General features: G+C 42.5%; 46 protein-coding genes and 1 tRNA gene (1 of these 47 cut by a window edge). 22 read left to right on the top strand and 25 right to left on the bottom strand.

Features of this window, described 5'->3' with window-relative positions; all coding sequences use genetic code 11:
• Window positions 1-299, bottom strand: partial view of an ABC transporter permease gene (locus ACFQZX_RS14655; protein ID WP_377116695.1) — the start only. The gene continues 2,104 nt to the left of window position 1, outside the view; only the first 299 of its 2,403 coding nucleotides appear in the window; the start codon lies at window positions 297-299; the stop codon falls past the left edge of the window.
• Between the two features lie 336 nt (window positions 300-635).
• Here ACFQZX_RS14655 and ACFQZX_RS14650 point away from each other — a divergent pair, with 336 nt between their 5' ends.
• Entirely contained in the window at window positions 636-950 is a 315-nt protein-coding gene (locus ACFQZX_RS14650) for a hypothetical protein (RefSeq protein ID WP_377116693.1), read from the top strand.
• A gap of 307 nt (window positions 951-1,257) precedes the next feature.
• Here ACFQZX_RS14650 and ACFQZX_RS14645 read toward each other — a convergent pair whose 3' ends face one another.
• Window positions 1,258-2,628 carry a 3-keto-disaccharide hydrolase gene (locus ACFQZX_RS14645; protein WP_377116691.1) on the bottom strand — a complete coding sequence of 457 codons (1,371 nt, stop codon included), beginning with the start codon at window positions 2,626-2,628 and terminating at the stop codon, window positions 1,258-1,260.
• A gap of 21 nt (window positions 2,629-2,649) precedes the next feature.
• Window positions 2,650-3,975, bottom strand: coding sequence for a Gfo/Idh/MocA family protein (locus ACFQZX_RS14640; RefSeq protein ID WP_377116689.1), 1,326 nt, complete (start codon window positions 3,973-3,975; stop codon window positions 2,650-2,652).
• Between the two features lie 231 nt (window positions 3,976-4,206).
• Here ACFQZX_RS14640 and ACFQZX_RS14635 point away from each other — a divergent pair, with 231 nt between their 5' ends.
• Together ACFQZX_RS14635 and ACFQZX_RS14630 are read left to right on the top strand one after the other, a co-directional pair.
• Window positions 4,207-6,693 (top strand): M1 family aminopeptidase, encoded by a 2,487-nt coding sequence (locus ACFQZX_RS14635; RefSeq protein WP_377116687.1) that lies wholly within the window; start codon window positions 4,207-4,209, stop codon window positions 6,691-6,693.
• Between the two features lie 140 nt (window positions 6,694-6,833).
• Window positions 6,834-7,220: a hypothetical protein gene (locus ACFQZX_RS14630; RefSeq protein ID WP_377116685.1), complete on the top strand. Its 387-nt coding sequence runs from the start codon at window positions 6,834-6,836 to the stop codon at window positions 7,218-7,220.
• On the opposite strand, the gene cdaA is transcribed toward ACFQZX_RS14630, so the two are convergent.
• Window positions 7,217-8,005: a diadenylate cyclase CdaA gene (cdaA, locus tag ACFQZX_RS14625; protein WP_377116682.1), complete on the bottom strand. Its 789-nt coding sequence runs from the start codon at window positions 8,003-8,005 to the stop codon at window positions 7,217-7,219. The genes ACFQZX_RS14630 and cdaA overlap by 4 nt on opposite strands.
• A 239-nt stretch (window positions 8,006-8,244) precedes the next feature.
• Window positions 8,245-9,216 (bottom strand): polyprenyl synthetase family protein, encoded by a 972-nt coding sequence (locus ACFQZX_RS14620; protein ID WP_377116680.1) that lies wholly within the window; start codon window positions 9,214-9,216, stop codon window positions 8,245-8,247.
• Between the two features lie 231 nt (window positions 9,217-9,447).
• On the opposite strand from ACFQZX_RS14620, the gene ACFQZX_RS14615 reads away from it, so the two are divergent.
• The 4 genes from ACFQZX_RS14615 (at window position 9,448) to ACFQZX_RS14600 (ending at window position 11,070) form a co-directional block, all read left to right on the top strand.
• A tRNA-Ser gene (locus ACFQZX_RS14615) sits at window positions 9,448-9,538 on the top strand.
• A 250-nt stretch (window positions 9,539-9,788) separates the two neighbouring features.
• Window positions 9,789-10,106 carry an ArsR/SmtB family transcription factor gene (locus tag ACFQZX_RS14610; protein ID WP_377116678.1) on the top strand — a complete coding sequence of 106 codons (318 nt, stop codon included), beginning with the start codon at window positions 9,789-9,791 and terminating at the stop codon, window positions 10,104-10,106.
• Window positions 10,106-10,603, top strand: coding sequence for an SRPBCC family protein (locus ACFQZX_RS14605; RefSeq protein WP_377116675.1), 498 nt, complete (start codon window positions 10,106-10,108; stop codon window positions 10,601-10,603). The genes ACFQZX_RS14610 and ACFQZX_RS14605 overlap by 1 nt, the downstream gene beginning before the upstream one ends.
• A gap of 32 nt (window positions 10,604-10,635) precedes the next feature.
• Window positions 10,636-11,070, top strand: a complete 435-nt coding sequence (locus ACFQZX_RS14600) for a VOC family protein (protein WP_377116673.1) — start codon at window positions 10,636-10,638, stop codon at window positions 11,068-11,070.
• 199 nt (window positions 11,071-11,269) lie between these two features.
• Here the strand turns inward: ACFQZX_RS14600 and ACFQZX_RS14595 are convergent, their stop codons facing one another.
• The 18 genes from ACFQZX_RS14595 to ACFQZX_RS14510 form a co-directional block, all read right to left on the bottom strand.
• Window positions 11,270-12,622 carry an alkaline phosphatase family protein gene (locus ACFQZX_RS14595; RefSeq protein WP_377116671.1) on the bottom strand — a complete coding sequence of 451 codons (1,353 nt, stop codon included), beginning with the start codon at window positions 12,620-12,622 and terminating at the stop codon, window positions 11,270-11,272.
• Between the two features lie 17 nt (window positions 12,623-12,639).
• Window positions 12,640-13,713: a metallophosphoesterase gene (locus ACFQZX_RS14590; RefSeq protein WP_377116669.1), complete on the bottom strand. Its 1,074-nt coding sequence runs from the start codon at window positions 13,711-13,713 to the stop codon at window positions 12,640-12,642.
• Window positions 13,714-13,782: 69 nt separating this feature from the next.
• Window positions 13,783-15,321, bottom strand: a complete 1,539-nt coding sequence (locus ACFQZX_RS14585; protein WP_377116667.1) for a RagB/SusD family nutrient uptake outer membrane protein — start codon at window positions 15,319-15,321, stop codon at window positions 13,783-13,785.
• 22 nt (window positions 15,322-15,343) lie between these two features.
• Entirely contained in the window at window positions 15,344-18,688 is a 3,345-nt protein-coding gene (locus tag ACFQZX_RS14580; protein WP_377116665.1) for a SusC/RagA family TonB-linked outer membrane protein, read from the bottom strand.
• A 119-nt stretch (window positions 18,689-18,807) separates the two neighbouring features.
• Entirely contained in the window at window positions 18,808-19,749 is a 942-nt protein-coding gene (locus tag ACFQZX_RS14575; protein ID WP_377116662.1) for a FecR family protein, read from the bottom strand.
• 72 nt (window positions 19,750-19,821) lie between these two features.
• The gene (locus ACFQZX_RS14570; RefSeq protein ID WP_377116660.1) at window positions 19,822-20,406 is read right to left on the bottom strand and encodes an RNA polymerase sigma factor; all 585 of its coding nucleotides are present in this window, start codon (window positions 20,404-20,406) and stop codon (window positions 19,822-19,824) included.
• A gap of 71 nt (window positions 20,407-20,477) precedes the next feature.
• On the bottom strand, window positions 20,478-21,179 hold the full coding sequence (locus ACFQZX_RS14565; protein WP_377116658.1) for a Crp/Fnr family transcriptional regulator: 702 nt from the start codon (window positions 21,177-21,179) through the stop codon (window positions 20,478-20,480).
• A 96-nt stretch (window positions 21,180-21,275) separates the two neighbouring features.
• The gene (locus tag ACFQZX_RS14560) at window positions 21,276-21,518 is read right to left on the bottom strand and encodes a hypothetical protein (protein WP_377116656.1); all 243 of its coding nucleotides are present in this window, start codon (window positions 21,516-21,518) and stop codon (window positions 21,276-21,278) included.
• A 351-nt stretch (window positions 21,519-21,869) separates the two neighbouring features.
• The gene (locus tag ACFQZX_RS14555; protein WP_377116654.1) at window positions 21,870-23,657 is read right to left on the bottom strand and encodes a thiamine pyrophosphate-requiring protein; all 1,788 of its coding nucleotides are present in this window, start codon (window positions 23,655-23,657) and stop codon (window positions 21,870-21,872) included.
• A 111-nt stretch (window positions 23,658-23,768) separates the two neighbouring features.
• Window positions 23,769-24,662 (bottom strand): cation diffusion facilitator family transporter, encoded by an 894-nt coding sequence (locus tag ACFQZX_RS14550; protein ID WP_377116652.1) that lies wholly within the window; start codon window positions 24,660-24,662, stop codon window positions 23,769-23,771.
• Window positions 24,663-24,791: 129 nt separating this feature from the next.
• Window positions 24,792-26,066, bottom strand: coding sequence for a sugar isomerase (locus ACFQZX_RS14545; RefSeq protein WP_377116650.1), 1,275 nt, complete (start codon window positions 26,064-26,066; stop codon window positions 24,792-24,794).
• Between the two features lie 64 nt (window positions 26,067-26,130).
• Window positions 26,131-28,251 carry a bifunctional aldolase/short-chain dehydrogenase gene (locus ACFQZX_RS14540; protein WP_377116648.1) on the bottom strand — a complete coding sequence of 707 codons (2,121 nt, stop codon included), beginning with the start codon at window positions 28,249-28,251 and terminating at the stop codon, window positions 26,131-26,133.
• 18 nt (window positions 28,252-28,269) lie between these two features.
• The gene (gene rhaT, locus ACFQZX_RS14535; RefSeq protein ID WP_377116646.1) at window positions 28,270-29,352 is read right to left on the bottom strand and encodes an L-rhamnose/proton symporter RhaT; all 1,083 of its coding nucleotides are present in this window, start codon (window positions 29,350-29,352) and stop codon (window positions 28,270-28,272) included.
• A gap of 123 nt (window positions 29,353-29,475) precedes the next feature.
• Window positions 29,476-30,858: an FGGY-family carbohydrate kinase gene (locus ACFQZX_RS14530; RefSeq protein ID WP_377116644.1), complete on the bottom strand. Its 1,383-nt coding sequence runs from the start codon at window positions 30,856-30,858 to the stop codon at window positions 29,476-29,478.
• A 153-nt stretch (window positions 30,859-31,011) separates the two neighbouring features.
• Complete coding sequence (locus ACFQZX_RS14525) at window positions 31,012-32,040, bottom strand: GntR family transcriptional regulator (RefSeq protein WP_377116642.1); 1,029 nt, start codon at window positions 32,038-32,040, stop codon at window positions 31,012-31,014.
• Window positions 32,041-32,161: 121 nt separating this feature from the next.
• Window positions 32,162-33,916 (bottom strand): alpha-L-rhamnosidase-related protein, encoded by a 1,755-nt coding sequence (locus ACFQZX_RS14520; protein ID WP_377116640.1) that lies wholly within the window; start codon window positions 33,914-33,916, stop codon window positions 32,162-32,164.
• Between the two features lie 19 nt (window positions 33,917-33,935).
• A complete protein-coding gene (locus tag ACFQZX_RS14515) occupies window positions 33,936-34,715 on the bottom strand; it encodes a polysaccharide deacetylase family protein (RefSeq protein WP_377116638.1) in 780 nt (259 codons plus the stop codon).
• A complete protein-coding gene (locus ACFQZX_RS14510; RefSeq protein WP_377116636.1) occupies window positions 34,712-37,936 on the bottom strand; it encodes a glycosyl hydrolase in 3,225 nt (1,074 codons plus the stop codon). The genes ACFQZX_RS14515 and ACFQZX_RS14510 overlap by 4 nt, the downstream gene beginning before the upstream one ends.
• Window positions 37,937-38,323: 387 nt before the next feature.
• Here ACFQZX_RS14510 and ACFQZX_RS14505 point away from each other — a divergent pair, with 387 nt between their 5' ends.
• The 8 genes from ACFQZX_RS14505 (at window position 38,324) to ACFQZX_RS14470 (ending at window position 49,617) form a co-directional block, all read left to right on the top strand.
• Window positions 38,324-39,592: a BamA/TamA family outer membrane protein gene (locus ACFQZX_RS14505; RefSeq protein WP_377116634.1), complete on the top strand. Its 1,269-nt coding sequence runs from the start codon at window positions 38,324-38,326 to the stop codon at window positions 39,590-39,592.
• A gap of 10 nt (window positions 39,593-39,602) precedes the next feature.
• A complete protein-coding gene (locus ACFQZX_RS14500) occupies window positions 39,603-39,968 on the top strand; it encodes a hypothetical protein (RefSeq protein WP_377116632.1) in 366 nt (121 codons plus the stop codon).
• A gap of 140 nt (window positions 39,969-40,108) precedes the next feature.
• Window positions 40,109-41,650 (top strand): SulP family inorganic anion transporter, encoded by a 1,542-nt coding sequence (locus ACFQZX_RS14495; RefSeq protein ID WP_377116630.1) that lies wholly within the window; start codon window positions 40,109-40,111, stop codon window positions 41,648-41,650.
• 227 nt (window positions 41,651-41,877) lie between these two features.
• Window positions 41,878-43,335, top strand: coding sequence for an alpha/beta hydrolase (locus tag ACFQZX_RS14490; protein ID WP_377116628.1), 1,458 nt, complete (start codon window positions 41,878-41,880; stop codon window positions 43,333-43,335).
• A gap of 157 nt (window positions 43,336-43,492) precedes the next feature.
• Complete coding sequence (locus ACFQZX_RS14485; protein WP_377116626.1) at window positions 43,493-45,853, top strand: TonB-dependent siderophore receptor; 2,361 nt, start codon at window positions 43,493-43,495, stop codon at window positions 45,851-45,853.
• Window positions 45,854-45,956: 103 nt separating this feature from the next.
• The gene (locus ACFQZX_RS14480) at window positions 45,957-46,736 is read left to right on the top strand and encodes a phosphatase PAP2 family protein (RefSeq protein ID WP_377116624.1); all 780 of its coding nucleotides are present in this window, start codon (window positions 45,957-45,959) and stop codon (window positions 46,734-46,736) included.
• 90 nt (window positions 46,737-46,826) lie between these two features.
• Window positions 46,827-49,148 carry a S9 family peptidase gene (locus tag ACFQZX_RS14475; RefSeq protein ID WP_377116622.1) on the top strand — a complete coding sequence of 774 codons (2,322 nt, stop codon included), beginning with the start codon at window positions 46,827-46,829 and terminating at the stop codon, window positions 49,146-49,148.
• Between the two features lie 103 nt (window positions 49,149-49,251).
• Window positions 49,252-49,617, top strand: coding sequence for a hypothetical protein (locus tag ACFQZX_RS14470; protein WP_377116620.1), 366 nt, complete (start codon window positions 49,252-49,254; stop codon window positions 49,615-49,617).
• 31 nt (window positions 49,618-49,648) lie between these two features.
• Here ACFQZX_RS14470 and ACFQZX_RS14465 read toward each other — a convergent pair whose 3' ends face one another.
• The gene (locus ACFQZX_RS14465) at window positions 49,649-51,166 is read right to left on the bottom strand and encodes a cryptochrome/photolyase family protein (RefSeq protein WP_377116618.1); all 1,518 of its coding nucleotides are present in this window, start codon (window positions 51,164-51,166) and stop codon (window positions 49,649-49,651) included.
• Between the two features lie 110 nt (window positions 51,167-51,276).
• Between ACFQZX_RS14465 and ACFQZX_RS14460 the strand changes: the two genes are divergently transcribed.
• Both ACFQZX_RS14460 and ACFQZX_RS14455 read left to right on the top strand, forming a co-directional pair.
• Window positions 51,277-52,257: an NAD-dependent epimerase/dehydratase family protein gene (locus ACFQZX_RS14460; RefSeq protein WP_377116616.1), complete on the top strand. Its 981-nt coding sequence runs from the start codon at window positions 51,277-51,279 to the stop codon at window positions 52,255-52,257.
• Window positions 52,258-52,260: 3 nt separating this feature from the next.
• Window positions 52,261-53,052, top strand: a complete 792-nt coding sequence (locus ACFQZX_RS14455) for an SDR family NAD(P)-dependent oxidoreductase (RefSeq protein WP_377116614.1) — start codon at window positions 52,261-52,263, stop codon at window positions 53,050-53,052.
• Between the two features lie 7 nt (window positions 53,053-53,059).
• On the opposite strand, the gene ACFQZX_RS14450 is transcribed toward ACFQZX_RS14455, so the two are convergent.
• Window positions 53,060-53,869 carry a DUF3108 domain-containing protein gene (locus ACFQZX_RS14450; RefSeq protein ID WP_377116612.1) on the bottom strand — a complete coding sequence of 270 codons (810 nt, stop codon included), beginning with the start codon at window positions 53,867-53,869 and terminating at the stop codon, window positions 53,060-53,062.
• A 330-nt stretch (window positions 53,870-54,199) separates the two neighbouring features.
• Here ACFQZX_RS14450 and ACFQZX_RS14445 point away from each other — a divergent pair, with 330 nt between their 5' ends.
• The 5 genes from ACFQZX_RS14445 to ACFQZX_RS14425 all read left to right on the top strand — a co-directional run bounded on the left by ACFQZX_RS14445 (window position 54,200) and on the right by ACFQZX_RS14425 (window position 57,532).
• Window positions 54,200-55,126, top strand: coding sequence for a sensor histidine kinase (locus ACFQZX_RS14445; protein ID WP_377116610.1), 927 nt, complete (start codon window positions 54,200-54,202; stop codon window positions 55,124-55,126).
• On the top strand, window positions 55,123-55,836 hold the full coding sequence (locus tag ACFQZX_RS14440) for a LytR/AlgR family response regulator transcription factor (protein WP_377116608.1): 714 nt from the start codon (window positions 55,123-55,125) through the stop codon (window positions 55,834-55,836). The genes ACFQZX_RS14445 and ACFQZX_RS14440 overlap by 4 nt, the downstream gene beginning before the upstream one ends.
• A 145-nt stretch (window positions 55,837-55,981) precedes the next feature.
• Window positions 55,982-56,662 carry an SIMPL domain-containing protein gene (locus tag ACFQZX_RS14435; RefSeq protein ID WP_377116606.1) on the top strand — a complete coding sequence of 227 codons (681 nt, stop codon included), beginning with the start codon at window positions 55,982-55,984 and terminating at the stop codon, window positions 56,660-56,662.
• 103 nt (window positions 56,663-56,765) lie between these two features.
• Entirely contained in the window at window positions 56,766-57,017 is a 252-nt protein-coding gene (locus tag ACFQZX_RS14430; RefSeq protein WP_377116604.1) for a hypothetical protein, read from the top strand.
• A 104-nt stretch (window positions 57,018-57,121) separates the two neighbouring features.
• On the top strand, window positions 57,122-57,532 hold the full coding sequence (locus ACFQZX_RS14425) for a hypothetical protein (protein WP_377116602.1): 411 nt from the start codon (window positions 57,122-57,124) through the stop codon (window positions 57,530-57,532).
• Window positions 57,533-57,671: the final 139 nt, after the last annotated feature.

Raw genomic sequence — 57,671 nt, 5'->3', positions numbered from 1 at the left:
AGCACCATATATTTAAAATCCCTGTCCTTGCCGGTATAATCGCTGCGTAACACTGTGCCCAAAGGTATCGGTATAGCCGTTTGGCTCCCAACTTTGCCGTTAAAGGTTTGGTGTTGCCATACCTGCACTATGCGTTCATGATTTTTAAAGTACCTGTCGTATGACAGTTCGTCCCATATCCACAAGCCGATAATAATTGCCACGGCCATGCCTACAGACAAGCCTGTAATGTTGATAAATGTATGCGCTTTGTTTTTCAGGAGATTTCGCCACGCTACTTTCAGGTAATTCTTAATCATAACATATAGGTTTATTGGCAGATAGTTACATAAGCTTCGCTTATTTTGTGTACTGATTAAAAATATTATGCCAATTTTCATAACAAATTAAATATCAACACACTAACAGTTTAACAAAAAAGAAAACCGTTCGTTTACGAACGGTTGGTGTACGATTGCGAATGGTATTTTAGTGGTAAATTACGATGGTTAAACTTAAGGCTGTATATACTCTTATAAATTTTAATCGCTATGGATAAAAAGCCTATAATTTTTGCGTGGAGCATAATCACAGCGTGTCTATCATTGGCGGTGTATAGTTACCTATTCGACTGTATACTGAGTTTTAAAGAAGCGATGAAGAATGCTAATTTTTTGCTACTTTATATCATTGACAACCTCATCTTTAAAAGCTGGTATGTGTTCGGCTTAATCATTGGATGCTATTATCTTTTTAAATTGATTAATCTGAATAATTTAATAATCAAATCAGTAATTGTGGCCGTAATAGCCTATTATATCGCACAGCTATCCATACCAGATGATTATAGCATAACAATAGGTGATTGGAAGCCTTTTAAAATAACTGCTGCCTACTGTTTTAGCGCGGTTACCACATTAATATTAACAGAAAAATACATTCCGCGAAAAGTAACTACCCGTACCTGGTGAATAAAGGATAAACTTTCAGGCCAGTTCCTTCTGATTACCTTGTTTGTAATTACAATCTACAACTCGTAATAAACTTGAAGTAACAGGTGACAGTGTTCTGTCACCTTAAATTTAAAAGCATTAACAATCAGCATCTTACGCGCGTTCACGATGTTCACCTGTGTGTTCGTGAACACGCATCAAGTATAAGGCCCTTACTAAGAGCCGCTTTGCAAAATGGTTCGACAAGCTCACCATGACCCTTCAACTTTGTCAGTCTGAGCTTGTCGAAGACCTATCCACTTCAATTATAGTACATAAAAAATCCTTACTTCAGCTCCTTTATTTTCAAGCTTCTGAAATCCACATCAAAGCCATGGTCCTGCAGCAGGATATGGCCTTCCTTAGCTTCGCCAAAATCCTTCCACACTTTGTATTTGCTAATGGCTACCAGGTCGCGGTACGCTTTAGAGCCACGCTCATACTCCAGTACTTTTATGCCATTTAAGTAATGCTCCACATGGTTATTCGGGTAAACAATAATGCGCCCTGTATTCCATTGGCCAATAGGGTGCACAAAGCGTTCCTGTTTCTTAGCAGTGATCAGGTCGTATAATGAAGCCAGTGTGCGGTTACCATCCCTGCCTAATTTAGCATCGGGGTGTACGGCATCATCCAGCACCTGGTATTCCAGCCCTATGGCAGAGCCCTTCGTTTTTTCATCAAGCGTTACAAAGTATTTAACGCCGCTGTTGGCGCCCCTGCTCATCCTAAACTCAAACGACATGTCAATTGCGCCGTACATTTTATCAGTTACAATATCACCACCGTTGGTAGATTCGCCACCGTTGGCACCAAGAACGGATATCATCCCGTTCTCTACCTTCCACCCTTTAGCCGGGAATGTAGCAGCTGCTGCACTATGCCAGCCGACCGGTGTTTTACCATCAAACAATAACTTCCAGCCATCTGCCTTCTCATAGTCAGTAAGGTCATTGGATTGCATGTTTACCACGTATACTCCTTTTTCAAACGCTTGAGGTTTAAGGTTATTAGTTTTTATGCGGATGTTTTTGAAAAATATCTTTTTACCTGCCTGCTCCTGGTTGTCTATCGCATGTACCTGTAATCCAATAAAGCCGCTTGCATCAACGGTATCTACTACGTAGGCCGTAGCTACACTGTTTATCCATGTCTTCATGCTGGCGCCTATGCACTCCACCTTTATATGGTTAAACTGGCCATTCTTCCAGGCATCTTTGGCTTTTGCGTTGAGTTCCATCGGGTATAGCCAATCCCGGCGGCCTTCGTCGTAAATACCACCTGTCCATTTGCGGTTGCTTGGGTCAATTTCACACTGGCGTCCATAAACCAGCCCGTTACCGTTTTTGCCTGCAGCATTATAATGGCTGCGCACCTGTATGCCAGAGTTGGTAAGGTCACTTTCTGTTTTAACATCAAGCTCGAGGACAAAATCGCCATATTCCTTTTCGGTTACCAGAAACGTGTTGCCGCTGTTAAGTACAGCAGTACCGGTAATGCCACCGTTTTCAACTTTATATTGTGCTTTACCGGCAAGTATTTTCCAGCCTTTAAGGGTTTTACCGTCAAATAAACTGGTGTAACCGCTTTGTGCATTTGCTGTATGTATACCAACTGCGATGACTGCTGTCAGCACGTAACTTTTTAAGTTCTTCATATTATTTTGATAGTTGATGCTTTATACTTTTAAATCCCAGCCCTGTGCATACTCGCGGCTCCAAAGCTTGGCAGCATCAGGGTCGTTCATAATGTGCCCGTTCTGCGGGTCGAGGTTAAGCACCCGGCCAACGCGCTGCGCTATATTACCCAGTTGCGGTATTACAGTTGATTTATGCCCGTTGATGATGGTTTGGTTAAGCTGCTCATCACCGCGTATGGCATTAACAAAATTTTGCAGGTGCGCACGATCAAGCAGTTCGGTGGGGCTTACCTTGTTTCCTGCATCAACAGGTGTTTCGTCTTTTATTTCTTTCACCAGTTTGTTATCATAATCAAACACCTGGTAGCCGTTGCCGCCGCCATAATTAATGGTACCATGGTCGCCGTAAAAAACCACACCCCGGCCAACGCCTTCGGAGTTAAAGCTGTTACAGCTTCGCCCCTCCCAGCTAAGCGCCGTATCGTTAGGAAAATTAGCTACGATGGTTTGCGTGTCGGGGGTTTCCCAATCATCCTTAAAAGCAAAACGCCCTCCACCCGATGTAACGCGGTTTGGATAATCGGCGCCAAGGCCCCAGCGCATCACGTCAATTTCGTGAGTGCCATTGTTAAGCGCTTCGCCGGTGCCCCAGTTCCAAAACCAGTGCCAGTTGTAGTGTATCAGGTTATCTTTATACGGCCTGCGCGGTGCATAGCCCTGCCAAAGCTCATAGTTTAAGTTTGCAGGGACAGGCGCAGGTTTGCCTACACCTATAGATTTACGGTTGTTAGCATACCAGCCCCGGGCAAAGTAAACCCTGCCGATGATACCCTTATGCAGCTCATCTATCATCTTCTGCACATTACTGAATGAGCGCCGTTGACTGCCCATTTGCACCAGCCGGTTATATTTTGCAGCAGCAGCTATGGCCATTTCTCCCTCGTGCGGATTATGGCTGCATGGCTTTTCCACATAAACATGCTTACCTGCTTGGCAGGCCAGTATAGTTGCAGGCGCGTGCCAGTGATCGGGCGCGGCAATCACCAACGCGTCCAGATCTTTCTTTTCCAGCAGCTGGCGCACATCTGTAATACCTTTTGGCTTTTTACCGGTAGCCTTTTCTATTTTGGCAATGCACTTATTCATAGCGTTGCTGTCAACATCGCATATATAACCAATTTCTACATCGGTTAAGGCGGCCAGTTTTTCAGCAAGGAAATCGCCCCGGCTATTTACTCCCATCACCCCTATAATAATCTTTTTGTTTGGCGAGTCGTTAAAAATACCAGCGGTTGCCGAATTTGATGCTAATAACAAGCCTGTGCCGCTCACGGCCATGTTTTGAATAAATGTCCTGCGTTTCATTTTTGATAGATGTTATAATTGGTAAGCAAATGCTTGGGCACTCCCCATAGGCAAAGGCTAAATTAGCATTTAACCATAAAAAACAAATTATTGCGGCTATTATAACAGGATAGTTACGACTTTGCACTCAACTGCTGTAACATTAAGCTACATTTGCAGCCTTAAACTTTGATAAAAAACTAATATTTTAGCTTTTATCTGGCAAGTATATTAAACAAAACTGTTAACTGTATGAAAACTCTTTACACTGCCGCCCTTATAGGCAGTATCAGTGCGTTGGCGCTTACAAGCGCAATTGCGCAAACAGCACCCGCACAGGATGATCCTGCTTTAAAAATCTACCGTGAAACAACGCCTAAATACAGCGACCTGGTACATACAAAGCTTGACGTTCGCTTTGATTACAAGAAACGCTATATGTATGGTAAGGAATGGGTTACTTTAAAGCCGCATTTTTACCCTACCGACTCATTATCACTGGATGCAAAAGGCATGGACCTGAAAACTATTGCCATTGTTAAAAACGGCAAGAACGTTCCATTGAAATTTACTTATGATAGCCTTGTAGTAAAAATTCAGTTAGACAGGACCTACCGCAACAACGAAAGCTATACCGTTTACATCGATTATACTGCAAAGCCTAACGAATTTAAGGCGCAGGGCAGCATGGCCATTACTGATGCTAAAGGTTTATACTTTATCAATCCGGATGGCACTGAAAAAGACAAACCTACCCAGATCTGGACACAAGGTGAAACTGAAGGTTCATCAGTATGGTTCCCAACTATTGATAAGCCTAACCAGAAAACAACCGACGAGATCAGCATGACAGTACCGGCCAAGTATGTTACACTTTCTAACGGCCGCCTGGCCTCGCAAAAAGTAAATGGCGACGGCACACGTACCGATACCTGGAAAATGGAACTACCTCACTCGCCATACCTGTTTATGATGGCTGTGGGCGATTTTAAGATCACGAAAGACACCTGGAAAGGCAAAGAGGTAAGTTATTACCTTGAGCCGAAATATGCGCCTTATGCAAGGGATATTTTTGGCTTTACGCCAGAGGTAATGGAATTTTACTCAAAAACATTAGGTGTTGATTATCCATGGAACAAGTACTCGCAAATTGTAGTGCGCGATTATGTAAGCGGCGCGATGGAAAATACCTCTGCCACCCTGCATGGCGACTATGTGCAGGCTACCAAGCGCGAACTGTTGGACGATTACTATGGACAGGGCCGCAGCACCATTGTACACGAGCTTTTTCACCAGTGGTTTGGCGATTATGTAACTGCCGAAAGCTGGAGCAACCTTACCGTTAACGAGTCATTCGCTGATTTTAGTGAGACCTTGTGGGCCGAACACAAATATGGAAAAGATGCCGGCGACGCCCATATACAGGACGACAGGCAAAACTATCTGAGCCAGCCTAACCTGCGCACTAAAGATCTGGTACGTTTCCATTACCATGATAAGGAGGATATGTTTGATGCCGTTACCTATCAAAAAGGCGGCAGCATACTTTATATGCTGCGCAATTACCTTGGTAACGCCGCATTTTATAAGGGATTAAATATCTATCTGAAATCAAACGCGTTTAAAAACGGCGAAGCCCATCAATTGCGCTTAGCGCTTGAAGAAGCAAGCGGCCGCGATCTTACCTGGTTTTTTAACCAATGGTATTTTGGTGCCGGTCATCCTATCCTGAATATTACTTATAAATGGGATGATGCCACTAAAACACAAACCGTTTACATGAACCAAACACAGGATGGTGATGCCTTCATTCTTCCGATAGCTATAGACGTTTATGCTGGTGGCAAAATGGAGCGCAAAAAATTCTGGGTACGCAGCAAAACCGATAGCCTGGTATTTCACTCAGCAGTTAAACCAAGCCTGGTGAATGTTGATGGAGACAAGATGTTACTGGCTAAAAAAACCGATAACAAAACGCTTGAAGAATATGTATTTCAATACTTTAACGCACCGTTATATTTAGATCGCTTTGAGGCCATTACCGCCGCAGCAAAAAAACAAACAGATGCCGGCGCACGCAAAGTGATCATAGCAGCGATTAACGATAAATATTGGGAATTGCGCATTAAGGCTATTAAAGCTGCCGATTTAACCAATGACAATGTACGTAACGATGCCCAACCCGTTTTGGTGAAACTGGTACAAACAGATCCAAACACTTTGGTTAGGGCTGCTGCCATTACCTCTTTAGGCAAACTGAAAGCATCAGGCATGGCTAATTTATTTAAGGAAGCTTTAAAGAGTGAATCGTACGCAGTAGAAGGCGCGGCATTAGCAGCGTTGGCACAAATAGAACCCGCTAACGCGATGTCTTTAGCCAAAACTTACGAAAAGGGTAGCAATGGCGCACTTAAAGATGCTATTTTAACAACTTATGCAACCAGTGGCAGCGATGAACAATGGGCGTATGTTTACAACGGTTTTAAAGAAGGCCAGCCGCAAACACAATTTAATTTGATGCGTAATTATGCGGATATGATCGGCCGACTTAAAAACAATGCATATGCATTGGAAGGCGTTAATTCTATTATCGACTTTGGCAATAAGTATAAGAAATATGGCGTAGGCCCTCAGGTTGTTCAAATACTTAATGGCGTTAAAGAAGCCCGCCAGAAAGCTGGCGATACTGCTTCGGTAAATGCGATTGACAAGGCAGTACCTGATTTGAGCGCAAAATAATTTTAAGTGCTAAATACTTTTAAAGCTACCCCTAAGGGGTGGCTTTTTTTATTGCAATTAAATGTTAAAATAAATTATTTAACACTTTCCCGTATGCCCTCACTTCACATCTTAATCATAAATAACATAATTTAGTATTGATGAAAAAGATATTAGTAGCTATTATATGCCTTGCATCTGCTGCAACTGCATCGGCCCAAAAATTGCATGACAATACTTTGAACAACAATAAGCAAAACTTACTGGCTCCTGATTTTAAAATCGATAGCGGTAAACTATCATCAACGGAATTAAATAAATATCTAAAGCCAGATTTAACTCTTATTAAAAACGGGACGTTAATAGGCAACTATAACAATCAGTTGTTAGCTGATCAATTGAACAAAGCGTACAAAATGCCTGTTGCGCAGCTTGAGGGAAAATCAAAAATGCCGGTAGTTAAACTGAAAGGTAACTCTAAAATGCCGGTAGCAGGTTACGGTTTACCGTTAAATAAGAACAAGGACAGTGTAGTTATAATTCCTTAAAAATCTTTATTCAATAGTTTTTCTAACTCAGCGAAGCTTACATCCATTTTAATGCGGCCCTGCTTTGCATAAGATATCTCGCCGGTTTCTTCTGATACGATGATAGCCGTAGCATCATTAGCTTCGGTAACACCTATACCCGCCCTGTGGCGCAGCCCGAATTGCGCTGGCAGATCTGCTTTCTCGGTAACGGGTAATATACAACTGGCTGATTTAATTTTGTTCTCTGAAATGACCACAGCACCATCATGCAGGGGGCTGTTCTTTTGAAAAATGCTCTCCAATACACGCTTGGATATTTTTGCATCCAGCACTTCACAGCTGTTTTGATAATACTGTTCATCATAGTATTTGGCAAAAACGATGAGCGCCCCTGTACGGGTTTGTTTCATGCTTTTGCAGGCATCAATAATAGGTTTGATGCGCGCATAGTTGTTTTTTTCGGCCTCGGCATTGCCAAAAAAATATTTCCACCACGATTTATTACGCTGCAATGAGGCGTTTTTGCCTACCAAAAGCAAAAAGCGCCTTACCTCCTGCTGAAATACAATAATAATAGCTATTATGCCCACATCTGCAAAACGGCTTAAAATACCAGTAAGCAACTGCATATGTAAAGCTTTCACTATCATATAAAGCAAGTAGATAGTTATCAGCCCTATAAATATATTAGCTGCAATAGTACCCCGTATCAGGTTGTACAACTGATACATTAAAAAAGCAACCAGCAGTATATCTAATATGCCGAATATATCAAGCTTTAAAAAGCTAAAATCGAAATGCATGTTACGAAGTTAGCAAGATTTGCGAAAGAAATAGGTTTATTCTACTCACCCTGACTGCGCTATCGCTGGTCGACCCTCTCTACTTTGTAAAGAGGGTGAAGAATAAAAAAGGAAATAATAATTAAGACCCTCTTTCCGCAAAGCGGGAGAGAGGGTGGTCGAGCGACAGCGATGACCGGGTGATTCAATAAGCTAGGAGTTAATAGCTTGTTATCTATCAAACTAAAGACTTTAACCCATTACTTATTTCTTTCTGTTGTATACCTTACTAATTCTTCAAGGCCGGTACGCGCTTCACCTTCGGGAAAAGTATCTAATATCAAAAATGCATCTTGCTGATAATGACGCATTTGCGTTTCGGCATATTGCAGTCCACCGGTATTTTTTACAAAGCTGATGATCTGACTGATTTTTTCGGGGTCATCATTGTGATTTTTAACCAATCCGATGATGCGCTTTTTTTCAGTTGCTGTGGTGTTGTTCAAGGCGTAAATGAGCGGCAGCGTCACCTTTTTTTCTTTGATATCAATACCAAGCGGTTTACCAACGTCATCGGTACCAAAATCAAACATATCATCCTTTATCTGGAATGCGATACCGATTTTTTCGCCAAACAGACGCATCTTTTCAATGGTATCATCATCTGCCCCGGCAGACGCTGCCCCGCATGCGCAGCACGATGCAATTAACGACGCGGTTTTTTGCCGGATAACTTCGTAATAAACATCTTCGCTAATATCAAGCCGGCGCACTTTTTCTACCTGCAGCAATTCACCCTCACTCATTTGCCGCACGGCTTCAGACACAATTTTGAGCAGATTGAAATCATTGTTATTGATGGATAGCAGCAACCCTTTGCTCAGCAAGTAATCGCCTACTAAAACAGCTATTTTATTTTTCCAGAGCGCGTTTATAGAGAAAAATCCACGGCGTTGATAAGAATTATCCACCACATCATCGTGTACCAACGTTGCCGTGTGGAGTAGCTCAACCAAAGCGGCTCCGCGATGGCTGGCCTCGGTAATACCGCCGCATATACTGGCCGAAAAAAACACAAACATCGGCCGTATTTGCTTTCCCTTTCGCTTAACTATATAATGGGTTATCCTATCAAGCAGGGGCACCGAGCTTTGCATTGAGGCTTTAAATTTTTCCTCGAAAACATCAATTTCTGCAGCAATAGGTTTTTTAATATCGTTGATGTTCAGCATGCGATAGCTCCGCCTTGTAATTTGTGGACAAACATAAGCTTAAAAATTATATATACATATTTTTTACATCAGCGTTAAACCTTTAGGTGTGGGCGCACTCTATATATTAGTTAGTAATAACAGCATATAAGTTTAGTTTTTGTGAGTTAAAGTTTTCGTTTAAGCGGGGCCTGATAAAGGTTCCGCTTTTTTTATGCTTTAAATTTTTACCTTTGCAATCTCAAAAAAACAGGAGAGGTGTCTGAGTGGTCGAAAGAGCACGCCTGGAAAGTGTGTATACGTCAAAAGCGTATCGAGGGTTCGAATCCCTCCCTCTCCGCCAAATCGATATAGCCTGCTAAGCATTAATTTCTTAGCAGGCTTTTCTTTGCTATAAGCCTGTCATAACCAACCAACATAGTAACTGTAATTTTTGGGACGGTAATAAAGTTTACTCTCAAATTCATCCTTAGATTTAGAATGACACTGTGGTTAATCTTATCTTATAGCTTAAAAAAAATTCAATAATATTTGCGCAACTAAAAAGTTGCACATATATTTGCAACCACAGAGTTGCACAATAAACAGTCAAAATGAAACAAGATATATTCCAAGCCATAGCCGACCCGACACGCAGGGCTATTTTAACGCTGCTTGCCATCCAAGCCTTAACTCCAAATGCAATGGCCGAAAAATTTGATATGACCCGGCAGGCGGTATCAAAACATATCAAAGTACTACATGAATGCGATCTGGTTAAGTCCCAGCAAAACGGCCGCGAGATTTATTATCACTTTAACGCTAAAAAAATGCAGGAGTTTGATCACTGGTTAGCCCAGTTCAGGCAAAGCTGGGAAACACAATTTAATCAACTGGATAAACTATTATCAACAATTAAAGAACAGAAATAATGAACAACGACTTGCTATTTGATTTTAACGTAGATAAATCAGCCAAAACGGTTTACATCACCAGGGAATTTAACGCCGGGCAGGCATTAGTATGGGATGCTTTTACCAAAGCCGAACTACTGGACCAATGGGGGGCTCCGGCGCCTATGCGCGCCAAAACCAAGTATATGGATTTTAAGGTAGGCGGCAGGCGTTTTTATGCTATGATAAGCCCCGACGGACACGAGCGATGGGCCGTGCAGGAGTTTACTTCCATTACCCCTATAACCAACTTTAAAATGTATAATGCGTTTGCCGATAAAGATGAAAACCGCGAACTACCTGGCTCTGAATGGGATTACATTTTCAGCGAACAAAATGGTATCACCAAGGTAAGCATTACCATTTATAACGAATCGTTTGAGCGGTTAGAGAAATTATTGGAGGGCTTCAAGATAGGTTTCACTATGACGCTGAAAAACCTGGAAGACTTGCTGGCTTCATTATCGCAGATATAACAATAAGAAAAATCAAACTAAACACTAAAATCATGAGAACAATTAACCCATGGATCAACTTCAATGGAAATGCAGAAGAAGCATTTACTTTTTACAAATCAGTTTTTGGCGGCGAATTCACAAAGATCGTTCGTTTTAAAGATCTTGCGAGCGATGAATTTCAAGTGCCCGAGAACGAGGCTGACAAAATAATGCACATTGCCTTGCCTGTAGGTAAATACAATATATTAGTAGCTAATGATGTTCCTGAATTTATGGGACGGGTAAACGAAAATGAAAACCGGTCTAAAATTTACGTTGTTGCTGAAAGCCGTGAAGAAGCAGACCAAATATTTAACGGGTTATCTGCTGGCGGTGCTGTTGAAGGGCCTATAGGCGTCAGCCCATGGGGTACGTACGCAGGCATGTTCAGAGATAAGTATGGTATTGAATGGATAGTGGAGTTTGACCCTGATTATAACAGGTAAATTAATCGAAGAAGGTCGGGCGTATATTTTGCCTGCAAGTATCCAACCGTTTTAGCGCAAGATTTACTAATTGTATAGCCCTCAAATTTGAGGGCTATACAATTCATTTAACTAATATACACGATATTTACTATGGCAGTCGCGCAGGAGTTTTTAGTTCTGTGCGCTAATCTATCGCGGTATAGCACTACCATAATAATTATTTGCTTTTTAGCAGTCCGGGATATAAAACGCCATCCATACCTGTCATTTGCAGGTTTAATAAATTTGCTATCAACGGCGCAATATCCTCTTGCCCAATAAGCGGCAGAACAACCCCAGGCTTTATGCCACGGCCAAAAGTAACAAAGCCAGTCTGTATCTCTTTAAAGTCGGTTGGCATATATCCGTGGGTGCCGCCTTTTGCTGCACTTAACAGGTTGCCTTTAGCCGTTGCGCCAAAACTAACGCCCTGATAGGCTGCCAATGCAAGCGCGGCATTGGGGTCGCCCTGGGCAGCAGTAAGCTGTTGTTTATCCAAAACGTGAAAAAGCTTTTTGATACCTTGCGGCAAGTTGGCCAGCGCTTCATTCACCTTTGCTAAAGTGGCTTTGTCTTTAGCATCGCGCAGGTGCAGGAATGCCGATCCTCCGCTGGCTTGAAAATAAGCTTTCCAATGCTCTTTATCAGCATCATTATACAAGCCAATATTCGCAAGCATTACGTTAGGATTGAATTGTGTATGAATGTCAACAAAACCATGGTCGCCGGTGACAATAAAAGTTGTGCTGTCTTTTAAGCCGGCCATTTCAATAGCATCCATAATAGTTTTAACAGCAACATCAACACCTACCACCGCAGAATGTACTTTGTCGCCATCACGGCCCTCTTCGTGCTCAAAATGATCGGTCAGGCCGATGTGTATTGCCAAAAACGCCGGCTTATATTTACGCAGGATGTATGCCGCCATTCGCGACTTATTCTGGTCATTAGTATAATTATCAAGTGTAGCACCAAATTCACCAAGTTTGCCTATCGCATTATCCTGCACCTCCTGGAAAAGCGATTTCGGGTTCGATTCGTCATAAAGCGCTTTGATCTCATCTTTTTTCTCGCCTTTATTTTTGGGCAGAATAACATACTCAGGCAGGTTATAATCAATCGGGGCGCCAACTGTTACAGGCCAGCTTACACCGGCAGTAACTAAGCCAGCGCTTTTAGCGGCGGTCCATATTGTTGGCACTTTTATATCTTTATAATACCAGAACCATTTACCGGTAATGCCAAGGGGCTCAACAGGCGTGTTATAGTAAATACCGTGTTTAGCAGGCAACACCCCGCTTATTATAGTAGTATGTGATGGGTAGGTAACAGTTGGAAAGCTACCCCTTACCCCCTCTGCATAAGAGCCGGTTTTCATAGCCTGTCGTAAGTTTACCATCCCCCAGGACGGATCAAGGTAAAACTCTGGGCGTAAGCCATCTATACTTATCAGTACTACATGTTTATCCTGGGCGTAAGTGATTGTTGTGAGCATCAAAAGAAAAATGATGCTCTTAAAGATTTTTATCATATTAATCAATGTGTAAGTTATTTTAAAGAAGATTGAGCAGTATCAAACAGCGGTACTGTAAACTGGCTGTCGCCATCTGTTTCTGTAACATGGGCATACGGAGAAAATGTACGTACGCTTAGCTGGTTATTTTTTACCGAAAATTTGTATAAACGCATTAATCCATTGCCGCCATTTGGCCTGCTTTGATAATCGTTAAGGAAAGTTTTGATGGTATGGCCGTTGAAAACATCTGTACGATACCCTTCGCCATTGTCGCCAACGTGGCCGCAAAGCATCATGAATAAATTAGGATTATCCTTAAGGCTCTCGTAAATGGCGGTACCCTGCGCGTTAAAAGGCGCCTGCGGTGTATTGGTGCCCTTAACCGGATTGAAATGTAATATGGAATGACTTACCACAATTGCTTTACGGGACGCGTTTTCCTTAAGTATCTTATTTGCCCAGGCATAAAGGTTAGCCTGGTCCTCATTATGTGCATCAAATTCAAGGTAGATAACCACAAAGTCGGCACCCCCTGCAGTAAATTTATCGTAATGGCTATCGTTATTATCACCGTAATGGCCGCCATAGTATGGCCTGCCTTCGAAATGCTTAACACCGAAGTATTGATTATACCCGTTTGTAGTGCCCTTTACCGGGTATTGCGACGGAAACTGATCGTGGTTACCCACAGCTAAACCATACGGAATACTTACAGGTGCCTCCAGGCCATATAAAGCAGTTTTAGCCAGATACCACTCAGACCTGGCCGTTACCGGATTATCGCCATGCTCGGTAATATCACCCATGTGAGCTACATAAGCTATGTTTTCTTTAACCTGATTTTTTTGGATCCACTCAATCTGCGCCTTGAACATATCAAAGGTGCTGCCAAGTTGTGCCTGGGCCAGGTAATATTGGGTGTCAGGCAAAACAGAAATAGAAAAATCGCCAGCCTTTACTACAGCCGGAGGGCCGGGGACAGTATCAATAAAAATGAGGGAGGTGGCAGGTATTTTATATATTATCGAAGCTGCGTTGGTACCAATACCAACGAAACTTAAACCTCCAAGCAAAACTGTCTTTAATAAGCTTTTAATGTTTTTCATCTAAGTAGTGTTCAATTCAAATTTAAAATAACTCCGGTGGCTTAATGTACCGCCAGAGTTATGATATTGTTAATAGCCAGGGTTTTGTATCATACCTGCGGGGTTCAGTTCAACTTCATACTGTGGTATCGGGAAAAGCAGTTTATTTTCGTTAAGCTGATATGCATCAGGAGATAAATAGTTAACCTGTGACTTTAGCCTGACGCCAAAAGCGTTAACCGTTTCAATGGCTTTTCCTGTTCTTACAAGGTCATGCCAGCGATGGTTCTCAAACGCCAGTTCCACACGGCGCTCATGCGCAATAATATTTTTCAGAGTTGCCTGGTCACCGCTGGTTACATCTGGCAGGCTGGCTCTTGTACGTACTGTGTTTAAAGCCGTAAGCGGCGATTTGCCTTGTTCGTTCTGCGCTTCGGCAAGTAAAAGCAAAGCATCGGAGTAACGGTAAATAGGGAAATTATCATTTGAGCCGGTAGTAGCGGTTAATGGTGCATGCACATACTTTTTGATATATGGCACGCCTGTTTTACCAGTTGCCGGCGTATAGTTGATAATGCTTTTATTAGCCGAATATACAAACAGGTTACTGGCATTATAAGTACCTTCAACAATACCAATGGAAGCGTCAAGGCGCTTATCACCAGGCTCATAACTGCTAATAAGGTCCTCGCTGGGCGTGTTCCACCCCCCGGTTGAGCTGTTATTTATATTTATACCCAGCACAATGCTGGTGTTTGTACTACGTGGCAAAAAATGAAATGTTAGCACATTAGGGGTTGTGCCTAAACCTGTACCCGCAAGATACTGTACTTCAAATAATGATTCCTTACTGTTTTTATTGTTAGGCGAAAAGGCATCGGCATAATTGGCATTTAAACCATAACCCATAGCAGGCAATGTATTTAGCAGTGTTTCAGCTTCGCTCCATTTTTTCTGGGTAGCATAAACTTCTGCCAATAACATAGTTGCCGAGCCCTTAGTTGCTGCCCCTGATTGCGGAAACTTAGCCGGAGGCGCCAACTCATTTATCGCATCTTTTGCGTCGGCGATGATCTGGTTATAAACTTCATCTACAGACGAACGGGTTTTGAAAGCCTCATCGGCTGTTTTAACCTCTTTCAGAAATAATGGCAAGCCGCCATATAATCTCACCAATTTAAAATAATACCACGCCCTCAAAAATTTAGCTTCGCCATCCATAGGCGCTTTGGTCGCTTCATCCAGCGTTGAGGCGGTTAAGCGCTCAATTACAATATTTGTACGGGAAATACCGGTATAGCAATGCTGCCAAACAGCGTTAGCATAATCATTGGTTGAGGTATTTGTAAAGTCAGAAATGTTTTCGCGGTAAATGTAGGCTGTACCACGGTTACTTGGATAAGGCTGATAAATAGAGTTATCGGAATGCATTTCTGAGGTAAAATAATCATTCAGCAATACATCCCTCAAGGGTGCGTAAGCTGCCACAACCGCCTGTTTAAACTGGTCTGCGGTTTTAAAAAATGATTCGCCTGTGTACGAATCCTCGGGCACCAGGTCAATAAAGTCTTTTTTGCATGATGATACCGAAATGGCCAGCACAGCAAGTATTATATATATCTTTTTCATGTATTTAACTAATTAATATCCACTATTTAAAAGTTGCAGACAGGCCCATGGAGAAGGTTCTTGGAATAGGGTAAGCATTCTCATCTACCCCGATGCCAAGGGTTGGGTCCTGGCCGGCAAAATTGATCTCAGGGTTCAGCCCCGAATAACCGGTTATTACAAAGGCTTGTTGTACAGAACCATACACCCTAAGGGTTTTCATTAATGAGTTTTTAAGATTGAAGCGGTAACCCAGCGAGATATTTTTTATGGTAAGATATGAACCATCTTCCAGCCATTGTGAGTTTACCTGGCGGCCCATAGCAGTTGTACCTGTTTTAGTACGCGGATAAACGCCCGAGCCTGGGTTTTCTTCAGATCTCCATCTGTCGGCCGCTGCCGCAAGCATTACCCTTGAGCCATCAAGATTGCTTTGGTAAGCCCATTTAGCGGCATTTAAGATCTGCCCGCCAACAGAATAAGCCATGTGGATATTCAGATCAAAATTGCCGTAAGAAAAGTTGTTGGTAAGGCCACCTGTAAAGGTTGGGGTTGGGTCGCCAATGAATGTACGGTCGTTAACGTCATCAATTACACCATCGCCATTAATGTCCTTAACCTTTATGGTGCCAATGTCTGATGCGGTTCCATATTTGGCCGAATTAGCCAGATCGGCCGCGTCTTTATACAATCCCTGGAAAACAAAACCATAGAATTCGCCCAAATGATGGCCTTCCTGCTGACGGAAATAATCGGACGAAACCGTATTATTCCTGCGTATAAAGCCCGGGTCAACCAGATCTTTGATAATGTTCCTGTCGAAAGAGATATTAAAATTAGTATTCCATTTAAGCTTACCGGTTAAGTTTGTACTGCTTACAGATACTTCGTGTCCCCATAACTCAACCACACCTACGTTATCAAGTATGCTTGTAAAGCCCGATGCTTTAGGGATCGGTCTGTTCATGATCAGGCCGTCAGATACCTTGTGATAATAGTCATAAGTAATATTTAAACGGCTATTAAGCAAGGAAAGGTCTAAACCGATATCGAACTGTTTGTTACGCTCCCAGCGCAGGTTGGCATTTTGCAACCTGTTGATGGTTTGGCCGGCTACTGAACCATCCTCGCCGGCATAATAATACTTGCCTAACGTTGCCTGTGCTTCGTAATTCCCAAAAAAGTTATTACCTGTAATACCATAGCTCGCGCGGATTTTAAATAAGTCCACCGCTTTTAAATTCTGCATAAAGCCTTCATCGCTCACAACCCAACCTGCAGATACTGATGGGAACGTACCATATTTTTGGTTAGCGCCAAAACGCGAAGATCCATCACGGCGAACAGCGCCTTGTAACAAGTATTTTCCTTTATAATTATAATTTACACGTGCAATGCTCGATAGCAGAGAGTAAGCGCCGTAGGTACTGCTACCTGCAGATAAACTGGTAGCTGCAGACAGGTAAGGGATGTTATCGTCCGGAAAGCCCAAACCAGTAAGCGTACTGTTATAACCGCTGTATTTTTGCGCGGAATAACCTGCCAGAACTTCCAGGTTATGGTTGTTAGCAATAGTTTTGTTATAAACAAGGTTGGCTTCTGCGGTATAAGATCCATTGTCGTTTGAAGTAGCAATACCTGTTGCCTGGCCAACGGTTGACGCAACCACTCCCGACTGATAATACTTCCGGCTCTCGTTTCCCTTATCAACAGCAATATTGGTTTTTAATGTAAACCCCCGTATAAACTCGTAATTTAAGAAAGCATTACCTAATATGCGGGTAGTTTTGTAGTCGTCCTGTGTGAGATTAAACTGCGCCAATGGGTTGATATAAGCAACCATACCCGGCGAGTAAGTATCGCGGTTGTAACTTCCATCTTCGTTATAAGGCGATTTTAACGGGCTTGCTTCAAAAACACGCTCGAACAAGCCACCTACACCATCAGTACCCAAGCGATTGTTATGATCAAGGCGATAGCTTGGTGCTATGTTAAAACCTACTTTCAAGCGATTGTTAAGCAAACTAAGGTCCTGGTTAATCCTTAAGGAGTATAATTTTGTACCCGTATTGATTAAAACGCCCTGTTGTTCCTGGTAACCAAAAATTACAGTTGATGATGAATTTTGACGTGCTGATTTTACTGTCAGGTCATAGTTTTGTATGGGCGCTGTGCGGGTAAGTAGTTTGTACCAGTTAGTACCTTCGCCATACTGTTCAGGGTTTTGATATTCAACAGGCGTAGGTGTGGTATAGCCGGTTTCGTATTTGCGGGCATCCTCAAATTTCTCTTTCATATACTGGGCAAAGCCGCGCGCATCCATCATTTTAGGTACACGCTCGCCAGGAATTTTCTGTAAACCATAGTTAGAGTTAAATTCAATTTGGCTATCACCCGGTTTAGCATGCTTTGTGGTTATCAATATGACACCGTTTGCCGCCCTTGAGCCGTAAAGGGCCGTTGCCGAAGCGTCTTTTAAAACGCTGTAGCTTTCAATTTCAGATGGGTTGATGTTATTGATACTACCTGTAACGGGTATCCCATCAATTACAAAAAGCGGCTGGTTGCTGGCATAAAATGATGCAGCACCACGTATCCTGAACTCGACACCCCTGCCAGGCTGCCCGCTGCTTTGTGCGATATGCACACCTGCAACTTTCCCTTGCAGCTGCTGGGCAAACTGGTTAACGGGCATGTCGTCCAGTTGCTTTGCATCCAGTTGAACGATTGAGCCCGTAACCTCCCTGGCCTTTTGCTTGCCATAACTTACCGTTACTTCCTGCAGCATACCGCTGGGCTGCATGCTGACGTTAGACACGGTTGTCTCATTCCCGGTGACAGTGATGGCCACGTCCGCCTGCCTGAAACCGATAAAGGTTACCGAAAGTTTATAGTCGCCTTCTGGTAGGGTTATGGTGTAATTACCATTAGCATCAGTAGTAGCGCCAAGGGTTGTGCCCGCTACGCGTACTGTCGCCCCGGGTAATGGTTCACCTTTTTCATCAGTTACCTTACCTGTTACTTTGCCGGATATTTGTCTGAAAAGCAATACGTTTCCACCTTGCTCTTTAAAGCCGATTTCCTGGTTGGCAAGTATTCCTGTCAAGATCGCTTCAACCGTTTGGTCTTTAAAGCTGACGGGTTTAACCACTTTTTCGCCAAGTTTCAGATAACGTTCATCGTATGCAAAAGTCAGGTTTGTTTTTTTCTCAAGTTTTCTAACTACAGAAGATAATGTTTCATGTTCAAAGTTGATATCGATGCGGCTACGCATGCCCTGAGCATTTAAGTCAGTTGCCTGCACAGATATCAGGCCGGTTATTAATATGGAAAATAGTAGAAATGTGACACGCATAAACTGCCTCCATAACTGTGTATAAAAAATCATATTTTTGAATGGGCTTTGTAATAATTAATAGTTGCTAAGCTGGGCAAACCGAATGTTCCAAAACTGAGTTTGCTATAATCTTTAACCGGTTGCCGCTGCAACGGCAGCCGGTTTACTTTTTAGTATAGAATTACGTTGTTTCCCTCCTTTCTGAAATGTGAGTTGTGTATAACGCCAATCACCTTCAAAGCTTCTGCGGCCTGCAAGCCGCGCTGAAGGCGCAGGGTAAACTGAAATTTTTCGACAGCTTGATTAGCCGGCTTAAGATTTATACCATAAAGATTTTTAACCACAACCGATAGTTCGTTAAAAGAAGCTTGTTTAAGGTAGGTGTCGCCGTTTTTCCAGTTCCGGCCCTGATTCACGTCTATTATGTTTTGCTTATATGTTTTTGCCTGATTGTCAAACACTAACTCCTGCCCGGGGATAAGAAAGGTTAACCTTTTACCCTCACTGCTTACTGCCACTTTCCCGGTGGCAACAGCGACACGGGTGTGCTTAAGATTTTTATATGCATTTATATTGAATGAAGTACCCAGCACCTGCACCTGTAATGAGCTTGTAGTGATTCTGAACGGCTTCAACTTATTGTGCTTTACTTCAAAAAAGGCTTCACCTTCGTCAAGCAATATGTTACGAATAGTGCCGTTAAAAGCAGAAGGTATACGAACCCGGCTCAGGGAATTCACCCACATCAAAGAGCTATCGGGCAGTACAATTTGTTTTACTTCACCTGCTTTGGTTTGCAGCGTGGTGTATGTTATGGTTGTAATATTTTTTTGATGATCCCAGAAATAAAAAAGCGCTGCTCCGGAAAAAAGCAACAGACCTGCAGCCATACGATAGAAACTTTTACCCCATAATTTGACCGGAGGTTTAACAGCGCTATTGATATTATAACGAATAGCCTGCTTTATCGCGGCCTTATCCACATTATTAATCTCTCTCGCTTCCTCGGTCTGGTATGATTTGTACCATGCTTCAACAATAGCACTTTCGGTTTCATTAGCTTTCCCTTTCAGATACCGCTCCAGTTTGCTTTTAAATCTTTTAATATCCATTCACTGGGTTTTCAATACTATGTCGTTGAAAAGCCCTGCAGGTACTTTTAATTACAATTAAGCTTGTGTTAATTATTTATTAAGGAGGGCAAAAAGGACCACAAGATAGGTAACTTGTTTTTCTGGGTGTTTTTCGATGATTGCCAGGCGCAGGCGGCGCAACACCTCGGATATATAGTTTTTTACGGTTTGTTCTGCAACGCCCAACTCGCCGGCTATTTCTTTAACCGGCTTATTATCACTACGCAGCTGATACACTTTTTGAAGCATGTGGGGCATCTTACTAAGTGCTTCTTCAAGCGTTCGCTCTAATTCAAAGTAGCCGCTGTTTTCATTGATAGATGTTTCCAGCAGGTGAACGCGCTGCAAGGCATCATCAAGCCTTACATTATTTATTTGTTTTGAACGGAAATGATTGATTACGCCGAACCGTACGGCGCTGAGCAGATAATTCTCAAGCGACACCTGTATACTGATGGTATGCCGACGTTCCCAAAGCTTTATGAAAAGCTCCTGTACAATGTCCTGAGCAACAGAATCATCATCTACACGTGCAAACGCAACCCTGTACAAGCGCTCCCAATAACGGTCAAAAAGCAAATCAAATGATGTATGGTCGTCCGCTCTGATCTGTTGCAGTAAATTCCAATCTGACATTTGCGCGTAAACTTCAATAGCGCAAAGATAGCCTGCCTATGTTAAGTTAACTTTAAGGATAAGCAATGCCGTTAGATATTAACCGCAGTCTCCATCGCAATATGGTTTAAAAGGGTATCATTCAGAATAGTTATACTTTTGCCTTTTACAGCTACCAGGTTACTTTGAATGAAATCATTGGTTACCTTAAACAGCGTTTCGTAAGCTACTGCCGCAAAAGATGCCAAATCTTGGCGGGTAAGTTCAACATTTATAGCTCCCTTTTCAGTTAGCCCAAATTGTTTTTTTAGGTTGAGTAAAGATAATGCAATTCGTGCTTTAACAGGCATGTGAACCAGGTTGCGCATGCGCTTTTCGGACTCTTGAAGCTCATTAGCAAAAAATTTCATTAATGAGTAAGTAAGCTGAGAGTTAACTTTTAATGATGATTCAAAAAAAGCAAGATCTATAAAACAAACTAAAGCCGGCTCTATCGCAGTGGCTGAAACAGGATAAACCGGTTCGTTACCTAAGCCCAGGTGACCCAAAATATCTCCGGCTTTGGCAAACCTTATAATAATCTCTTTATCGTCATCCCAACGCTTATGAACTTTAACTATACCAGAAAAAATAAAATATAACCCGGTAACTGCATCACCCTCACTGAAGATTTGCTGGCTTCTTTTAACAAAGTAATTTTTTTTGTTTGCAGCTATAGCTGGTATCCAATGCTCAACACAATGTGTACACAGGTAACAGCTTTTTAAGTCACAACCTGTCCGGCTTTCTTTCATGCCAGCGAAATTGCAAAAAAAAGTGATGATGTGACACTTTATCTGTTTTGTGTTTTACATCTCCGAACACCCCCCATAACAGCAAAATTCAATAATTTAATATGGCTTTCCGCTGTACATATTACGTTGCCCCATTGTTCCAATGTAAAAACAAATGCCAACCATAAGAATTATAAAACCGCTATAAGTTAACCATGGGAATGACAGTATGCCATTAACGTTGATCGTCCAGTTATGCGAGTCGACGGCATTCACATGGTTAAGGTTACGAAATATTAAACAACCTGCAATGATAGTTACTACTCCCAGTACCATCATCCAATAGCTACATTTTCTCATATATTGTTTACGCAATTAAATTATAATTATTTTAATCAACTTAATTAATATTTATATTGCATAAACAATTAAATACAACTTTGGTTTAATAAATCCAACGCAATTCTAATATCTGCACTTTAAAAGCTTTTTAAGCCACTCGGGGCGAGAAAAGCTATCTCAAAGAACGACCTACAAAATCTATTTATTGGGTATTTATTTGTATAACTATGTTTTGGTGATATCTTTTAGGCGCCTTATCAGGATACATATCATTAAACCGGGAACAAAGCTTATTTGTACGGAAAAAAGCTATAAAAAACAACGCCTGTAATTAATAATCACAGGCGTTGTTTAAAATATATCATCCTATCAATCTTTATGCGGAAGTACCTGTTCTATTATATCTTTAAAAGTTTGGGTGATGATCCCTCCCTCATTAGGGTCTACTTTAAATAAGGTTTTAGTATATTTTACCATTTGGTCAAAAGTAATGTGAGGTGGTATGGTGGGCACATCAGGGTCCACCACCACTTCCAGCACAGCAGGGCGGTCTGCTGATAGTACTTCGTCCCATGCAGCGCCCAGCTCTTCAGGTTTATCTACCTTAATTCCTTTTAAGCCCAGCATCTCTGCATATCTGGCATAAGGAAAATCGGGCAGGTTTTGCGAGCCGGAGAACTTAGGGTTTCCCGTCATGATGCGCTGTTCCCAGGTTACCATATTAAGATCGCCGTTGTTAAGCACAAGTATAACAAGCCTTGGGTCCGACCATTCCTTCCAATATTTAGAAATTGTAATCAGCCCGTTGATGCCAAGCATTTGCATGGCCCCATCACCCACTAAGGCAATAGGCACACGATCAGGATAAGCGAACTTGGCCGCGATAACATAAGGCACACCCGGGCACATGGTGGCTAAAGTACCGGAAAGCGAAGCCTTCATGCCCTCTCTTATCTTCAGATCGCGGGCAAACCAGTTAGCGGCAGAGCCCGAGTCGGCTGCTAAAATGCAGTTATCTGGCAAACGGGGCGATAGCTCCCAGAAAACACGCTGCGGATTGACAGGCTTTGCTTCATTCATAGCTTTTGCTTCAATTACCTTCCACCACTCTTTAATACCATCCTCTATCTTTTCTCGCCATGCCCTGTCCTCTTTTGGTTCAATCAGCGGTATAAGTGCTTTAAGTGTTTCCTTACTATCTCCAATCAAATTTACATCCATCGGGTACCGAAGACTTACCATCCGGCTATCGATATCTATCTGTATGCCTCTGGCCTGCCCTTCGTCCGGTAAAAATTCAGCATAAGGAAAACTGCTGCCTATCATAAACAGCGTATCACATTCCATCATCATGTCCCAGCTGGGTTTTGTCCCCAATAGACCAATGGACCCTGTAACATAGGGCAGGTCATCCGGCAGGGCGGCACGCCCCAGCAATGCCTTGGCTACACCCGCCCCCAGCAACTCTGCTATCTGTTTTACTTCTTCGGCAGCGCCTAAAGCCCCTGCCCCTATCAGCATGGCTACTTTCTTTCCGTTATTAAGCAAGGCTGCGGCTTTTTGCAGTTCACTTAAGGGCGGTACGGGTTTTTCTATCGAATGCCCTGTACCTGTAAATGAGCTTCCGTGTTTTTTTGGCGGCGCTTCCACTGCTTCCAGTTCCTGCAGGTCATTCGGCACAATTACACACGTTACTGTGCGCTGCGCCTTTGCTATCCTGATAGCGCGGTCTATCAATTGACGTACCTGCGCCGGCTCTGTTGCCATGTGTACAAACTCGCTTGCAACATCTTTGAACAGCGAAAGCAAATCTACTTCCTGCTGATAATTTGCGCCCAATGACATACGTGCCTGCTGCCCTACAATAGCAATAACCGGCTGATGATCCAGCTTTGCATCATAAAGGCCGTTAAGCAGGTGAATGGCACCAGGACCTGAGGTTGCCATACAAACACCTACCTCGCCAGTAAACTTAGCATGGGCGCAAGCCATAAATGCGGCCATCTCTTCGTGCCGTACCTGTATGAAATCCACCTTATGTTTTGCCCGGTCAAGCGCACCCATCAGGCCGTTAATGCCGTCGCCCGGATACCCGAATATGCGCTTAATCCCCCATGAGTGGATTCTTTCGATAATAAAGTCGCTGACTTGTTTCATGATTGATAGTTGTTTATACGGCCATTGTAATATATAACAGCCATAGCAGTTTAGATATTAACTATCAATAAAAAGGTAGGTTTTAATTAATTAAAAAAGAGTTGAGATAATTTATACAGGCTCAATAAACAGATGCCGGTACTGCGGGTACTTGCTTTGTACGGCCCGACGCAGGCCTTCTACTATCCCCGGTAATTCCTGGCTCGGGATATCGTTTTCAAACCTGACTTTCAGCAACAGGAATACCTCTTCAGGTGCCAGGTACATAGATTGCTGAGCGATTACCGATTGTACAAACTGGTCACCTTCAAGCAAGCTGCAAATCTTATCCAATTCCTTTCGAGATGCGCTTTCGCCCATGAGCAGGCTACGGCTTTCGCGCACAAGGAAAATAGCTACGGCAGTAAGCAGTAAACCGATCAGTATGGAAGCAATACCATCAATATAAGGGTTTTTAAACAACTGGCTTAGTAATATCCCTGTAAAAGCAATGAGTATTCCGGTTACGTCGGCAGCATCTTCAAAAAGCACTACAAAAGTTGTGGGGTCTTTACTTTTTCGGACGGCCTGCCAGAAAGGGATATCGCCACGCTGGCGGTTAAACTCCCGCATGGCGGTTATTAATGATATACCATCAAAAATAAAAGCAATCCCCAGTACAATATAGTTCCATAAAGGGCGGGTTATTTCTTCCGGTTTTTGCAAATGCATTATACCCTCATATATAGAAACTCCACCACCTAATGCAAAAAAAAGCAATGATACAACGAAAGCCCAGAAATATAATTCCTTACCATATCCAAATGGCCGGTTTTCGTCTGCCGGTTTTTTACTTTTGTTTAAACCAAGCAGTAAAAGTATCTCATTGCTGGTATCTACAAGTGAATGCACCCCTTCAGACATCATTGCCGAGCTACCCGTAATGGTAGCAGCAGTAAGCTTTGTGGCTGCAATAGTCAGGTTAGCGAAAAACGCTGTATATATCGGCACTTTAGATCCCGGCATAATTTAGTACTTAATTATAAGTGCGCTGCAATAATGCAGTTGCTGTGTTAAAATTTCACCTTCTATTACAGCGCCTTAAGTACTATACAGCAATTTTAGTTTTTTGATTGATTGCCTACTATTTAATTATTATAAACCGGTTGCAACCGATTTTGATCCTCTTGCTCCGATCAACTGATCACGAACCTTTAGTTTACGAAATGCACCTATCGGATCAAGAGCTCCATCTGCTCTTAAACGCGCCTCTGCCAATAACGGGCGAACATCAGTACGGTAAGCGTTTTGTAATATCTCCTGACCCTTTGCAACATCATTGTTTTGCTGCGCAGATTTAAGTTCCTGCTGATCGATAAGCAATGCCTGCGCATAAGCTATTTTAATGGCTTCTACAGATTGCAGCAGATCTTCAACCGGGTCTTTTACGTTGTGCGATGCGTCTATCATCCAGCCGATACCGGTTGCGTGGTCTAAACCCCGGGCATCCATACCTTCAACCAGTTCGTTGAAAATCAGGAATAACTGGTATGGGTTGATGCTGCCAACAGTAAGGTCGTCGTCGCCGTATTTAGAGTCGTTGAAATGAAACCCGGCCAGTTTGCCTTCCATCAGCAATAACGACACAATCTGCTCAATATTTGTATTAGGCAGATGATGCCCAAGATCAACCAGCGTACTTGCTTTTGAACCTAATTTACTGGCCAAAAGATAGGACTGCCCCCAATCACCGATGGTGGTAGAGTAAAAATTTGGTTCGTAAGGTTTATATTCTATCCAGATTTTCCAGTCATCCGGCAGAGCATCATAGATTTCCTGTAAACTTTCCGATGTATTTTTAAATGCATTACGAAAATTAAGCTGCCCGGGAAAGTTTGATCCATCAGAAAGCCATACAGAAAGCGCGTTTGAGCCTAATTCAACACCATATTTAATTACTTCGATGTTGTGCTCAACTGCTTGTTTACGTACGGCTTTATCTACATGGTGCAGCGAACCAAATTTATAACTAAGTTCCTGCTTTTGCTGATCCTGAAAGGTATTAGAGTTTACTGCATCAAAATGCAGTCCCAACTGTGATGCCAGGGTTTTGATTGAAGAAGCATTATCAGGTATATCCCAGGGGATATGCAGCGAAATGGAATTACTTGAGCGGTTAAGCGCATGTATCAAGCCTACATCCTCAATCTTTTCCTCAAGGCTGCGTGGTTCGCCGCCGCCCGAAAACCGGCCAAAACGCGTGCCTCCGGTACCCAGTGCCCAACTTGGTATAGCTATGTTAAATGCCTCCAGCTTTTTTACTATATGTTCGGCATTAGCGACCTCGCCTGCTATATAGGTAAATTTACGCTGATGCGCGGCAAGGGCATCCTGGTTTATATTCTGTATCGATTGCTTCTCTAATTGCATAATTGGTTTAATTTAGACAAATTAACAAAGCAGGCATTGCGCCTGCTTTATATAATTTAGTGTGTTATCTAACAAAAGCCGCAGCAACGCCACCATCTACATTAATTACGTTACCGGTAGATTTATTGAGCAAGCCGCCGGTAATGGCAACGCAGGCATTGGCAATATCTTCAGGCAATATCACTTCATTCAGCAGGGTACGTTTTGCATAGTAAGCAGGGAGCTCATCAACGGTAACGCCATAAGCTTTGGCACGTCCTTCGGCCCATCCGCCGGCCCATATATTACTGTCACTAATCACTGCATCAGGGTTAACTACATTCACCCGTATTTTATCGGCACCCAATTCAGCTGCATTTAAGCGGCTAAGATGTAACTGTGCTGCCTTAGCACTGCCATAACCAGCGTTATTAGGCCCGCTTACTAATGCATTTTTGCTTACGATGTTGATGACATCACCACCAATGGCCTGTTTCTTCATGATGTCAACAGCAGCCTGCGTTACAAAGAACTGGCCTTTCACCAGCACATCATATAACAGGTCCCAATCTTTCCCGGTATGGTCGGCAATGGTTTTTGAGATGGATAGTCCGGCGTTGTTTACAATGATATCCACACCACCAAACGCAAGGGCAGCGGTATCAAAAGCCGCCTGTATCTGGCTGGTATTGGTAACGTCCATCACTGCAGTTGTGTAAGCATCCTTACCAAACTTATTTTTAAACTCATCTGCAGCGCCTTCTAAACGCTCAGCATTCATATCATTCAAGATCACAACGGCGCCTTCTTCTACAAACTTTTTAGCGATAGCCTTGCCTATGCCACCGGCGCTACCGGTTACAAGAGCTATCCTGCCCGAAAGGATCTTGGGCTTAGGCATGCGCTGCAATTTAGCTTCTTCCAGCAGCCAATATTCAATATCAAATGCTTCCTGTCGTGGTAGTGAGGTGTATGATGATATAGCCTCCGCCCCTTTCATAACGTTGATTGCATTGATATAAAATTCGGCAGCAACACGGGCAGTTTGCTTGTCCTTCGCGAAAGTAAACATACCAACACCCGGATACAAAATAACTACCGGGTTTGCATCTCGTATGGCAGGGCTGTTATCATGCTTGCAGTTATTATAGTAATCGGTATACATCTGGCGGTATGCCTCAAATGCAGGTGCAAGCTGTGCTTTTAGCGCTTGTACATCAGTCAGGTCGGCACCCTTATCTAATTCCAGTACCAGCGGGCTGATCTTAGTGCGCAAAAAATGATCCGGGCAACTGGTACCCATAGGTGCCAGGCGTTCAAGGTCATTAGAGTTGATATATTCCAATACACGTACATCATCGGTAAAATGGCCAACCATACGTGTTTTTGAGGAGCAGAAACCACGTAGTACAGGGGCTAATGCAGCAGCCTGCCTTTTGCGGCCTTCAGCGTCAAGGCTTTCCAATTTCTGTCCGCCAAACACAAAGCCATTTTTACCATAACTCTGCTCAAGGTATTCGGCACACCTTTCTATCACCTCAAGGGTGTTGATATAGCTCTCGTAAGCGGTATCTCCCCAGGTAAATAAACCGTGTGAGCCCAGCATTATACCGCGTATGCCAGGGTTAGCATCTAAGCAGGCCTTTAATTGTAAACCTAATTCGAATCCTGGTTTCTTCCATTCTACCCAGCCAATGGCCCCGCCAAATAGTTCTTCCGTTATCTTCCTGCCATCTTTTGCTGCCGCGATAGCAATAGCTGCGTCTGGATGCAGGTGATCAATATGCTTAAATGGCAGGAAACCGTGCAGGGGCGTATCAATAGACGGCGCTTTTGACGAGAGGTCGAAGATGCAGTGGTTAAAGAGCTCTACCATTTCGTCCTCAAGTTCAACGCCTCGATAAATATTTTTCAGGCTGCGCAGCCTGTCGACATAAAGCGCGGCAAGACCGTTTTTTTTAAGGGTCCCCAAGTCGCCGCCCGAGCCTTTTACCCACATTACCTCTACCTCCTGCCCGTTAAGCGGATCTTTGGCAATAACTTTACATGATGTATTCCCGCCACCATAATTGGTAAGCCTCAGATCGGCACCCAGCAGGTTTGAGCGGTATATTAACAGGGCAACCTCATCATCTGCAAGTTTCGCAGCTTCGGCTTCGTCCCATAAATAACTTACATGTTTAAACTGTGTTGTATTTTCAGACATATTATGATTTACTTGATATTATGATTTTAATGAATTTCCATACCCAACCAGCAGTACCGATAGGATAATAGTGATTATCCCCGCTAACAGTGTAATTATTGTTTGTTTACTTACCCCTTTCCACTCTTTTAAGGCAAGCCCCCAAAGGTTAGCTATTAAAATAATGGAAGCCATATGCAGTATCCATGAGCTTGCCCCATTACCCAGTTTACTTTCGCCCATGCCATAAAAAAAGAATTGCAGGAACCAGGTGGTGCCGGCCAAAGCAGAGAAAATATAGTTTTTTAACAGCGGCGTTTTGCTGTCTGTGTAATTACTGAAAGTTTTATTGCGGGCATTCAGTACCATGCACCATACAAAGTTAGTAGTAAGGCCGCCCCAAAGAATTATTACATAGGTAACATTATTTGAAAATAAAAAATTGCCCTGACCGGGATGCTGAGACTGCCAGGCCGTGTTTGCAACTTCGGCCATGCTTTTGCCCGCTTCTATACCAAAATTGAAACATGCGCTTAAAACGCCCGATACAATAGCCAATGTGATGCCCAGGCCGAACCGGTATTCCTTATTCTGTGGCCCGGCCTGCGCCCCGCCAGCAAGATCTCGCTCCTTAAGTGTCCCCGCCCTACCGCACAATATAATCCCAATTACACATACCAATATTCCTAATAGCACCATCTGCCCCCAATGGTTACTCATCATAGTGGTAATAGTATTTTTACCATCCTGCGGATAGATATTATAATAAACAGACGGTATAAGCGAACCAAAAACGGCACATAGGCCAAGAATGATAGTACTGCCTAATGATACCCCCAGGTATCTTACTCCCAAGCCATAGGTTAGCCCACCAATGCCCCACAGCACCCCAAATAAATAAGTAAAAAAAAGTATTCGTCCTTCGGTTGCGGTTATGATCCGGGTAAAATCAGGTATAGTTAACCATGCTGCAACAGGAGGCACAATCAGCCAGGAAAAAAAACCTCCAACTATCCAGAAACTTTCCCAGGCCCAGCCCTTTACCTTTTTATAAGGAATATAAAAGCTCCCGGAAGCAAAGCCCCCGATAAAGTGATAAATGATGCCGAAGATGATTTGCATTTGGTTTAAACTGGTAAGTATAACTGGTAATTGCTAAAATATAATTAAGCGAATGATGAACCATCCTCTACTGTCTTAACCAGTTCTGAAGTATCGTTTTCAGCAATACCTGCTCAGCCAGTATTAAAAAGCATGTGTGTTTTTGCCCGAATAGTATTTAAGTGCTATCAAATCGGTAGGTTGTGGCCGGTTATTCCAGGCCTGGTGTATAGCGAGCGCCGCGCCGATGCCTGTTGCCTGTGCCATTGATCCGGCAAATACTTCCATACCCGGAAAGGCCAAAGCAAGCAGTTGCATAAACACAGGATTTTTACCAAAGCCACCATCTACAAAAATCCGCTTAACAGGCGTACCTTTCATAACCAGCTTTGTTGATGCCTTTTGTTGTGTTATAATATCCCGCATCAATTGATAATAAGCCTCGATGTCGTTATTGAACTCACTTAAATCGCGGGCAGCAAATTGAATTGTTCCAATGGCCCTGCCTTGCCTGGTGGGATATTTCTTTTCTAATTGTTCTACAATATCCGGGTTAAATTCAGTATGCTTGTATTTAGCCGCATTTTGCCCAAAATGCTCTGCTATGCGCCTGGTTTGCTGCTCATACTCATAACCTGCAAACAAACGGGATGCCTTAACGGGGCGGCCTTTAAACTGTATGTATTTAAGGCAATCGTTTTCCAATTCCGCTGCAGTTAACGGAGTTTGGTCGAAAGGGTTAAGGCTTATACTCCAGGTACCGGTTGATAGTAAAACAAAGGGCTCGTTAAAACTCACCAGATAAGGTATGAGGGCGGCAGAGCTGTCATGCAAACCTATGCCCACATTTAACTTATGGCCTTCAAAATTAGTGGTTATTGTATTATCACAGGCTGCTATAGGCGCGAGTTTTTCAGTCAGGCCTTCTGCAATTACCCAATCATGATAGCTGTTCTTTTCAAAGTCCCAAAGGCTCGTATGGCAACCTATGCTGGTCATATCTGAACATGGCTTACCTGTTAACAGATAGCTTAAGTATTGTGGCAGATGCAACGCCGCTTTTACTTTATCATAAATTTGGGGTTGTGTATGCTTTAACCGGTACAACTGAAGCCCCGAATTAAGGCTGCCTAAAGGCGGAGACGCGGTTTGCATGGCAAGCGTCCCTTCACTGCCGTGTACAGTATACAATCTCCTTTTCAGATCATCAGGATATGGTTTAAGATAGTTATAAAGCGGAGTAAGTTCTTTTCCATTTTCATCCAGATAAACAAAGCTTGCACCGTAAGCAGAAAAATTAACTGCTTTTACATCAAACTCTTTTAACTTCAATACTTCCCGCATAGAGCTGAATACCGATTGGCGCAAGCTTTCCAGGTTTTCACATGGTTCTCCATCCTCGTCAAGGGTTTCGTTGAACCGGGCCGATTTCTCATAGACGATCCTGTACTGCTCATCAAAAAGAAATAGCTTTTTATTGGTTTTACCCACATCAAAAATGGCAATCACGGATTTAGCATCAACCATTATCAAACTTTAAAAAGATGAATAACGCGATCCGCCATAAAATGACACTCATAAGGATCGCTTGTTAGTAATTGGTTGAAGCAAATTTATAGTAATAGGAAAAAGAATTGTCCTTAACTGTCCTGTAATTATAATTACTTTGAATAAATCCTTTTATAGCGATGGCCTGTGATACACAGTAAACGGAACGGGCACCTTTTTACAATCGTTTTGCAGTATCAATTCGGCGGTTTTTGCCCCTAATAAATTAAAATCTGTAGAGATGGTTGTTATGCCGTTCAGGATAACCTGCTTAATGGCGGTTTCATTGTAAGATATAATGCCAACATCTTTACCTATCTCCAATTCCTGCACTTTTGCCGCTTGTATCATGTGCACCAGGTCATCTTCAACAACGGTTATGTAAGCAGTTTTTATTTCGATATTTTGACTTTCAAGACTTTGTATTACTTCGTAATCGAAAGAGTGTTCAGCACAAAAACGCTTAAAACCGGCAAGGATGCCATTTGAATAGTAAGTACCTGATGGGAAAACTATTTTCAGCTGATCGTATTTTTTAAGGGGTTCTAAAAGGCTAATCAGTGCATTAAAAATGTCATTTTCAAAGTCCTCAAATACCGAAATATATTTACCGGTGATCTGGGGTACCGGCTTATCCATTATCACCAGCTTTTCACGGGGGATCAACTTAATCACATCGATGGACTCATCCTCATTCTCAATAAAGTAAGGTACAACAATTATCTTATCGTAATCCAGCTTTACCTTTTCTGTTATGATCTTTTTAAAAAGGTCAAAATCATTGTTATACACATAAAAATCAATTGCGGCACTTTTACCGATGGTAGTTACAAAGGCATCGTAAATAATTTTCTTATGTGTACTTAGTTTATTGAAAAGCAACAGCAGCTTTAGCGGCCGGTCAAAATCGGTTTTTTGTATAAAAGCACCTTTACCAGGTACGGTACGCATTATACCCGACTTTTTAAGTTCGTTATAAAAACGCTCAATGGTGTTTCGTGATATATCCAGCGCGTAGCTCAGATCATTTATGGAAGGCATTACGTCGCCCTCTTCAATCTCACCTTTTTCTATTGCCAGCAATATGCTGTTTACCAATTGCAGATATTTTGGCGTTATAGAATACTCATCGACGGATAAAATCTTCAAAAAATTCTTCATCAACTAATCAGGCTCAAGCTTAAATAAGCTACTTGGTTTTTGAACAAACACGAATGTAGCTAAAAAATTAAAAAGCCTGCTATTTGATGCAGTAAGCTTTATTAGTATTTAAAAGACTTGCTTACCGGATAACCTTTACGCCAGGCGGCGCCTTAATTACTGATGCTATTGTACCATCGGCCTTTTTGGTATGCCTAACACTGACTATACCAAGCGGTGTTGGGAAGGTGCCTTCTGCAAACGTAAGATCGCCTAAGTGGGGTTTAATTGAAATAACCTTACAGCCCGGTGCAATTACCTTTATGCCCAGAACGTGCTCGGTTAACCATGGTGTAGGCCCCGAGGCCCAGCCATGGGCCAAACTGTGCCTTAAGCCCTTATAGCAGTAAGCCCCATAATCGGCATGGATATCTTTTTTACCAGGCGGCACCAGTTCATCAATGCGCGATACACCAGGCAACCAATCTATATCAAAGTCCTCCCAAAAGGTTGTCGCGCCAAGGGCAAGCATAGGCCCCCAATAGTTCTTAATGTCATTTAATGCCCCCTGGTAATTACCGGCTTTGGCTTTGGCCTGCAGCATATAGTAGCCGTAGTAAGTGGAGTAATTATGCACACCACGATCTGAAATCACCTTATCAGCTTCTTTTGGCGGCATCAAACCACCCAGCGACATCATGGCTGCTGCCTGTTTGGAGCCATTAACATCGGGAATGTGCTTTTTTAGACGGGCTGCAACTTCCCTGCATTTTTTAGCTGTCGCATTATCGCCCAATACTTCACTCAAATATGCGCCATCAGTAAGGGTAATTATCAGCATGCCCTGCAAACCTGCGTGTATGGCTTTAGTATTTGTTGATGAAGGCCAATCCAGAAAGCGGTTGCCGCCATCAAGTATTTCGCTGTTATTAGTATCAATCTTTCCGGCAAGTTGATCGAGCAGTTTGGTTAAATATGATTTCTGCTGCTTAAGATAGTTAAGGTTACCAGTATGCATGTACCAATCGTGCTGAATGATGACCCACCACATGGAGTAGGATACCATGCCTGCCATATATTGCGGATAAGGCGTAATGTCCCGCGCCTGGTCAAGGCTTTTTTGAACTACCTGCTGATCTCCGAAAACCGCTGCTATAGTTGACGTTTCGGGATGCATATCGCCTACCCATACCAGTCGGTCGCGCTTAACGCCATCCCAAAGGTAACTTTGCATATTAAGGTGCACGGTGTAGGCGCCTGTCATCCATATTTTATTAAGCAGGGTATCGCTGCTGTGAAATGAGCCCAGGTAAGGGATATCACGAATAACAAGGATTGCCCTTACTTCCTTTAGTTTCAGCTCCGCGTTGTCATCTACTAAGTCTATCCGTGCAAACCTGAATCCCGATTCGCCTATCTCGAGCTTGCCCAGCCAGGGCAGCGCTACTACCATATCGCGCATGGCGTGGTCATTTGTAGCGCCTTTCAGGGTGTCTATTTCAGACATGGCCTCACTTACCGATTCACCAAACCTGATGCGTACCCGAACAGGTTTACCACCTTTCGACTGGTCGGTCACTACAGAAATACCTCCATGTATTTCTTTACCAAAATCAAGTAATATACCTGGTTTCTTACTACTTGCACTTCGTAATACACAAAGGTGAGCACCAGAGAGATCTGCCTGACCGGTTCCTTTTTTTAACAAATTTTCAGGGTTGATGATAGCGCCTGATGTAGTGTCTGTTGTCCATACAATCCTCGTTGGTGATAGATAAAAGCGCTGTCGCTCGTCTTTTTCATAGTCCTTACCCTTCTCAAAAGCCGGCGATGTCTGAGCAACTACAGCTTTAAAAACTGAAAGAACGAAAAGCAGTAGTAATGATCTTTTTATCATGGCAGGTTGAGATTTGAACTTAGAATTTTTTATTGTTAAACAACGATTTTCGTTGCTTCACATATTCAGCCATTGATACCACTTTAAAGTGATGGCTGTGCAAATATTGCAGGTAAGTTTTAAACACCTCTGGTGATGTATTTACCCAATCGTGTGCGTTATCAGGCACGCCATGCACACAGAATATAATAGCATTATCTGTAGTGGCTTGTTTAAGCGCGTTATAAAAATAAGCCGGATCGTTGCCTTTGATAGTAAAGGAGGGTACATAAAATGGATGATCGATAGCAGGCTGCCAGGGCTTATCACCCCCGGTACGTGCGGTCAGATAGCCATGCTTTTTTAAAACAGGAATAGCAGCGCTATCAGTAGTATAACCCGGATAGGCAAATGCTTGCGGCTTAGGTATTCCTAATTCTTTGCATTTTTCTTCAATGTAAGTTAATTCAGCATCTAACTCCTGTGGTTTAAGCTCTGCAACATTACGATGATGCCAGGTGTGGTTACCAATCTCATAACCCATTTGTGATAGAGCCTGAATTTGCCCCCAGTTCATGTACTTAGTACTATCCGCAAAATCCGGCGGAAACTCGCATACATAAAATGTTGCGCCAAAATTATAAGGCTTTAGCATTTGCGGGATAACGCCATAATGGCTTTGGCTGGCATCGTCAAAAGTTAATATTACTGTTTTGCCCTTGCCATCAATATCTGGTGTGATTAAGCTTTGTGCACAAACGGTTTGCCAGATCAAAACCAGGTATATAACACTGCTTAACTTTTTTAATATTCTATTCATTTATCGTAAATGCTTATAGTTACAGGGCCTAACAATCCGGATGTTTGCAACGCTGATAATGGGTTAAAGGGATTATAGCTTGTCCAGGTCTTTCTTTGCCCAACAGGTAAAGCGCTGTCGCCTATCAACCTGTTCATCCAGTTATTGGTTACCTTTATCTCTATATGGTTTTGTCCTTTACGTAACGCTTTAGTGATGTTTATATGGTAAGGGGCTGTCCATACACTGCCTGCATCAACACCATTAACCTTAACACTTGCAATAACCATCACTTTGCCCAAATTTAAATATACCTTTTTGCCTTTTTCAATCGCATCTAAATTGAAGGTTTTAGTGTAACTGGACGATCCCGAATAATATCTGACCGAATCATTAAGCGATAATGTCCAACTTGTAAGGGCATCAAACACTACAGGCTTTGCAGGGCCGCGTTTGGCTTGGTCAAAGCTTACTTCCCATGGGCCTGCAAGCGGTATTATTTTAACCGGAAACGGAAAGTTATTGCCCTGGCCCGCAAGCCTGTTACCCGCTTTTTTATTAAATACAATAAATGCACTCTCGTAAACATCAAGTTTAAGCGGGACGGTAGTATATCCGTCTTTTACGGTATACTGAGGCAAATCTCGTTTTGTTCCGTCAATTGCATTCCAAAGTTCCGGCATTGGGCCGGTTATTTTGAACGATGGATTGATACTGATGGGTTTTGAAGATTGGTTTGACATGAAATAAACATCGGCATCTGCTAATTTACGGTGCAGAAAGGCTACTGAGTCTGCGCTAATTTTTATATCAGGGCCAGTGTTCACCTGGTTAAGAGCCGCTTGCAAATCAGGGCCGTTCATCACAAAACCTTTACCGTATGCCCTAACAAATTTGTTAATAACATTTGTTCCCCATAAATCACCGGCCAGGCTCTTCACCTTATTATCTGCTTCCGGATAACCTGCCAGGCTTGGCGAGCGTAAAGGTTTAGGGCCAAACACAATGCCACCCTGCTTAACCAGCTCTGCAATTTTAGCTAAGAGTTCCGGTCGCATGGTTTCCAGTTTAGGTAGCACCAGTATCTTATAGCTCATGCCATCGGGCAATATAAAACGGCCGTTGCTAACCTTTAAGCGCTGTAAAATCACTTCGCTATTAATATAGTCAAAGGAGTAGCCCGGGGGTAAAGCCGGGTCCTGCACGCCTGTCATTTTTGGCGCATCTTCACCAATAAAGTAGGCCACGTCAGCAACATACAAACCTTGTTGTAAAAGATAATTTATCCGCTTAAGGTACTTTATAAAACCACCCATCTCATAAAACCATGTGTTATGCCGGTTAAACTCATTTCCGAAAGGAGCGTTAATTCCGGGTAATTTATCGTCTGCCGGTTGCTCAATAAAAACGTGCAATAATGTGTTATTGATCCCTTCTGCAAAAAAACGATCGCCCCGCTGCTTCATCACTGCGGGATAACGCCCGTAAGATTTACCACCCGCGGTAAACGATTCGGCCGATACCTTCTTTTTACCATAGATGTGTGCAGCCGAAGATGCCGCCCTGTTTTCAATATTGCCCAGGTCGCCCTCGCTCCAGAACTCTCCCCCTATCTCATCCGACTGGCCTCCGTATTGTAAAAACTCACCGGGAAACCCCCAGTGCCCGTAGTTTTCCAGCCAGGTAGTTAATCCATGCCGGTGGCTTACCTCGCGTAACCCGGCCACGTATTTATATGCTACATTATCGGCTATCAATCGGCGCACATCCCACAAAAATCTGTCCGACTGTTCCTGGCTACCTACAACCCATCCTTTAAATACAGGCAAATAAGCAACAGGATCATATTGGTATTTAGCTTTAAAATCATTTATAAAGTTATCGGTCCAGTTTTGTCCGCCAGTTTCGTAACTATCCTCAACTACCACTTTCCAGGTCCTGCGGTCCTGAGCGGGTATGCGTTTGATGATTTCTCCTAAAAAGTTGTCAAAATGATAAGCGACATGCTTTTTGCTCATTTTATCAACTTCTAAACCGGTACCGGCGGGTGTTGCAGGCGCGTTTTTAACAAGTGTAGAGGTCATACCTGTACGCATAACTGCCCAGTTTCCATCAGGTGCGTTCCACTGCAGCCTTCCGGTGGTATCCATTTTGGCACTGATATCAATCACATTTGCCGGATCTATGGCATAGTCGCCACTAACCTCCGGTTGCGCCGGCCATTGATACTCTTTCCAGTATGGCAATGGCGTGGGGTACATTTTAGCGAGTGTTTTTTCAGGATAACGCTCTACCCTGGGAGCGGCCGAAAGCTCAAGTCCAAGGATGCCGCTACCGGGCGAATAATTATCTAAAAGCAGCCGGTAGCTTTTGGCTTTAACTTTGGCAAATGATATTACAATTGGCGCGTAGGGTTCAAAACCCACATTCAGCGCATCGTTCTGCCTGTCTATATTAAACTCTTTGATGGTTTTGAAAGTGCCACTAATATTTGCCTGCAAAGTGGCTTTTGCAAACATTGCCTGTTTAGCTGGATACACAGTTAAACTTTGCGCAGCCTGCTCGTTTATGAATTTAAAATCAATCTGCTGATGGCCGCTCTTATCAAAATCAACAACCTTGTCGTTACCAACAATCAGCAGTTTGTCTAAATCAGACAACTCCGGCTGTGCAGATATTGCTGGGTTAGCAATCTGAGGAGTATAAAGTTGCGGGTAGGCAATCACTTTTACATCCTGAAACTGATCTGTGGGTTTAGGCAACATCACATCAACTATTTTGCCACCGCTGATTAACGTTCGAGAACTGGTAAGATAGCGCATAGATTGTTCGGGCTTTATCCAGGGTCCTCCCGACTGGCTCCAACCGGGGCTATTAAAAATACCGATCTGAATATTCAAATCGCCCGCAGTTTTTAAAGCGGCATGTAAAATATCCCACCACTCATCACTGAATATCCTGACCTTTCCATACGGAGTATCACCGGCCGGTAGCCCTATATTACCTATAAAAGCCCTGTTAATGCCCATTTTTTTCATGGCTTGCAGGTCTTTTATAACGCCTTCTTTAGATATGTTATCGGATATCCAGTACCAGTAAACGCTTGTTTGAATAGTATCAGGTACGATCTCAAAATTATGCCTGATCTTATCAAACTCACTTAGCTTACGTTGCTGTGCCTGGGCAGTAACATACATTACACAAATGAAAAACAAAAACAGGTTTTTTTTATTTAATAGCATAGAATCAACGAAAAGTTAGGTCTAAAGGTGTACTACCTTAATTGGCTCCAGATAATTATCTGTGTTTTTCGAGGTACAAAATAAGCTAAACAGCTAATCATACTGTCCTTATCTATCCCCTAAACAATTCATGGCATTCAATTGTAAATTGAGGTACTTTTATAATGTAACAGTATTTTGTAATAATAATCAGTATTATCGGGTCTAAAGTAACATAAGGTTTCACTCTATGATAACTTTTCTAAATAACATTGGATTGCCCTAAAAGTCAATTATTTGTACTTTTGCGGCCTTTAGCTTATTTTATAATCAGCCAATTTGAAAAATCGTCAATCAAACTCTAAGATAACTCCTGCTTTAAGGCAGACACTTTTGATTTTGCTTTTATTGGCAAGTAGTTACAGTTACGCCCAGATAACTCCGGTTGACACTGTAAAAGCCGATTCGTTAAGCAAGACAGGTAAAAAGGTAATAAAACCCAATAACACCGAAGGCCAATATGATGTAGGCGATCTGTTTAAAGATATTTTTCATCCTAATAAAAAACCCGATTCAATAAAGAAGAAGCCATCAGGCATTACTATCATTCCAAATTTTGCTTCTAACCCAAGCATAGGTACGCAGATAGGCATTAAAGCGGTTGCAGGTAAAGTTTTAGGTAACGACCCAAACACTTTGTTGTCTGTAGCGGCAACTTCGGCATCTATTACTACCAAAAACATAATCTATTTTTATCTAACACATAACATTTATACGCCCGGCAATAAATGGAACCTGCAGGGCAGCCTTGTAGCGGCAAAAACGGTAACCCCCGATTTTGGCATCGGTATTGGCAATGCAGCAAACGGCAGCGCAGAGGACCTGGTTTTAAGCAACCCCAGCCGCAAGCCATTTGTGCTTAATGCGCAGTATTACAGTTTCAGGGAAAAGGTTTATAAGCAAATAGATAAGGGCTTGTTTTTGGGAGCCGGGGTATCTTTTGATATTCGCCGTAAGATATACGATAAGTTTAACGCAGATAGTGTGCTCACACCATACCGTGTTTATAACGCCAGATATGGCTTTGACAACGACCATTACGCCTCTAATGGCTTTTTGGCCAACATACAATATACCACCCGCGACAATCAGAACCGTGCTTACAAAGGTATTTACGCCGATGCCGGTATACGTGTAAATCAAAGCTGGCTGGGCAGTACTAAAAATGCGGTAATGATAACTACCGATTTTAGAAAATACTGGAGCCTGTCTAAAACCAACCCCGAGCATGTGCTGGCTTTCTGGAACTGGGGATCTTATGTTATAGGCGGCACCCTGCCTTACCTGGAACTGCCGGGCACTGGCCGCGACGGTAACTTTCGAAGCGGACGGGGTTACACAATTACCTACTTTAAGGGTACACAGTACTTTTACTCAGAAATGGAATATCGTTTTCCCATCCTTAAAAACAAATTCCTGAGCGGGGTTACCTTCTTTAATATCCAATCGGCCAATGATGATCTGGGTACCAAACTATTTGATGTATGGCAACCGGGTGGTGGCGCTGGCTTACGTGTGTTGTTCAACAAAACAACCCGCACTAATTTATGTATCGACTATGCATGGGGAAAATATGGCGCACACGGTTTGTTTCTGGGTTTAAACGAAGCATTTTAATACGCGGCCGATGATAAAAGCATATTTATTAACAACCGGTGCAGACGGCCACTCGCATGTGCAGGAAGGCCACCTTGCAGATGCGGTACCTTATGATGTGCACACTGTTAGCTTTAAAGAAACCGCGCCCCATTCTTTTCTCGACTGGCATACTGCGCCGGACACACAATATGTTGTATGCCTTACAGGCACGCTTCATTTTGTTACGCATACAGGCGAAGAATTTACACTTCATCCGGGTGAGGTTTTAATAGCTATGGATATAACAGGTACGGGCCATAAATGGCAAATGCAGGGTAATGATCCATGGCGAAGGGTATACATAGTGTTTGATTCTGCCAAAGGCATCAACTTTGTACCTGAAGATGATAAATAGTTATAACTTTGCAGCATGGTTACAATAACCGTTTATAACAGCCCCGTTACACCGCCTTGAGTAAATAGCTTGCTCCTTCAATAACGCTGGCGTCCGCCAGACGCCTGTATACACTTGTTTTAACTATAACTTTTTTAAGGATGAAGCCTTATTTACGCCTTTTCGACTTTTCTCAGAAGATCAATTATAAAAACGAAATTTTAGCAGGTCTGACCGTTGCCATGACCATGATGCCCGAGTCGCTTTCATTTGCTATACTTGCCGGCCTGCCCCCTCTTGTTGGTTTATACGCGGCGTTCATAATGGGGTTGGTAACATCAATTTTAGGTGGTCGCCCGGGTTTAATATCAGGTGGCGCAGGCGCAACAGTGGTAGTGCTTATCGCCTTGATGAAATCGCACGGAATTGAATATCTGTTTGCAGCAGTAGCCTTAGCCGGGCTGATACAGATATTAGTAGGCGTTTTCAAGTTAGGTAAATTTATACGCCTTGTGCCCCAACCCGTAATGTACGGCTTTGTAAATGGCTTGGCGGTTATCATTTTTATGGCCCAACTACAACAATTCAAAACTATAACCAATGGCAGCGAAACCTGGCTTACCGGGCAGCCATTATACATTATGGCCGGCTTGGTTGCTTTAACTATAGCTATCGTAGTTTTATTACCAAAAATCACAAAGGCCATACCGGCATCATTAGTTGCAATTATTGTAGTGTTTTTGTTAGTATTAGGCTTAAATATCCCTACTAAAACAGTTAAAGATATAGCGGCTGTAAGCGGTGGTTTCCCACCGTTTCACATCCCGGCTGTTCAGTTCAATCTGCATACGCTTGAAATAGTCTTTCCGTATGCATTGATCATGGCCGGCGTAGGTTTAACAGAAGGCTTGCTTACACTTAATCTTGTTGATGAAATGACAGGCACCCGTGGCAGCGGCAACCGCGAGTGTGTTGCACAGGGAACGGCAAATATCCTGAACGGCTTTTTTTACGGCATGGGCGGCTGCCCCATGATAGCGCAAACGCTTGTCAATCTTTCTGCTGGCGCAAGAGCCAGGTTATCCGGCATTATTGCTTCTTTAACTATACTATGCATTATACTTTTTGGCGCCCCGATAATTGAGCGCTTGCCAATGGCTGCCTTAACTGGGGTTATGATAATGGTAGCTGTTGGTACATTTGAATGGATCAGTTTCAGGATAATCAATAAAATGCCCAAACAGGATGTTTTTGTAGGAATTTTAGTAGCCTTGATTACAATATGGCTGCACAACCTGGCGCTGGCAGTATTGATAGGTGTAATTATATCGGCGTTGGTATTTGCATGGGAAAGCGCCAAACGGATACGCGCCCGTAAGTACTTTGATACAGCCGGTGTTAAACATTATGAAATATATGGCCCGCTGTTTTTTGGCTCGGTAACTACCTTCAATGAAAAATTTGATATTGAGAACGACCCTCTCGAGGTGATTATTGATTTTAAGGACAGCCGCGTTGCCGATATGTCTGGAATTGATGCGTTGAACAAACTTACCGGTAAGTATAAACAAGCAGGCAAAAAGTTGCATTTGAAACACCTCAGCGAAGATTGCCGCTTATTGCTTGAAAACGCAGCCGATATTATCGACGTAAATGTACTGGAAGATCCAGCCTATCATGTAGCAACAGATAAAACACTTTAACTCTGTAATTGGTTGAGCCGAGATCATTAATTGTAAGCAGCTGAAATACGGTGTAGTTAAATACAATCCATGTTAAGCAGACCGCTTTCCGCCCCCCGGAAAGCGGTCTGTTTTTTAGCATGTTGTTTGACGATGAAATACCTCTATTTGTCGACAATACCCTGCTATAATCCTAAAGCTTGTCACAATTTAAGTTTCAGATAGTCATACCACCAAACTAAACTTAAATGAAAAAGATATATCTGATCCTGATGCTAAGCTGTGTTACCTGCAGTTTGCTTGCCCAAACTACAATAACGGTAAAGTTAAGTCCTGCCTTGAAAGGGCCGTATACAGGCCGCCTGTTCGTTTATACCCTCGCCGATACCAATAAGCGGTTCAACGGCGAGTTGAATGATAATGAAGCTGCTTTCGCCTTAAACGTTACAGGCTGGACCAATGACAAACCGGCTGTAATAGATCAATCGGCGGAATATTTTAACACGCGAATCGATTCTTTGAAGGAAGGATATTATAGGATTGCTGCACTACTGGACACGAATACCAAAGAGCGATCTACCTTAAGCCCGGGCAATGTTTATGCACGTAAAGAAGCAATATTGCACATAACACCAGGTGCAAAAAACCATGCCGAATTAACTATTGATAATACCATACGTGAGCGCCCATTCCCAGAAAGGCCTGACATTAAGGAAATAGTATTCAGATCTGCCCTGCTGACCGCCTTCCGCAAAGAGAACATCTATATAAAGGCCGGTATTATATTACCGCCATCTTACGGTAAGGACTCATCTGCCACCTATCCGGTAATTTATATCATTCCCGGCTGGACAGGCACTCACCGCGGGGCTTTAGCCCCCTTATCGCAAAACGCTTATGGTGTTGGGCAGGGTAAAGAAAAAATAGTGATCTTTTTAAATCCTGAAACACAAACGCCCTATGGCCTCCATGCTTTAGTCGACTCGAGGGTCAACGGCCCCTGGGGCAAGGCGCTGGTAGAAGAATTTATTCCTTACATCCAAAATAACTATCACGGCAGTACAAAACCATCAAACACTTTTGTTACCGGCCAAAGCAGCGGCGGCTATGGTGCTGCCTGGCTGATGATTCATTATCCTGATGCTTTCGGCGGCTGTTGGGCTACTTCGCCAGACCCTGTAGACTTTAGCAATTACCTGGGCGTGGACCTGTATAAGGATCAAAATTTTTATACAGATAAAAATGGAAAAGAGCGTGAATTTTTTAAACTGAATGGCATATACCAAACTACCCTGCGTAAAGGGGAAATAAAAGAACTGTTTGAAGGCGACGGCGGGCAGCAGCAATCCTTTGAAGCCGAGTTTGGTAAGCCGGACAAAAACGGCCGCCCAAAGCCGTTATTTGATAGAAAGACGGGGCTTATTGACAGAAAGGTAGTAGCCGAATGGAAAGATTACGACCTTGCACAATATGTTGTTAAAAACTGGCCAAAGCTTAAACCCAAACTTGCAGGTAAGCTAAGGATATATGCCGGTGATAACGATAATTTTTTTTTAGATAAATCTGTAATGGCTTTTGATAATAAAGTAAAAAGCATAAGTGCCGATATAAAAGTAATTATAGTGCCCGGTGCAGATCATTTTTCGGTTCGGGTACCTGCACTTGGCACTTCCATGCAAAAAGAAATGGATGAATTAATACGTTAACTTACCGCTCAGGCCGTTAAATACGCTCCGGGCTTTAATCTGATAAGTTTAGCAGAAGAAAGGATGAATAAATTTATTTAGATTAATTCAAAATAAGTATTGACATTACGGTATTTTAAATGTTTCTTTGCCGCTGTTTAGAATCATTCCAAATAGCATGAAGAAAATTTTATCACTCCTATTTTGCTTAATAACACTATCAACCGCTATTGCGCAGCAACATGGCAGCATCAGCGGTGTAGTAACTGCTACCGACGGTAGCCCGGTAGGTTATGTATCCGTTGGCTTGAAAGGTACTTCGTACGGCGCTTCAACAAATGATAAAGGTCGTTTCCGCATAGGCCGTATCAATCCGGGTACATATATGGTTACTGTATCTGCAATAAATATTACAACTCAGGAAAAACAGGTAACCATTACAGCAGGCCAGGCTGCTGAGGTTAACTTTATACTGGATATCAGCACTTCGCAGTTACAAGAGGTGATCATAAACTCAAATAATAATCGCATTAAGATAGATAACCCATCTCCATCGCTACGTTTAAACGAACCTTTGCTTGAAGTTCCGCAAAACATACAGGTGGTAAGTTCTCAGGCTTTGGCACAGCAACAGATTATCAGTGTGAGCGATGGCCTTGTACGTAATGTAAGCGGCGCCATACGTTTAGAGCATTGGGGCGATATGTATGCAAATATTAACATGCGTGGCTCTCAGATCCAGGCATTTCGTAATGGTTTTAATATTGTAAACTCTTATTGGGGGCCCCTTACCGAAGATATGAGCTTTGTTGACCATATCGAATTTGTAAAAGGCCCTGCAGGATTTATGCTTGCCAACGGCGATCCGAGTGGGTTGTATAACGTTGTTACCAAAAAACCTACAGGCCAAACTAAAGGCGAATTTAGCTATACAACGGGAAGTTTTAACCTTAACCGTGCCACGCTTGACCTTGATGGCAAGCTAAGCAAAGATGGTAAATTACTTTACCGCTTAAATCTTGCAGGCCAAAATAAAGGTTCATTCCGCGCTAACGAGTTTAACGACCGTTACAGCATCGCACCGGTAATATCATACCAGGTGGATGATAAAACTAAATTGACCGCAGAATATATTTATCAGCGTGCACACATGTCTGATGTTGGTTCTTTCTACATCTTCAGCCCGGATGGTTATGCAACCTACCCCCAAAACACTTCTGCACTGCCTGCTGGTTTGCCGCCTACCAACATCAACGACCACAGTATTACCTTTAATTTGCAGCACCAGCTTAGTACCAATTGGAAATTAACTGCCCAAACTGCGTATTATAACTATGGCATGAAAGGCTCATCATTATGGGCAGAAGCTATTGACCCTGATGGCAAGTACATACGTGATGTTGGCCAGTGGGATGCAAAAAGTAAAATGACCTTAGGCCAGGTTTTCTTAAATGGTAAAGCTTACACAGGTTCAGTAACCCATAACATTTTAGCAGGTTTAGATGTTGGTTCAAAAGACTATGCAGCAGACTTTGTTAATAGCCAGCCTTTAGATACGGAAGACCAAAAATTTGATCCTAAAAATCCAAACCTCGGATTCCCTCCAAATGGGTTCCCTGTGTTTGATCGTACTTTAAGTTTAGATGAACGTGCCGCGGCAAGTGGCGGGCTTATCAATCAACGCTATTCGGGCGTATACGTACAGGACGAACTGGGTTTTCTTGACAACAAGTTAAGATTGACCCTTGCCGGCCGTTATACTTACGTAAATCAATCAAGCTTTGGCAGCGCTGCAGAAATAGCTAAACACTTTACACCACGCATTGGCCTTAGCGCTTCAATAGACGACCAAACCTCTGTATATGGTTTGTATGACCAGGCTTTTACGCCGCAAAGCGGGCGTTTAGCCGGCGGTGGTTCAGTAAAACCATTAACAGGGAACAATTTAGAATTTGGTGTTAAAAGGGATTGGGCACACGGAACATGGAATACTACAGTATCTGTTTACCGCATCCTTAAAAATAACGAACTTACTGCTGCACCTAATACCAATCCAACTGAAGGGCTAAGCGTTGTATTGGGCCAGAAACGCGCGCAAGGCGTTGAATTTGATTTGCGCGGACAAATTTTACCTGGTTTGGATGTTACAGCCAACTACGCCTACACCGACTCTAAAGTAACAAAGTTAGCAGACCAGGTAGAAGGTATTACAGTACCTGCTTATGCCAAACACGTTGCCAATGCATGGATAAATTATAAATTGCTAAGAGGCACATTAAAAGGGGCCGGAATAGCAGGTGGCTTTACATTTTTAGGTAATCGCCAGGCTGATGCTGTTACGCCCATACAAATGGCCGATTACTTTAAAGTGGATGGCGGCTTGTTTTGGGAAGGCAGTAAAATGCGTATAGCGGCTAATGTATTTAATGTACTTAATAAATACCTGTACAGTGGCTCGTATTACGTGTATCTTCCTGGTTATTACTACCAGGCAGAAGCGCCCCGTAACTATCGCTTATCTGTTACTTACAAGTTTTAAAAACTATCCTGCATCTACCATAAAACCCAGCTGTAAATGGCTGGGTTTTTCTTTGCAACATTTAAGTTGATTTTATGTTAACATACTACTAACATAAATCAAGTTGAAGCATATTTTAATTTTACTATTGATTCTGTGTACGCTTCAATCGGAAGCACAAGTAACAGACACAGCCAAAGTTGATTCGGCAAGTATCCTTGCCCTGCCGGATACCGTTCGGCAGCTTCATAGTAAACTGCCGTCTTTTATTCCTCCAGCTGTATTTATAACGTACGGTGTATTATCTTTCAGTGTAAAACCTATCCGAAACCTGGATTATAGTATTTATAATGATTTGATAGAAGATATTCCAAACTTCCATTATCATATCGAAAATTATTTTCAATACGCACCCATTGCTATGGTTTACGGTCTTAATTTAGCCGGGATACATGGTAAGAATACTTTTATTGACCGTACTATATTAATTGGCATGTCTGAAGGTATCATGGCGTTGGCAACCTTTAGTATAAAAGGCGCTTCAAACAGATTACGCCCCGATGGATCAAACAGATATTCATTTCCTTCCGGGCATACCGGTAATGCTTTTGCCGCTGCTGAATTTATGGCACAGGAGTATAGCGAAAAATCTATCTGGTACGGCATAGCAGGTTATTCTTTTGCTACTGCTACGGCCATACTACGCGTTTACAACCGCGACCATTGGTTCAGCGACATTATTGCCGGTGCAGGCTTTGGTATATTATCTACTAAGGCTGCATATCTAATTTATCCGCTTTTTCGGAATAAGTTATTTCATGATAAAAACTCTAATAAAAGCAGCCTGATTATGCCAACTTATTCAAATGGAATGGCCGGATTTAGCTTTGTAAAGCAACTTTGACCCTGTGTAACAATCATTATACTTGTTTTATTAGCGTAAACAGTTAATTAACTTTACTTTGGTATCTTTAATTAACTGATCTGACTATACATGAACAAGTATTTATTAACTGCTGCAGCAATTGCACTGGGTATTAAAGCTTTTGCACAGCAGGGCGGTGCCCTTACCGCTGCAGACTATGAACGCGCCGAGCGTTTTTTAGGCTATAACACCAATCGTTTAATTGACCATGGCAGTGTTATGCCTAACTGGCTGGCTGATGGTAAATTTTGGTACAAGGTAAACACCGGCCAAAGCACCGATTTTATATTGGTTGACCCCGCCAAAAAAACCAAATCCCCCGCATTTGACGCTGCCAGGCTTACGGCTGCATTATCATCTGCTACAGGTAAAACTTACACTGCTAATAAATTACCTTTTGAACGTATTGCCTACAGTAGCGATGGCAAGTATATAACATTTGCTGTAGATGGTAAAAAGTGGATGTACAATTCCCAAAGTAACCAGTTGGCAGCAGATACCAGCAACGCTCAGGCCAGGCCAGAAAGGTTGACAGGCAGGGCTGCCCGTGGTGGTGGCAATGAGGTGTTATCTCCGGATGGTAAAAAAGCTGTTTTCATAAAAGATTATAACCTTTGGGTACGCGATGTAGCCAGCGGTGCCACTACTCAACTTACTACCGATGGTGTTAAGGATTTTGGTTACGCTACCGATAATGCCGGCTGGACCAGCAGCGACCGCCCTATCGTCTCGTGGTCGCCTGATTCTAAAAAGGTGGCTACCTTTCAGCAGGACCAGCGTAAATCCAGCGATATGTACCTGGTTACCACAAACGTGGGTAAACCAACCTTACACGCCTGGAAATATCCGCTCCCCGGCGATAAAGACATTACCACCATTCAGCGTGTAATTGTTGATGTTGAGAACCCAAAAGTTGTTCGTTTCAACATTGAACCAGATCCGCACAGAGCTACTTTAAGCGATGATATATCCAGCAGCGGCACCTTTGATGATGCCGATTGGAAAGCCGATGGTACCGAGTTCGCGTTTGTATCTACCTCACGCGATCATAAAAATGAAAAGTTTCGTATTGCCAACGCACAGACCGGTGTAGTACGCAATGTATTTGAAGAGAATGTAAAAACCCAATATGAATCTGGCTGGGGGGCTATTAATTGGCGTTACCTGCCGGCGTCGAAGGAGATCATCTGGTTTTCTGAACGCGACAACTGGGGCCACCTTTACCTTTATGACGCTACAACAGGTAAGCTTAAAAACCAGATCACCAAAGGAAACTGGGTGGTAACACGCCTGTTAAAAGTTGACGAAAAAGCCCGCACACTGTATTTCATGGCTGACGGCCGGGAAGCCGGGAACCCTTATTTTGCGCATTTTTATAAAATAGGCTTTAATGGAAAAGGTTTAACCCTGCTTACGCCAGAGGCAGGCAATCACTCGGTGAGCTTTTCTCCTGATGATAAATATTTTGTTGATACTTATTCGCAGCCAAACGTGCCGCCGGTTACCGTACTGCGCGACATGAACGGCAAGTTGTTATCCACACTTGAAAAAGCAGACATCTCTCGCCTCACTGCAACCGGCTGGAAAGCGCCAACTCCTGTTAAGTTAAAAGCCGCTGATGGCATTACCGATATTTATGGTTTGGTGTTTACGCCAACCAAAATGGAAACTGGTAAAAAATATCCTGTTATCGACTACATTTATCCGGGCCCGCAAGGTGGTAGCGTAGGCAGCTGGTCTTTTTCGGCAGCAAGGGGCGATCACCAGGCTTTAGCTGAATTAGGCTTTATAGTAGTGAATATTGAAGGCACAAGTAATCCGTTACGCTCAAAAAGCTTTCATGATATGAGCTATGGCAACATGGCCATTAATACGCTTCCGGATCAGATAACCGCTATCAAACAACTGGCGGCCACTTACCCTATCGATACAGCGAAAGTAGGTATATGGGGCCACTCGGGTGGTGGTTTTGCTACCGCTGCAGCCATGTTCCGTTATCCTGATTTCTTTAAAGTTGGTATATCAGAATCTGGCAACCACGACAACCGTAACTATGAGGATGATTGGGGCGAGCGCTACAACGGACTTGTTGAAAATTCTGACTACGAAGCACAAGCCAACCAGAATTACGCTAAAAACCTGAAAGGTAAACTAATGCTGGCTCATGGCATGATGGATAATAACGTACCACCTTACAATACTTTATTGGTTGTTGAGGCACTGGAAAAAGCCAACAAAAGCTTTGACCTTGTGATATTCCCCAACAGTGCGCATGGTTACGGAGCTTACTCCCCATACATGATGCGCCGCCGCTGGGATTACTTTGTTGAAAACCTACTGGGCCTTAAACCACCATATGATTATCAACTGGGAAAGAACCAGTCGAGATAACCGATAAAAAACTTATAGCAAAGCCGTCTTATATAAATTAAGGCGGCTTTTTATTTAAAACCAACGTGCACGCCTGGGGTTATTATTTAAACGGTTCAGTTATATGGAAAAGCCAATTTCAAGACAAGCACACGGTGCTATAGATTATGCCTACGCAGCCCTTGTGCCATTTATACCGGAGTTAGCTGGATTTACTAAAGAAGAAAAGGCTAACCTTTTATGCAAAGCTTTGGGTGGCGGGGCCTTAGCTTATACTGCAATTACCAAAGCCGAGTGGGGCTTATGTAAAATTCTACCATTCAAGGCACATTTACTTATTGACCTATCGGTAAGTATATTTGCTGCTGCATCTCCTTGGGTACTTGGTTTTGCTGATAATAAACGTGCTCGCAATGCAGCCTTTGCTATCGGCTTGGCAGGCATATCAGCATCTTTGTTAACAGATGATAAAGAATTGCCAGTTCGGTAATAACTTTGTCTAAGCTTCTAATATTATATATTTACTTATCATGTTGCTGACTATCAAGAGAGGCTAAAAATTTCTCTGCATTGTTAAGATGAGTGTTCCGCTTTTCAGCATCCATCTTATTAAATGAGTTCACAAGCATTGCCAGGCGTGGGTTTTGATTAAAAAAATCGCGGTGCACATGCATAAATCGCCAAAACAAACCATCCCACACCTTTTGCCAGTCCCCTTTTGGCCAATCGCCCATTTTCATCAAGTAATTGCTGCCGCTGATGTAAGGCTTGGTCATCATCAGTCCGCCGTCGGCAAATTGTGTCATGCCGTAGGTGTTGGGCACCATCACCCAGTCGTACGCATCAATATACATTTCCATAAACCAGCGATACACATCATCCGGATCAAACTCGCATAACAGCATAAAGTTGCCCAGTACCATCAGTCTTTCAATGTGGTGACTATATCCTGTGTGCAGCACACGTTTTATAACCATATCAACAGGCGCAATACCTGTTTCGCCCTTCCAAAAGGTCTGCGGTATTTTACGTTTAAAGCCCCAGTAGTTGGTGGTACGCTGCTTTACACCTTCGCGCTCGTAAACCAGGTGGATGTATTCGCGCCAGCCCATAACTTGTCGTATAAAACCTTCAAGCGAATTCAAAGGAACATTCCGGTCGGCAGCAAAATCAAGTGCTTTATCAATCACTTCCTGCGGATTAAGCAGGCCAATGTTTATCATCGGCGATAAAACAGAATGATATAAAAAGCTTTCGCTGTTCACCATAGCATCTTCATAAACGCCAAAGTTATACAGTCGCTGTTCAAGGAAATTATCAAGCCATTTATGCGCCTCTGCATGAGTTACCGGATAAAAGCCGCCCAGGTTGCCAAAAGACGATTCGGTATCGCCATAGTTTTCAGGGTAGTATTTATTTACCCATTCGATTGCCTCGGTAACATATTTATTTAAAGGAGGGACATCCAAGACCGGTACAGTTCCATTTTTCGGAAATTTACGGCGATTGTCACTGTCATAAGTCCATTTGCCACCAATTGGCTTATCATTGGCCTCCAACAGGATGTTTCTTTGCTTTCGTTGCGCAATGTAAAAATCTGTCTGAAAATAGCTGCTTTTGCTGTTAAAGTAATCCGCTATATCATCTGCATCGTTTAAGTAGTTTGGTGAACGGTGCCTGGTCAGGGGGATGTTAACCTTATTGCAACTATTCCGTAGTCGTTTTTCCAGCCAGTCATCAGCAACATGTGCATAATGGATATTCTCTATGCCTTGTTCAGCCAGGTTCGTCACAAGTTGACGAATATCGCAAAGTTTGTTGCTTGCTTCTATATATTCAATCTTAACACCTTTTTCAGCTAAAAAGTCAGCGTAATACTTCATGGATGCACGGTGCAGTACCAGCTTCTTTTTATTAAACTTATACTGGTTAAAATATAAATCCTCTTCCATTAAATACACGGCACTGCCCTTTTGCACCGCTGGATGTTTTTCAAATAACTGGTGCGGAAATATAACCGTTACACTGTTTGGCTGCATGGTTAACCAACAGTCTGCAATAAGTAATGTTCATATCAACTTACAACCTAAAGGATGCTAAAACTCAAATTTTATTTTTTGGCAGGATTAAACCATCTTTACAAATCTCTATGGAAATTTTTGTAACCGGCGCCACCGGGTTTATTGGCCGTAAGCTTTGCCTTATACTTGCCGAAAGGGGGCATCAGGTTAAGGCACTTTGCCGCAACCTTAATCATCCCTATCTTATCAAACACGCTAACATTAAGCCGGTAAAAGGAGATATATTGGATACCGGCAGTTTACAAGAAGCGATGCAAGGCTGCACGCAGGCATATCATACAGCGGCAATGGCCAAAATGTGGACCCGCAATGCTAATGACTTTTATGCAACCAATGTTACCGGTACAAGCAACGTAATGCAGGTTGCACAAAATGCAGGAGTAAAACGTATAGTTTATACTTCTACGTGCGGTGTTTGGGGGCCAACGCTTAAACATCCGATGACTGAAAATGACCCTCGTGTTGTAGGCTTTCCGATTACTTATGAACGTACCAAGTATCTGGCCGAGCTGGCAGTAAACGATTTTGTAAATGATGGATTGGACGTTGTTACCGTTAACCCCTCGCGGGTTTTTGGCGAAGGGCCGATAACAGATAGCAACACCGTAAGTAAAATGATAAGCGGTTACCTAAAGGGAAAGTGGCGTATCATCCCTGGTGATGGCGGGCAGGTATCTAATTACAGTTACCTGGATGACGTGGTAATTGGCCATATAGCTGCCATGGAAAAGGGCATAACAGGCAACCGCTATATTTTAGGTGGAGAAGATATTAGCTTTAATGAGTTTTTTGCAACGCTGGAAAAAATATCAGGCATAAAGCGTAGCATGTTGCGTTTGCCGCAACCGGTTATAAAGTTTTACAGCCGTTTCGAAGCTTTAAAGACAAACCTTACCGGATTAGCGCCGGTTTTTTTGCCGGAATTTGCCGACAGGCTCAAGCTTAATCAGAAATACAGCAGTCAAAAAGCTATAGATCAGTTAGGGTACCACATAACACCTTTTGAGGAAGCCATGCGCCGTACTATTGAATATTTAAAAACACATTAAGCCATGTCGCAACTAACCGCTATCGTAACAGGCGCAAGCGAAGGATTGGGTAAAGCTTTTGCTGTTGAACTGGCTAAGCGTAACATTAACCTGCTATTAGTATCCCTGCCAAATACCGGCCTGACTCATTTGGCAAACTATCTGCATAGAACGTTTGAAATACGAGTTGATACGCTTGAACTTGATCTGACTCATAACGATAGCCCCGCGCTGATATTTAACTATTTTACTCAATATCAAATATCAGCTAATATTCTCATAAACAACGCAGGCCTGGGCAACTGGGATTGGTTTGTAGATAAACCAGCCGCATTCTATCGAAAGCAGATCGAGCTGAACGTAACTACCCCTGTTTTGCTTACACGCATGTTTTTGGACCAGGTTGATGAGGAGGTTACTTCATATATATTAAACGTTGGCAGTTTAGGCGGCACTTTTGTGGTACCCCGCAAACAGGTCTACGGGGCAAGTAAAGCTTTTATCACCTATTTTACCAAATGTATGCAGTTGGAGCTTGCGGGCAAAAATGTAAAAATGAGCTTGCTTAGCCCGGGTGGTATAAACACCAAGCCCGAGCTTTTAATTATGAATCAGCAACTTAAGGGCATTGCCAAAGCCACTATTTTTGAGGCGGAAGACGTAGCCAGCATAGCTATTGAAGGGCTGTTTAAAGGCAAAAAGGAAATTGTTCCAGGAGCTGCCAATAAGTTATTGGTTAAGCTAAATAGCATCCTACCCGGGTTTGTGAAGGATGCTATTATAAAAGGGAAGTTAAAAGAACATGGTAAAAAGTGATCTTGAATTACTTAGCGGCAAATCTTTTAACCAGATCTGGCGCTGTAGCAGGCATCTTAATCTTATACCGGTAGCCGCCCGGAAAGCTATCTTCTTCTTTTAAAAACTCATGGCCTTTCTTACTTATCCAAAACGTTTGCGTAAAATGGCGCCCGGCATTATCACTTTCGTTTAACAGTTTCCAGCAGTCAACTTTTTGGCCGTCATAAGTAGTTATCAGTTCGCTTCCGGTAACTTTGTAAACCACAAAAGAAGGTTTGCCGAAACCGGCATCATAAAAATTGATAGCAAAGCTTTTGCCTGCGGCAAGTGGTAGCATTTCAAACGTCTCAATATCCAGGTTCCAGTTAAAGCATGCTTCGTCAAAGTTCAGTTTAAAATCTTTCTTCTGGTTAAGTGCTACAGTATCTGCACCGCTAATCTTGTCTGTGTCCCAGTTATAAGCTCCAATTTTTCCGTTAGTGGTTTCAGAATGATAAACAGGCGAAAAATCCTTCACCCTGTTCACTGAATAGCCGGTCCGGTAACTAAGGGTATCGGCACCATACCAGTGTTGGGTGGTAGCAAAAACTTTTTCGCCTTTACGGTCTACAATGCGGGTATCGCGCAGCCAAAACCAAAAGCGTAATGTTTTAGGCGATTTTTCGGATTGAAAGTAAACCAGATACTGTCGCAGCCCCGGCTTAAGCGCAGCTGTGTTCAGGCGTTTATCCTTAACATGTATAGTATCAACCTGTGCAGAGGCAACATTGTGCTGAGTTGCAAATAATAGAGTTAACCCTGCAATAATACTATTAGTAATTAATGGTAGTTTCATGCTCGTTTAAGTTTTAAATAATACTGTGAATTTGCTACCCATTATAAATCTGCACAAATCAGTTAAACACCTGGAACGTTTATTTTAACCCTTACCTGCTTATTTTCAATCCTTACGTATTAAAAGAAGTACTAACCATTGTTCCTTCAAGTTTAAACTTTTACGCAGTTGGTTGAATAATAACAGGCAGTTATTTAAAAAATCAGGATGCTGTATAAAAGCTTCGTATTTTTAAGGATGTTGTTATTTAAATATAAGCCTGGCCTAGTACAGCTGCAGTGGATAATCTGGATTTTTGTATACCTGGTGCTCTTTCTATCGCTAATAAGTATGGACGGAGTTTTTCAGGCGTCGGTTTATGCGTTTTTAAACACTGCATTTTATGCGGCAATTATTTATGGAAACATCCTTGTACTTTTTCCGCGGCTTTATCAAAAAGGAAAGGTTGCGGGTTACATTATAGCGGTTATTCTGTTTTTACTTGGCATTGGTTTATTAAGGGCATTTATAACCATGAACATTTACAATGCCCTGTTCGCTAAAAATCCCGAACCAATAAGTTGGAAAGCCGTCTTGAGTTTTGTTATAGGCGGCGTTATGATATTTCTGCTGAGCTTTATATTTCGCATAGCTATCGCTTACTTTACGCTGAAGCGGCAGTCGGACGAGATCATTGCACAAAAAATGCAGGCGGAGCTAAACTTGTTAAAATCGCAGGTACAACCCCATTTTTTATTCAATACTTTGAATAACATTTATTACGAGGCTTATCTTGAGTCGCCGCGTACAGCAGCGCTTATAGAACGCTTGTCTGACATTATGCGCTACTTTGTTGACGAAAGCCCCAAACAAAGGGTGAGCCTTGCAACTGAGATCAATTTTTTAGAGAACTATATTGCGCTTGAAAAGATTCGCCTGCGGTATGATGTGACTATTGAGTTTGATAAACAATGTGATATCAATATAAATGTGCCACCCATGCTGTTAATGACCTTTGCCGAAAACGTTTTCAAACATGGTATTGATAAAAGCAGTATTAAAAACAGCATAAAGCTTTCGCTGGTACAAACTAACAGCCGGTTGATATATACTGTAGTAAATACTTTGCCGCATACACCGTCAATTGTACAGTCGACAGGTTTTGGAATTGAAAATTTACGCAAACGGCTTTTATTTTTGTACCAAAATAATTTTGAGTTACATACAGAAATTAACGGCCAATACTTTACCGCAACTTTAGACATCCCGCTGATATGAGTTTAAAATGCATTATTATTGACGACGAGCCAAATGCAGTTAACCTGCTGGAAGTACTGATTGCCCAAACAACCAATTGGCAGCTTTTGGCCAAATGCTATAACGCATTGGAGGCGCTTGAATTTTTAAAGAAACATAACGTCGATTTTATCTTTCTTGACATCAACATGCCACACTTAAGCGGCATGGAACTGGCCCCGCTGCTTCCAACGCAAACAAAAATTGTATTTACTACGGCTTATGCCGAACATGCTGCTGAAAGTTACCTTTTTCAGACCATTGATTATCTGCTTAAGCCGATCACCCTTAAGCGGTTCCTGGCAGCTACACAGAAAATTGAAGCGGCATTTAGCGCTGTTCCAATAGGTGATGCGGCTCCGGCTCTTCAAGACCACACTAAATACTTCTTTGTAAAATCGGGCAAAACTTTAAGAAAGCTATTACTTGATGAAGTGCTTTATTTTGAAGGAGAAAAGGAATACGTAAGGTTAGTTACTGCTACAGAAGAAATTTTAATTTACCGCAGGCTTAAGGATATTGAAGAACAAATACAGACACCGTTTGTGCGGGTACATAACTCCTATATCGTGAATACCAAATTGCTGCTTAAGGTGCAGGATAATCATATATACATTGGAAATAAACAAATACCGGTAAGCGAAAAGTTTAGGGCGGGCTTTATGCAAATAATCAAACAGCATATATTTTAAATATAATATTCATGTTTAGTCGCTTATCATCAACTTATTAAACTTTAAATAAGTATTAATAACCAACAAAGCGATGATTATAGTGTTGCAGATTAAACTTTATCCCCGTATTTACATCTACATACTAAATACTATTTTGAAGATCATGAAAAAATTATTTCTAATAGCCGCTCTTGCAGCAACAACAATCGGTGCCTTTGCACAAAATGCCGACCTTCGCCGTAAAATTGAAGTAACCGGTACCGCCGAAATGGAAGTGACTCCTGACATTATCAACGTGAGCATCTCACTAAAAGAATATATGAACGGTAAAACTAAAGTCACTATCAGTCAGCTCGAAAAGCAATTGGAAAAAGCTGTAGCTGAAGCAGGGGTTGCTAAAGAGGACTTTACTGTAAACGACTTGTCATCATGGAACTATGTTACCGAAAAAAAGAAAAACCCCGACTTTTTAGCCAGTAAACAATACGGCATCCGTTTTCACGACCTTAATAAGTTTGACCAGATATTAAGTAAAGTTGACCCCAAAGGAATTCAATCTACTAATATCGATAGCTATGATTATTCAAAAATAACCCAGGTAAAAAATGATTTGAAGCTAAAAGCTCTGATTGCTGCCCGTGATAAAGCCACTTTCCTGGTAAACGGCTTGGGCGATAAACTGGGCAGCGCTTTAAACATTACAGAAAACGATGTCAGCAGTTTCCCGCAGCCACGTAACGTAATGTATATGGCTAAAGCTGCTGATGTTGCTCCTGAGTCTGACATTGATTTCAAAAAAATAAAATTAAGTTTCCAGATACAGGCGGTGTTTGAGATAAAATAACAGCTACATACGTAAAAGAAAACGGCGGGCTTAAGGGCCGCCGTTTTCTTTTTACAAACATTTAAAATCTGGCGCTGTTATGCTAATAGTAATAAGGACTATTATGAAAGTATTTAAATATATAGCAGCCATAACAATTTTATCAGCATCATTAGCCGCGTGCCATAGTGATGAACGCAGCAACGCAACGCTTGGCGGCACACAGGATACTGTTGCTAAGGCCGGCACCGGCGACCCATCAAATTCAAGGGCTGTCGATTCAACAAAAACCGATAGTACCGACGTAAACAAAGGCAATGCCGACCCAACCGGAAGAGGTTCAAGCGACACTTCAGATAGCAGGCCGGTCCACTAACACACTACTGTTAATATGATATAACTATTTGGTTATAAATACGTACAAGGTTGATATTGTAAAATATAGAATTTATATTTACAATTCCTTAATTGATTTTGACCATGATACGTACCCGTTCCAAAAAAGTACTTTTGGTAGCGCCGGATACTTTTCCGGATCAGTTACTGGCTAAGTACAATAATGTGAAACATATTGCTGCCGCTGCTTCGATTTTTCCTTCAATACATGAATTAAAACCGGACGTAATTTTATTTGACCACGCCCACATGTCCGATGGTTTTGAAAAAGTTTTACGTCGATTGCAAACCAACTCTTTCTATAAAAAAATTAAGATCTGCTGTTATAAACGGACAGAAAGTGTAACAGCTGATGCCACACTAAAGGTTTTAGGAGTAGACCATATGATCTATCACGAAGATCTGCAGAAAGTATCAAAAAGTAAAGCTACACTTAACTCTATCAATAACATTATCGATGCCTCCTTAATTAAGTGGGTAGCTGGCGTAGCCTGATTGATATTATCAGGTTTCAGATTCTGAATGATGTTTTTCGGTCAATAATTCTTTAAGCTTGTATCATATATCTTAAAGCAGTTTCTTCCATCAATCATTTTACATCCCTGTAACACATTTATAATAAATAGCTGTTAAA

The sequence above is a fragment of the Mucilaginibacter litoreus genome (assembly GCF_042676805.1).
Taxonomy (GTDB): Bacteria; Bacteroidota; Bacteroidia; order Sphingobacteriales; family Sphingobacteriaceae; genus Mucilaginibacter; species Mucilaginibacter litoreus.
This window is presented reverse-complemented; position numbering and strand designations above follow the sequence as displayed.

Coding starts and splice junctions, on each gene's coding strand:
- ACFQZX_RS14630 (WP_377116685.1), top strand. CDS start 6,834: ATGAAAAAGATATTAGTAGCTATTATATGCCTTGCATCTGCTGCAACT.
- ACFQZX_RS14530 (WP_377116644.1), bottom strand. CDS start 30,858: ATGGTTGATGCTAAATCCGTGATTGCCATTTTTGATGTGGGTAAAACC.
- ACFQZX_RS14565 (WP_377116658.1), bottom strand. CDS start 21,179: ATGAAAGAAAGCCGGACAGGTTGTGACTTAAAAAGCTGTTACCTGTGT.
- cdaA (WP_377116682.1), bottom strand. CDS start 8,005: ATGCATTTCGATTTTAGCTTTTTAAAGCTTGATATATTCGGCATATTA.
- ACFQZX_RS14540 (WP_377116648.1), bottom strand. CDS start 28,251: ATGTCTGAAAATACAACACAGTTTAAACATGTAAGTTATTTATGGGAC.
- ACFQZX_RS14600 (WP_377116673.1), top strand. CDS start 10,636: ATGAGAACAATTAACCCATGGATCAACTTCAATGGAAATGCAGAAGAA.
- ACFQZX_RS14580 (WP_377116665.1), bottom strand. CDS start 18,688: ATGATTTTTTATACACAGTTATGGAGGCAGTTTATGCGTGTCACATTT.
- ACFQZX_RS14430 (WP_377116604.1), top strand. CDS start 56,766: ATGAAAGTATTTAAATATATAGCAGCCATAACAATTTTATCAGCATCA.
- ACFQZX_RS14560 (WP_377116656.1), bottom strand. CDS start 21,518: ATGAGAAAATGTAGCTATTGGATGATGGTACTGGGAGTAGTAACTATC.
- ACFQZX_RS14490 (WP_377116628.1), top strand. CDS start 41,878: ATGAAAAAGATATATCTGATCCTGATGCTAAGCTGTGTTACCTGCAGT.
- ACFQZX_RS14610 (WP_377116678.1), top strand. CDS start 9,789: ATGAAACAAGATATATTCCAAGCCATAGCCGACCCGACACGCAGGGCT.
- ACFQZX_RS14450 (WP_377116612.1), bottom strand. CDS start 53,869: ATGAAACTACCATTAATTACTAATAGTATTATTGCAGGGTTAACTCTA.
- ACFQZX_RS14425 (WP_377116602.1), top strand. CDS start 57,122: ATGATACGTACCCGTTCCAAAAAAGTACTTTTGGTAGCGCCGGATACT.
- ACFQZX_RS14485 (WP_377116626.1), top strand. CDS start 43,493: ATGAAGAAAATTTTATCACTCCTATTTTGCTTAATAACACTATCAACC.
- ACFQZX_RS14470 (WP_377116620.1), top strand. CDS start 49,252: ATGGAAAAGCCAATTTCAAGACAAGCACACGGTGCTATAGATTATGCC.
- ACFQZX_RS14500 (WP_377116632.1), top strand. CDS start 39,603: ATGATAAAAGCATATTTATTAACAACCGGTGCAGACGGCCACTCGCAT.
- ACFQZX_RS14595 (WP_377116671.1), bottom strand. CDS start 12,622: ATGATAAAAATCTTTAAGAGCATCATTTTTCTTTTGATGCTCACAACA.
- ACFQZX_RS14570 (WP_377116660.1), bottom strand. CDS start 20,406: ATGTCAGATTGGAATTTACTGCAACAGATCAGAGCGGACGACCATACA.
- ACFQZX_RS14515 (WP_377116638.1), bottom strand. CDS start 34,715: ATGAATAGAATATTAAAAAAGTTAAGCAGTGTTATATACCTGGTTTTG.
- ACFQZX_RS14460 (WP_377116616.1), top strand. CDS start 51,277: ATGGAAATTTTTGTAACCGGCGCCACCGGGTTTATTGGCCGTAAGCTT.
- ACFQZX_RS14605 (WP_377116675.1), top strand. CDS start 10,106: ATGAACAACGACTTGCTATTTGATTTTAACGTAGATAAATCAGCCAAA.
- ACFQZX_RS14640 (WP_377116689.1), bottom strand. CDS start 3,975: ATGAAACGCAGGACATTTATTCAAAACATGGCCGTGAGCGGCACAGGC.
- ACFQZX_RS14555 (WP_377116654.1), bottom strand. CDS start 23,657: ATGAAACAAGTCAGCGACTTTATTATCGAAAGAATCCACTCATGGGGG.
- ACFQZX_RS14635 (WP_377116687.1), top strand. CDS start 4,207: ATGAAAACTCTTTACACTGCCGCCCTTATAGGCAGTATCAGTGCGTTG.
- ACFQZX_RS14550 (WP_377116652.1), bottom strand. CDS start 24,662: ATGCCGGGATCTAAAGTGCCGATATATACAGCGTTTTTCGCTAACCTG.
- ACFQZX_RS14620 (WP_377116680.1), bottom strand. CDS start 9,216: ATGCTGAACATCAACGATATTAAAAAACCTATTGCTGCAGAAATTGAT.
- ACFQZX_RS14520 (WP_377116640.1), bottom strand. CDS start 33,916: ATGATAAAAAGATCATTACTACTGCTTTTCGTTCTTTCAGTTTTTAAA.
- ACFQZX_RS14590 (WP_377116669.1), bottom strand. CDS start 13,713: ATGAAAAACATTAAAAGCTTATTAAAGACAGTTTTGCTTGGAGGTTTA.
- ACFQZX_RS14455 (WP_377116614.1), top strand. CDS start 52,261: ATGTCGCAACTAACCGCTATCGTAACAGGCGCAAGCGAAGGATTGGGT.
- ACFQZX_RS14445 (WP_377116610.1), top strand. CDS start 54,200: ATGGACGGAGTTTTTCAGGCGTCGGTTTATGCGTTTTTAAACACTGCA.
- ACFQZX_RS14575 (WP_377116662.1), bottom strand. CDS start 19,749: ATGGATATTAAAAGATTTAAAAGCAAACTGGAGCGGTATCTGAAAGGG.
- ACFQZX_RS14435 (WP_377116606.1), top strand. CDS start 55,982: ATGAAAAAATTATTTCTAATAGCCGCTCTTGCAGCAACAACAATCGGT.
- ACFQZX_RS14585 (WP_377116667.1), bottom strand. CDS start 15,321: ATGAAAAAGATATATATAATACTTGCTGTGCTGGCCATTTCGGTATCA.
- ACFQZX_RS14545 (WP_377116650.1), bottom strand. CDS start 26,066: ATGCAATTAGAGAAGCAATCGATACAGAATATAAACCAGGATGCCCTT.
- ACFQZX_RS14475 (WP_377116622.1), top strand. CDS start 46,827: ATGAACAAGTATTTATTAACTGCTGCAGCAATTGCACTGGGTATTAAA.
- ACFQZX_RS14645 (WP_377116691.1), bottom strand. CDS start 2,628: ATGAAGAACTTAAAAAGTTACGTGCTGACAGCAGTCATCGCAGTTGGT.
- ACFQZX_RS14510 (WP_377116636.1), bottom strand. CDS start 37,936: ATGCTATTAAATAAAAAAAACCTGTTTTTGTTTTTCATTTGTGTAATG.
- ACFQZX_RS14440 (WP_377116608.1), top strand. CDS start 55,123: ATGAGTTTAAAATGCATTATTATTGACGACGAGCCAAATGCAGTTAAC.
- ACFQZX_RS14525 (WP_377116642.1), bottom strand. CDS start 32,040: ATGAAGAATTTTTTGAAGATTTTATCCGTCGATGAGTATTCTATAACG.
- ACFQZX_RS14495 (WP_377116630.1), top strand. CDS start 40,109: ATGAAGCCTTATTTACGCCTTTTCGACTTTTCTCAGAAGATCAATTAT.
- rhaT (WP_377116646.1), bottom strand. CDS start 29,352: ATGCAAATCATCTTCGGCATCATTTATCACTTTATCGGGGGCTTTGCT.
- ACFQZX_RS14650 (WP_377116693.1), top strand. CDS start 636: ATGAAGAATGCTAATTTTTTGCTACTTTATATCATTGACAACCTCATC.
- ACFQZX_RS14465 (WP_377116618.1), bottom strand. CDS start 51,166: ATGCAGCCAAACAGTGTAACGGTTATATTTCCGCACCAGTTATTTGAA.